This window comes from Aeromonas sp. QDB30 (assembly GCF_027707645.1).
Taxonomy (GTDB): Bacteria; Pseudomonadota; Gammaproteobacteria; order Enterobacterales; family Aeromonadaceae; genus Aeromonas; species Aeromonas caviae.
The window spans coordinates 1-53,094 of the sequence record NZ_JAPCIY010000023.1 but is presented as its reverse complement, the minus strand read 5'-3'; the positions used below and the strand labels follow the sequence as shown (position 1 = coordinate 53,094).

The following is a 53,094-nucleotide window of genomic DNA, read 5'->3' as shown; positions in this document are numbered from 1 at the left end:
TTAAAATCGTACTTGGAGCCGTTCAACTGATCGAGACTTGATCAACTTGTGCAGAGAATGATCATGCGTCGGCCCTGTCCATCACTACCTCCCTGTGGTTCGCCTTCTCTATCTTCGCCGCCCATGGCTAGATAGATCTTCAAATGGGCAAAATTAGATAACAGCTTACTGATTTAGCTAAAAAAAATGATACCCTGCCTACTCCCCTTATGCACAAGATTCAAGGTCAGTCACCATGCAGCAATGTGGTATTTATGAACAACTCATCACACAACTGTTGGCATCAAGACTAGATCGATCGCATTTCTACATCGGGGAACGACAACTGGAGTCTGCGGAGGCCTCAGTCTGGTTATCACGATTCCTAACTCGTGTGTTGGAATATGCAGTAGGCTCGGTCACTGGCGATGACCCATTACAACGGCAGATTGAGCTGGCTAACCAGTTATTGCTTTGGCTAAAAGATCGCATACAAGACCCAGACTTTATTGGCGAGAACCTTATCGACAGTCAGGGAAAAATACTGACCGCTCTGTACCAGTTGGACAACCCCATTTCCGCCAATTTAAAACAATATGTTGACGATATTTCCCCTCTGACCGGTCTAACGCAAAGTGAGCTGTTCTGCGGCAGCAATGCGGGTTTGTCGATGGAGTCAGAGATTAAACGGGAGATATTATCGGCAGATAGCATCTGCTGGCTGGTCTCATTTATCAAGTGGGCAGGTATCCGTATTTTCCGTCATGAGCTGGAAGAGTTCACTCGCAGCGGCCGCCAATTAAAAGTAATTACTACCTCATATATGGGGGCGACCGACGCCAAGGCAGTTGAATTTTTAGCCAGCCTCCCAAATACCGAAGTCAAACTCAGCTATAACACCCAGCGCGAGCGGTTGCATGCCAAGAGCTATCTCTTTTGCCGAAATACCGGTTTTCATACCGGCTATATAGGTTCCTCCAATCTCTCTCACTCTGCCCTCACCAGCGGCTTGGAGTGGAACCTAAAAATCACCTCGCAAGAGATCCCTCATATTATCGAGAAATCCCTGAGTACCTTTGAAACCTATTGGGAATCCGATGATTTTGAGCTGTTTGATGGCAAGCTCGAAAGCCGTACAAAATTGCAGCATGCACTGCAAGAGGCCCGTGGGGATGGGGACAGAAATAACCCTGCCTATTTCTTTGATATCACGCCGTTTCCCCATCAACTGGAGATCCTTGAACAATTGGCGATGGAGCGCGCTTTACACCAGCGCTTTCGTAACTTGGTGGTAGCGGCTACCGGTACAGGGAAAACTCTGATCTCCGCCTTTGATTTTGCGCATTTTTTGAAAACCAAACCCGATGCCAAGTTTCTGTTTGTCGCCCACAAAGAGGAGATCTTGCGCCAAGCATTAGCCTCGTACCGCGGAGTGCTCAAGCAATCAAATTTTGGCGAACTCTTGGTCGGCGGCGCCGTGCCAACCCACTACCGTCAGCTGTTTGCCTCGGTGCAATCCTTGAATAACCAGCTGGCTAATTTACGTCTTAGTCAAGACTATTTCGATTACATCGTCATTGATGAGGTTCACCATATTGCGGCGGCCAGTTATCGCGGTCTGCTCGCCACCTTTGAACCTCAGATTCTGTTGGGATTAACCGCAACGCCAGAGCGCCATGATGGCGGTGATATTCTTGCCGACTTTTGTGGTGTCATCGCAGCAGAGATCCGCTTGCCCGAGGCCATCAATCGTCGCCATCTCTGTCCGTTCCAATATTTTGGTATCGATGATGATACTGACTTGCGCCAAGTGACTTGGAAAAATGGCCGTTATGACATTACTGAGCTCACCAATATCTATACCCACAATCAGCAGCGGGTACAGAAGATAGTCCAGAGCCTCAATGAGATCGTCACCGATATTACCAAGATCAAAGCACTGGCATTTTGTGTGAGCCGTGAACATGCCGACTTTATGTGCAAGGCATTTTTATTGAAGGGCATCAAGGCTGACATCCTCACTAGCGATAACCGAGACGAGCGACATAGTAAGCAACAAGATTTGCGTACCGGCGTTATCAATATTCTCTGCGTGGTGGACATCTTCAACGAAGGGGTTGATATCCCGGAAGTCGATACCTTGCTGTTTTTACGACCAACGGAAAGCCTCACCATCTTCTTGCAGCAATTAGGACGTGGCCTGCGGCTGGCGAGCGATAAAGAGTGCTGCACCGTATTGGACTTTGTTGGGAATGCCCGTGCGGAGTATGACTTTGCCCAGAAATTCCGGGCACTGGTGGGTAAAACCAATAAGGCGATCAGCCACGAGATCAAACAGGGCTTCCCTCACGCCCCCTTGGGCTGCCGCATCGAGCTCTCAAAACAGACCCAAGAGTTAATTCTGAGCAATATCAAAAAGGCGACTCTCAATACCTCGCGCCTCATGGGCCTGATCCGCCGTTTCTCACAGGATTGCGATTTACCGCTGACACTGGCGAATTTTCTGAAGTTCTACCCTCATATCAGCCTTGAGGAGATCTACAAGCGCGGCAATTGGAGCGCCTTGGTCAAACAGGCCCACAACCATACCATTTCTGAAATGAGTGATGAGAAGCTGTCGACCCTCTACACCCGGGCCATCAAAACCCGGCTATTGGGCTGCGATGCGCTCCATTACTTGAACTTCTTACAAACCTTGGTGGAAAGCGCCTTTACCTTAACGGCTGAGCACGATGAGCGGATGGCCTTGATGTGCCATTACGACTTCTGGCAACAAAGCGGCCCCAACGCAGGCTTTAGCTCCTTGGCGCACAGCCTGAAACAACTCAATCAACCAGAGTTAAGGGCCGAGCTGGCAGATCTGTTGCCCATGCTGATCAACCGGGTGCAGCACGAACAAAGCGCCATGCCAGATCTTCCCGGCAATCCACTACAACTGCATGCTCGCTATGCCAGAGAGCAAGTGCTGGTTGGCTTTGGGGCAACCACCTTCGCGCAGCAACCCACGGCTCGCGAAGGGGTCTATGTCATCGCAGAGCACAATATCGAGTTGCTGTTCGTGACCTTGAACAAAACGGAGCAGCACTTCTCCCCCACCACCCGTTATCACGACTACGCCATTAATGAGTCACTGTTCCATTGGCAGAGCCAAAACAGCGCTCGCCCAGAGCGAGGCAAGGGGCTGAGTTACATAAACCACAGGGCAGAGGGTAAGCGCGTGTTTCTGTTCGTTCGTGAGCAGAGCAAAGATGAATTTGGCCGCACCCTTGGCTTTGTGAACTTTGGTGAGGTGGAGTACATCTCCCACAGCGGTAGCCAACCGATGAACATTAAATGGCGTCTCACTACTCCGATGCCGCCTTTTATGTGGAAAGAAGCGGCCAAATTGGCAGTTGGCTGAGCGACCCATCACAACAAGGCCCACCCACGGCGGGCCGCCTTCGTGTGGTCAGCAGGCAATCCGCTCTATGCGACCACCACTGAGTTTGAAGAAGGCATCCTGTGGCAGCTCCTGCAGCCAGGTGGTGGTGTAGTCCAGATCCACATAGGCGCCGCGCAGCATGGCGCCAAAGAGACCGTGAGAAACCACGATGGCCTGCTCGGCAATCTGCTCGTCCTCAAGCCATTGCCGGGCCCGGCGCTGAATGCTCTCAAAACTCTCGCCATGGGGGGCCCGCAGATACCAGTCCGGCTCCTCCAGATCCAGCTCGGGGTGGGCCGCCAGCAGCTCGGGCACCCGGCGACCCTCCCACTCCCCCATCCCCAGCTCCACCAGCCGCTCGTCCCAGATGATGCGCTCCTGGTCCAAGCCAAGCTGCTGACACACCCGCTCCGCCGTCTGCCGTGCCCGGCCGAGGGGGCTGGCGTAGATCGTCCAGTCGGTGGGCTCGGCCAGGAGCTTGGCCAGACGGGCCCCCATGGCGAGGGCCTGGGCTTCTCCCCTGGGGGTCAACTCGGAGTTGCAACGCCCCTGCAACCGCAATTCGGCGTTGTAACGGGTCTGGCCATGGCGCAGCAAATAGAGGGTTCGAGACATGGTTTCTCCAGCAGAGTCAACGAGATAAGAAAACAGGGGGAAGATGATAACAGATGTACCGGGTCAACCAAGACCCGGAGGATGCAGGCTTGTGCTGACTCCTTGAGCGCATGGCCTGCGGCTATCGTGATAAGGACGACAGGGGCTGCGCGCCTTTATCGCACAGGCGCCTTGTGCGCTTACCACACGCCTTCGCCACGGGCCCGCCAGCGCCGTGGCAAGCGCCCCATGCTCCCCTATCTTGTTGTTCAGACGGAATAAAATGGGGATGTGCCGGTTTATCGGTCACAGGATGGCGGCCAAAGCCAGAAAAGACAGAGTTTTTGCTCTGATCCGGGGGCCATTTTGGTACGTATCTCTGGCTCACGACAGGGACGCCTGGTGTACAATCTGCCACCCGATTTCCCCTGACCCGGCCCAGGCTCAGGCCCTGATGTACCCCAGAGTAAATGAACGTGACCCCAACCCACCCCATGCTCGACAGTTATTACAGCCAGGATCTGGTGTTCTTCTCCATCCTGGTGGCGGTGCTCGCCTCCTATACGGCGCTGACCATGACCAGCCGGGTGAGCCAGAGCCGGGGACGGGCCGCCGTGCTCTGGCTCGCGGGGGGAGCCTTCGCCATGGGGCTCGGCATCTGGTCCATGCATTTTATCGGCATGCTCGCCTTCAACCTGCCCATCGCGCTGGGATACGATCTGACCCTCACCGGTCTCTCCCTGGTGGCAGCCATCGGCTCCTCGGCCTTTGCGCTCTGGCTGGTGAGTCGTCCCCAGCTCCCCTGGCACCAGATCCTGTTCGGGGCCGTGCTGATGGGGGCCGGCATTGCCACCATGCACTACATCGGCATGGCGGCCATGAAGATAGCGCCTGGCATCCACTACCTGCCTGGGCTCTTCATCCTCTCCATCCTCATCGCGGTATTCGCCTCGGGGGCCGCACTCTGGATAGCGTTTCGCCTGCGCAACAGCTCGCCCCGCGCCTTCTTCAGCAAGGCCTTCGCCTCCCTGGTGATGGGGACAGCCATCATCGGCATGCACTACACCGGCATGGCGGCGGCCCAGTTCCCCGCAGAGAGCCTGTGCGGGGCCCTCTACACCGGTCTCAATACCCAGTGGCTGGCAACCGTGGTCATCATAGTGACCCTGGCGGTGTTCGCCATCGCCTTCGTGCTCTCCATGCTGGATGCCCACGCCGCCAGGCTCTCCACCTCCCTGCATCAGGCCCACGACGAGCTGCTCAAGCTGGCGCTCCATGACAGCCTGACCCGGCTGCCGAACCGGCTGCTGTTTGCCGACCGGCTGGAGCAGCGCATCCAGGAGTGTCAGCACAGCCAGCGCAGCTTCTCCCTGCTGTTTCTCGATCTCGACGGCTTCAAGATCATCAACGATGCCCACGGCCACCACACCGGGGATCTGCTGCTGGCCGAGGTGGCCCAGCGCATCACCGGCCTGCTCGGTGCCAGCGACACCGCCTCGCGCTTTGGCGGGGACGAGTTCGTGCTGGCCCTGGCGCCGGGGGATGTGAGCCAGACCACGGCCTTCGCCGAGCGGCTGCTGGCCACCCTGGCCCAGCCCTATGAGTGGGAGCACCACAGCCTGCACATCACCGCCAGCATCGGCATTGCCGTCTATCCCCAGGATGGCACCAGCCTGCACGAGCTGACCCTCAACGCCGATGCCGCCATGTATTACGCCAAGGAGCAGGGGCGCAACGACTACTACTACTTCGACAGCGCCATGAACGCCAACGCCCACCAGCAGTTCCTGCTGCACAAGGAGCTGCAACACGCCCTGGAGCGGGGGGAGCTGGCCCTGCACTACCAGCCCAAATACTGTGCCCGCAGCGGCCAGGTGGTCGGCGCCGAGGCCCTGCTGCGCTGGCAGCACCCGGAGCATGGTGCCGTCTCGCCGGCCAGCTTCCTGCCGCTGGCGGAGAAGAGCCGGCTCATCATCCCCATCGGCAACTGGGTCATCGACGAGGCGTGCCGCCAGATGAGCGCCTGGCGGGCGGCGGGTCATCACGACTGGAGCGTGGCAGTCAATCTCTCCACCATCCAGCTCGCCAGCCCCGGGCTGCTGGAGGAGGTGCAGGGCGCCCTCGCCCGCCATCGGCTCGAGGCCCGTCACCTGACCCTGGAGATCACCGAATCCACCGCCATGCAGAAGGCCGAGGAGAGCCTCGCCATCCTCAACCGTCTGGCCGAGCTCGGCCTTGGCATCTCCATCGACGACTTCGGCACCGGCTACTCCAGCCTGCTCTACCTCAAGCGCTTCCCCGCCAACGAGCTCAAGATTGACCGGGGCTTTGTCACCACCCTGGAGCGGGGGGGCGATGATGCCACCATCATCGCCGCCATCATCGCCCTGGGTCAGGCCCTGGAGATGCGCATCGTGGCAGAGGGGGTGGAAACCCCGGAGCAGCGGGACCTGCTGACCGAGCTGGGCTGCGACACCTTGCAGGGCTACCTGCTCGGGCGCCCCATGACCGGGGAGCAACTGCTTGTCCACTGCGCTCCCGAGACTCCCCAACGGGTGCTGGAAGGTGTGCTTGCCTGACAAGCAGGTGAGGCGCAGCGCCCGTGTCGCCAGGGTCATCACCAGCCCGATTGCGTCCCTTCACGACTCAAGGTAGTCTGCTGCAAGACTCGAATGCTCCTTTATTTTGCCGGGCGCATCGAGCGCCCCCCATGGCAGATCACCCGTTCAGAGGAGCCACATCCATGGCCAGATACCAGTTCTTCAGCGTCCCCGCCTCCCGCCGTCAGCAATATACCTATGTCGACATGGCCTCCCCCACCTTCCTCACGGAGAAGGAGGCGCTGCTGACGCAAGGATTCGAGGTGGAAGAGGATTTCATCGACGCGGCCACTCCCCGCGAGGCGGTGGAGAAGTACAGATCCGGTTTTCTCTACGTGGCGGACGAGATAGGCAAGTCAGACGAGGCCTATGCGGCGGCAACGGCCTTGCTGGAGATGGGCAATAAGATCCTGGGCCGCAAGGCGGGCTGAACAAGGCGGGCCGCCGGGACGATACCCCGATGGCCCGCAGGCAGTCAGCGTTGGGGGTGCTGGCGGAGCATCTCCACCAGCTCCTCTTCACTGCCGGGTTCATGGGCAAGCTGCAGGCTGGGGGCGGCGCCCCCCATCAGCATATAAACGTGAGTGCTGCAGTGATCGTAGTGATACCACTTACCGTCGATACAGACGTCGGTATAGCATCTCGGGTCCCTCTTGAGTTCCATACGCACATCCTTATGTGTCATTCACCAACATCACTCTTGACCGTAAAATAAGGGACCTAAGTCCCCCTTGACCTGGATCAAGGGAGGTGGCGGGCAAAAGCGGGCAGTGGCCGGATCTGGCCGGGGCGGGATGCCGCCAGCCTGGATGACAGAGCCCGCCAACCGGCCCCAGCCAGGCAACAGCGCAACAAAAACGGCGCCCGAAGGCGCCGTTTGTCATGTCCGTCATTTGACCGACGGGGAACAAGCCGCTGGCTTATTCGTCTTCCAGGTAGGCGTAGCCTTGCAGACCCAGCTCCAGCTCGTCGAGCAGGGCCTTGCGGGTCTCGTCGTCCAGCGCCGGGTGGGAGACGATGCGCTGGTAGTTCTCGCGGATCACGGACGGGTCGATGTTGACGTAACGCAGCAGCTGGTCGACGGTGTCACCACGCACCACGTTGCGGATGTCCATCTTGCCTTCTTCATCCAGCCACACTTCCGCGCAGTGGGTGTCACCGAACAGGTTGTGCAGATCCCCCAGGATCTCCTGATAGGCACCCACCAGGAAGAAGCCGACATGGCACTCTTCGTGCTCACCGTAGACCGGCATCGGCAGGGTGCTTTCCACCCCCAGACCGTCGACGTAGTGCTCCACCTGACCGTCGGAGTCACAGGTGATGTCCATCAGGATGCCGCGGCGGGTGAGCGGACGCTCGAGGCCGGCCAGCGGCATCACCGGGAACACCTGACCGATACCCCAGGCATCCGGCAGGGACTGGAACAGGGAGAAGTTGGCAAAGCACTTGTCCGCCAGTTTCTCGGAGAGCTCGTCGGCCAGGGCGCGGTGGTTGCGGTTGACCGGGTTCAGCAGCTCCTTGAGCGCCAGACAGGTGTTCTGGTGCAGCATCTCGGCCCAGGCACGTTGCTCCAGGTTCAAGAGGCCCATGGTGTACTGGGCGTTGACGTCACCGAGATCCGCCACGGAGTCGTGGAAGATCTCCAGCAGGGAGGGATCTTCCCCGCGCAGGTCCAGCCACCCTTTCCACATGTTCTGCAAGATGGTGGGCGCGTCTTCGTCCGGGGCGCTGATGTCGTTCACCTCCACCCCTTCGGCACCAATGATGTTGGTGACCAGCACGGCGTGGTGCGCAGTCAGGGCACGGCCGGACTCGCTGATGATGGTCGGGTGCGGCAGGTCGAACTCGCGGCACACATCGCCGATGCCCCAGACCACGTTGTTGGCGTACTCGGAGAGGCTGTAGTTCGCGGAGCAGTGGCTCTGGGAACGGGTGCCCTCGTAGTCCACACCCAGGCCGCCGCCCACGTCCACCACCTCGACCTTGGCGCCAAGACGGCACAGCTCGGCGTAGAAGCGGCCGCACTCGCGGATGCCGCCCTGGATGTCGCGGATGTTGGCGATCTGGGAGCCCAGGTGGAAGTGCAGCAGTTGCAGGCAGTCCAGCTTGCCGAGGCTGCGCAGACGCTCCACCAGCGCCAGGATCTGGGAGGCGGAGAGACCGAACTTGGACATGGAACCGCCGCTCGATTCCCACATGCCGGAGCCGGTGGACGCCAGACGGGCGCGCACCCCGATGTTGGGCTTGATGTTGAGACGAGCTGACTCGTCCAGCACCATTTCCAGCTCGGAGGGCTTCTCCACCACGATGTAGACCTTGTGGCCCATCAGGTTGCCCAGGAGGGCGTGGCGGATGTATTCGCGGTCCTTGTAACCGTTGCAGACGATCACGGAGCCTTGCTCATGATGATGGGACAGCACGGCCAGCAACTCGGGCTTGGAGCCCGCTTCCAGCCCAAGCCGGGGCTTGTCGCTGTAGGACTGACTGATGGTCTCGATGACGCGGCGCTGCTGGTTTACCTTGATCGGGTAAACGCACAGGTAATCCCCTTCATAGCCTGACTTTTCGATGGCCTGACCGAAGGCGTTGAACAGCGCATCGACCCGGCTCTTGAGGATGTCGGGGAAACGCAGCAACACCGGCGTGGTCAGCCCGGACTGGCGCAGTTGCTCGATGGCCTCGGACAGCACGATCTGAGCCTCGGGGCGAGACTTGTCGGGAGAGACGGTCACATGACCGGCGTCATTGATATTGAAAAAACCCGCACCCCAGTAGGGAACGTTGTAGACCTTCAAGGAGTCCTTGCTGGACCAGTTAGTCATGGGCTATGCCTCGCAAATGAGCGGCCGTGGGCCGCCTTCGTTACCCTCAATCACATCCAGACCATTGATTGCAAAATGCGGCAAGCCAGAGCGGCCTGCTGACGTTGGACCCGCAACGGAGCATGCTCCGCCACATCCTGTTCATTGCACATCGCGGCAAGCCAAGGCTGCCTGGTGGATCTTGGGAAGTAACGAGTCTTGATGTGGGGCTGGTGGCTTTACATCAAGCTCAACGGTATGCGGTAACACCTTGCCGGCGTACCGCGGTACTTTGATGACAATCGGCATCAGCCACGCCGTTTGTTCATCATTCGGCAGCCATCCCGACGGACAGGAGAGGGTTTCAAGGAAGAGAAGGGAAGACGTCAGCACGCATCGTGTTGATGGACGACAACCACTACGACCCGCTCAACGCCAGTGACCGCCCATGACAAGGGAGATGATGAGCCCGAAGCCCACTCGGTCAGCTGAAAGATGAGAGTCCGTTGTTCTCCCTGATACCGGAGCCTAACCGGTATTAAAGAAACCATTCCCCAGCAGTGTCTGTCGTTTCTGCGTGCCTCGCCCTATAGGCGTCATGATCCTGCGGGTCTGGCGGACACGGCCTGCGCAGGGTTGCCCTTGGATCGGCGCGGAGTGTACACACTTACCGCAGCCAGTGACAATAAAAAATCGTGTTAAAAAACGGGTTTTCATCGGGGGGCAAAATCTCGCTGCCAGCAAGGCGGGCTCTGGGATGGCGGGGGATGGGAGTGCGTGGGCGAGGCGATGAAAATAACCAACACGTCACGCTTTTTGGGTCACCCCTTGCCAGCGCTGGGCCGAGGGGAAATTCAGCTTTTTCGCAATTGCTTAACCAGTTTTTATTTTGGAATTTTTATGCAAGGTGCCGAGCGATGATCCCTGCCCCTCCCCCTCGATAGCCCTCCTCTCCCCCACAAAGTCATCAAAAACTGCGCTGACGCAATAAGCGGCGCCGCCGTCTTGGCCACAATGACTCCTCTTTCGTGACCCAAGGCTTGCCCATGAACACCCTGCTTTCGCGCTTTCTCCACTACCTCACCTTTTATACCCGTTCCGATGCGACCAATCCTGCCTGCCCCAGCAGCGAGGGACAGCGCCTCTTCGCCCGGGCCCTGCGCGACGAAATGACGCAGATGGGGCTGAGCCAGGTCACCCTGGACGAGCATGGCTACCTCACAGCCTGCCTGCCGGGCAACCAGCCGGATGCCCCCGCCATCGGGCTCATCGCCCACATGGACACCGCCGATTACGAGGCCGAATGCGTCGTTCCCCAGATAGTCGAGAACTATCAGGGGGGCGATATCTGCCTTGGCAAGGGGGACGAGGTGCTGGCCATCCGCCAGTACCGCTTCCTGAAAAACTACCTGGGGCAGGATCTCATCACCACCGACGGCACCACCCTGCTGGGGGCCGACGACAAGGCGGGCATCGCCGAGATCCTCACCGCCGTGGAATACCTGCAGGCTCACCCCGAGATCCCCCGTGGCGATGTCTGGGTCGGCTTTACCCCGGACGAGGAGATAGGGCGCGGTGCCGACCGCTTCCCGCTGGAGCGCTTCCCGGCCAAGTGGGCCTACACGGTGGATGGCGGCGAGCTCGGCGAGCTCGAATGCGAGAACTTCAACGCCGCCAGCGCCACGGTGCGCATCACAGGCAACAACGTCCACCCCGGCACCGCCAAGGGCAGCATGATCAACAGCCAGACCCTGGCCGCCCGCTTCCATGCCGCCATGCCCGCCGAGCAGACCCCGGAGTGCACCCAGGGGTATGAGGGCTTCTTCCACCTGGCCCGGATGGAAGGTACGGTGGAGGAGACCACCCTGCACTACCTCATCCGCGACTTCGACGATGACTGCTTCGCCGCCCGCAAGGCCCAGCTCAAGGAGCGGGTCGCCTCCCTGCAGCTGGACGCTCCCAGGGCGCGCATCACCCTGGAGATAGCGGACAACTACCGCAACATGCGCAGCCAGATAGCGCCCCATCCCCACATCGTCGAGCTGGCCAAAGCCGCCATGGAGGCCGCCGACGTGGTGCCCAAGATCAAACCCATTCGCGGCGGCACCGACGGCGCCCGGCTCTCCTTCATGGGGCTGCCCTGCCCGAACCTGTTCACCGGCGGCCACAACTTCCACGGCAAGCACGAGTTCATCCCCCTGCAATCCATGGAAAAAGCGGTCGCCACCCTGGTGGCGCTGGTGCGCCTCACCTCTGCCTGGCGGGCAGAGTAAGGGAGCAAGGACGGGGCTCGCCCCGTCATCAAACCGTCACCCAACCGACACACGAAAGGCACGCAGGGGCGTCAAGCTGGGGCAAAGTTCAGCGGAGCCTTGCCCATGTTCGATGTCGATACCCTGCTGGGGCAGCACCTGCCCCGCCTCGCCAGCCAGCCCCTCCTCCGCCCCCTGATGAGGCAGGGGCTGAGCTGGTTGCTGCACGAGGAGGCCTTCACCCGCTTTGCCATGCGCCATCCCCACCTGCGCGGTCTGGACTTCGTCGAGCAGGCCCTCACCGAGCTCCACTTCGACTACCGGGTGAGCGAGGCCGAGCTCGAGCACATTCCCGCCAGCGGCCGGGTCATTCTTGTCGCCAACCACCCCATCGGCTCCCTGGACGGACTGGCCCTGCTGCGCCTCATCGGGCGCATCCGCCCCGACGTCAAGATAGTGGCCAACCAGGTGCTGGCCCAGCTCGCGCCGCTGCGCCCTTTGCTGCTGCCGGTGGACAACCTGGGGGGCAAGACCAACAGGCAGGCCATCCTCGCCATGAATGAACACCTCGTCGCCGACGGGGCCCTGGTTATCTTCCCCGCAGGCGAGGTCTCCCGCCTCGGCCCCAAGGGGGTGAAGGATGGCCCCTGGCAGGCCGGCTTCATCAAGCTGGCCCAGCGCAGCCGAACGCCCCTGGTGCCCATTCACCTGGGAGGGCGCAACAGCCTCTGGTTCTATCTCGCCTCCTGGCTCAACAAGCCCGCCTCCGCCCTGCTGCTGGTACGCCAACTGTTTCGCCAGCAGGGGCAGACGCTGCCGGTGACCATAGGGGCGCGCATTCCCCTCGCCAGTTTTCAGGAGCTGCCGGCCAAGACGGCGGCCCGGCTGGTGCGCGGCCACCTCTACCGAATCGCTCGGGGCAAGGCGGGACGGTTGCAGACCGAGGCCCCCATCGCCCTGCCGGAGGATCGCCGCCTGCTGAAACAGGCCATCGACGGGTGCGAGCTGCTCGGCCAGACCCCGGACGGCCAGCGCATCCTGCTCTATCGCCGCCACGAGCAGAGCCACTCGGTGATCCTGCGTGAGCTGGGGCGCCTGCGGGAGATTGCCTTTCGGGCGGTGGGGGAAGGCTCGGGCAAGCGGCGGGATCTCGATGCCTTCGACGATGACTATCACCATCTCATCCTCTGGGATCCCGCCCGCCTCGACATCATCGGCGCTTACCGTTTCGCCCCGGTGGCCGAACGGCTGGCCAGCAAGGGACTGGATGGCCTCTACAGCCACACCCTGTTCGGCTTCGAAGAGAAGCTGCTGCCCCGGCTGGAACAGGCCATCGAGCTTGGCCGCAGCTTCATCCAGCCCGCCTACTGGGGCAAGCGGGGGCTCGATTACCTCTGGTTCGGCATCGGGGCCTATCTGGCCCGCTATCCCCAATACCGCTACCTGTTCGGGCCCGTCACCCTCTCCGGCAGCCTGCCGCCGGCGGCCAAGGATCTGCTGGTGAGCTTCTATCGCCAGCACTTCGCCCCCACCCTTGCCCTCGCCCCTTCCCGCCGCCCCTATCCCGCCACGCCGACGCTGTTCGAGGGGCGCGATTACGGGGACGACCTCAAGGTGCTCAAGGCCGGGCTCGACAACCTGGGCTGCGCCATTCCCACCCTCTACAAGCAGTACGCCGAGCTGTGCGAGCCGGGGGGCGTGCAGTTCATGGACTTTGGCATCGACCCGGACTTCAACCACTGCATCGACGGCCTGGTGTGGGTGGACGTGAGCCGCATCAAGCCCCACAAGCGGGCCCGCTATATTGGCCTCCCCGCCGGGGAAGGGCTGGCCACATCTGGCGACCGTTGACCGGGGGCCGCAACGAAAGAGGGAGGCCTGCGCCTCCCTCTTTCACATCATGGGTGATGCAGCCTACTCGGCTGCGGGTTTGCGATCCGCATGGCCGAGATCCCGCTCCGGGGCGATGACATCCCGCACCCGCTGCTTGATCTCCTTGGCCTCGGGGAAGCCCTCGTCGGCCACCCTGTCCCACACCAGCACCCCGTCCACCAGGATGCGAAACTCCCCCTTGCTGGCAGGCACCAGGGCCACCTCGCCCAGTTCGCCGTCGAAGGTGGAGAGCAGCTCCTGGGCGAGCCAGGCGGCCCTCAGCATCCAGCGGCAGAGGGTGCAGTAACGGATTTCGATGCGCGGTTTCGCGAGGGGCAAATGGGTGTCTGTCATGGGGTGACTCCGTGAAAATCGGTCAACCAGTGGCGAGCAATGCGCTGCATGGTGGCCTGGGGCAGTTCGTGAAGGCCCGGGGTGGATGCCTGATGGGCCAGTTGGTGCACCCCTTCGATGATCTCCGCCAGCACCAGGTAGACATATTCGCCGATGACGGCGCCGTGGACGAAATTGACCGCCTCCCCCCGGTTGAGCAAAAAGATGGTGCTGCCGTCCGGCCGGGTCAGGGCCAGCACATGGGGACACACCTCCTCGCTCGGCCAGGGCAGCTGGGCGAGGCTGAAGGCGAATTCGTCGTCGGCGGAGGTGACCGAGGCCAGCATGGCGCCGGGGCGCAGGGCCTGCATATCGGTGATGTCGAGGGAGCCGTTGCCGGTGGAGCAGATCACCAGCTCGGCGCGGCCCAGGGCCTCGGCCTTGTTCACCAGCTTGAAGCCGTGGGAGAGCGCCTCCACCTGGCGCAGGGCATCCGTCTCCACCAGCTCCAGATGCAGGTTGCGACAGCGCAGTTCCCGGGCGATGCTGCGCCCCACCTTGCCATAGCCGAACAGGGCGGCCTGGCAGACATTGAAGGTACGCCTCAGTGTACGCGCCAGGGACTCCGCGGAGTAGACCACGCTCAGGCCGATCTGGATATCTTCCGCCTGCTTGAGGGGGCTGCGGGCCACCGAGATGACGGGGGCCGCCAGGGACTCCTGTTCGTAGCGCTGATGGCCGTTCTCGGTCATCTCCACCACCCCGATGAAGCGGGCGCCAAAGTGCTCGGCCAGTACCGCCTGGCTCTTGGCAAAGTAGCCGCCGATGTCGAGGATGATGAGCCGCTCGTGAGACATCACCAGAGGGGCAATCTGGGCGATCACCTCACCGGGATCCGAGGTCCAGTGGCGATTGAGGGGCAGCACGGGGTAGTGCTGCTGGGCCCAGGCCAGCGTCGGCCCGTGCACGGACTTGGGTTTGGGCAGGATGGCGCCGACCCGGCCCACCCGATCGAGCACCTGGATGAAGTCGGGTCTGTCGGGAAGCAGGTGGGTCACCAGCAGGATGCAGAGATCCCCAAGACATCCCTGTTCGGTGAAATGGCGAAAAAACAGATGCTCAGATCCCTGACTGTGCAACTGTGGCCTCCTTAGCATGCCGCGGGAAAGCAGGCAAACAGAACCCGGCATAGCCGGGTTCTGTGTGTATCCAGATAATTGAAAATCCTTTTTATCCGAAAGCACCATGGGTCTCAATCTTTATCTGTCCAGACTTTGACAAGCCCATCAATTTCTAAGGTAATAGCCTGTTTTTCATGCAGAAATCAGTAAAGTGACGCCTCTGGCCATACCCACCACAGACTCACTCCGGCACCAACGGCCGCCACCAGGATCAAGACCCCCCAGCGAGAGAGTCCCGGGCGCCCGTGCAGGGCACGTTCCAGCAGCGGCAACAGCCAGACCGGCAGCAGCACCAGCAGGGGCACTTCCACGTACTGCCAGGCGAGCATCTGCACGAAGGCGAGTGAAAGCCCCAGGGCAGCCGGGGTCACCTTGACCCCTGCAAAGGCGCCGAGCAGGGCACGGAATCCGGCAAATGCGGCCAGGGCCCCCGTCAGCTGGGCGATGAGCAGGCTGCCATCGATGCCGATGACCAGCGCCAGCCAGATGAAGGCCAGGGCGAAGCCGAGCCCCTCCTCGCTGTCACCGCGCCAGCTCATCCAGCCAGACCAGAGGATGGCGGGCAACAGGGCCAGCCAGATCCCGGGCTCGCTCGCCAGCACGGAGGCCAGCCCCTGCCACCACACCAGGGCGCCCAGCCCCCCGAACAGCGCGAGGGCGATCCCCTTGTTGGTCCCCTGGGTCAGAGCGGGCACCAGCAGGGTCAGCGGCAGCCACTGCCACGCCTTGACCGGCAGGCCATAGGCACCGCCCAGCAGGCAGCCCACCAGCCAGATCCCCAGGGCGCCCCACAGATAGCCCAGCCGCGGCCAGCGCCACGACAGCAAAGCGGCCCCTAAAGGAGTCGCCAGGGTTTGAAGCAGGAGTGCTGCGCCCATTACTTGCGCACGCCTTCAACGAACAGGTTGATGGTCATCTCGTCAGGGATGTTCGGCACCATGTAGTTCACGCCAAAGTCGCTGCGCTTGATGGTGGTGGTGGCGTTGAAGCCGCTGCGGTAGCCGCCCCAGGGATCCTTGCCTTCGCCGATGTGGACCAGGTCGAAGGCCACGTCCTTGGAGACGCCGTGCAGGGTCAGGGTGCCCTTGAGCACGCCTTTGTCCTTGGTGCCTTCATAGCCGGTGCTGACGAAGGTCATCTTGGGGTACTGCTTCACGTCCAGGAAGTCGGGGCTGCGCAGGTGCTTGTCGCGGGCCTCGTGGTTGGAATCCACGCTGGCGGCATCGATTTCGAAGCTCGCCTTGGCCGCCGCCGGGTTGGCGTCGTCCATGCTGAAGGTGCCACTGAAGGTGTTGAACCGGCCGACCAGTTCGGAGAAGCCGAGGTGGCCCACCTTGAACTGGACTGTGGTGTGCGCTGCATCGACATCGTAATCGGCAGCCATCAGGGGAGCCGCCATAAACAGGCAGGAGGCCAGCAGGGCCTTGGTCATTTTCATTCCGATCGTTCCTTCATTGGGGGTTCACAACGGTGTCCAAAATGCTAACCTCCTATCGAGAATAGATAATCATCGATTTATTAAAATAATTATCAACCGAGAGTGGAATATGGATCAGATAGCCGCCATGCGCACCTTCATCAAGGTGGTGGAGTGCCAGAGCTTCACCAAGGCCGCCCATCAGCTCGGGATCTCGGTCGCCATGACCTCCAAGCTGATGCAGCAGCTCGAGGAGTCCCTCTCCACCCGGCTGCTGTCGCGCACCACCCGCCAAGTCAATCCCACCGAGGCGGGCCAGTTCTACTACCAGCGCTCCCTGGCCCTGCTGGCGGAGCTGGAAGAGACCCACAGCCAGCTCACCCACAACAACCAGCAGCCCCAGGGCACCCTCAAGCTCTCGGTGCCCATGGATTTCGGCTACCTGCACCTCTCCCCCGCCCTGCCGCTGTTTCGCGAGCGCTACCCGGACTTGAAGCTCGAGATTGAGTACAGCGACCGGCGGGTGGCCCTGGTGGAGGAGGGGTTCGATCTGGCCCTGCGCATCGGCAACCTGCCGGACTCCTCCCTGGTGGCCAAGCCGCTCGCCATGATGAAGATGGTGGTGTGCGCCAGCCCCGACTACCTGGCCCGCCGGGGCAGGCCGAAGACCCCGGAGGATCTCAAGCAGCACGACTGTCTCATCTACACCCTGACCCAGCCGGACTGGGTCTTCAAACGGGATGGGGAGGAGCACAGCATCCGTCCCCAGGGGCCACTTCGCGCCAACAACGGGGTGGCCCTGACCCGGGCCGCCTGCGACCACCAGGGCATCATCTTGCAGCCCACCTTCATCGTGGGGGATGCGCTGCGCTCGGGGGCGCTGGTCCCCTTGTTGCTGGAGTGGGAGAAGGGGCAGGTGGGGCTCTATGCCCTCTATCCGCACCGCCGTTTCGTGTCGGCCAAGGTGCGCTGCTTCATCGAATTCGTGCAGGAGCGCTATCTGGCGCCCCACTACTGGGACAGGGAGACCTGAGCCCGGGCTCAGGGGGTGGGCATCAGCTCGGCCACCAGCAGGTGATCCTGCTGGCTCATCTGCCAGCGTGGCAGACGCTGGCGCAAGGCGGCGAGCTCGGCCTCCCCCAGCGCATAGGGCAGGGTGACGTGCAGGCAGTGGCAATCCAGCATGGCCGCCAACTGCATCATCAGGGCGAGGTTCGCCTCGTCGCTCTTGTGCTTGTTGATGCGCTTGCCGAGCTCGTGGCGAAAGTGGGTCTCGGGATCCTGGGTCATCGCCTGCCAGCCGTAACCAAAGAGCGGGATGAAGGCGCTGACGATGCCAAGGGCGGTGAGGGGCCGTTTGGGCGGGTGATAGAGGGCGTTGAGATCCAGCAGGATGGGGCTTTGATGGGGCTCACGACTGCCGGATAAAATAGTATTGCTCATTGGATTAGCCTGTTGATTCCTCTAGACTTCGCCGCATATTTGACCTGACATGCCAACGAGGTGCTGATGCTAAGCGATATCGAGATCTCCCGCCAGTCCCCCCGCCTGCCCATCGCCGAGGTGGCAGCACAGCTCGGCATAGCGGCCGCCCATCTCCACCCCCACGGCCATTACAAGGGCAAACTCGACCTCGCGCTGCTCCATCACGCCCCCGCCCGCGAGCCCGGCAAGCTGGTGCTGGTGAGCGCCATCACGCCCACCCCCCTTGGGGAGGGCAAGACGGTCACCACGATCGGCCTCTCCATGGGGCTCAACCACATCGGCCAGCCCAGCATCGCCACCATTCGCCAACCGAGCCTCGGCCCCGTCTTCGGGGTCAAGGGGGGCGCCGCCGGGGGCGGCATGGCCCAGGTGGTGCCGATGGAGGAGATGAACCTGCACCTCACCGGGGATTTTCACGCCCTCACCGCCGCCCACAACCTGGCCTCTGCCGCCCTCGATGCCCGCCTGTTCCATGAACGCAAACTCGGTGACCAGTTCAGCGCCAGAACCGGCCTGGCGCGGCTCGATATCGACCCGGCCAACATCCTCTGGCCCCGCACCCTGGACATGAACGACCGGGCGCTTCGCCACCTCACCCTCGGCCAGGGCGGCGCTGCCGATGGAGTCGAGCGTCCCGATCGCTTCGTCATCACCGCCGCCTCCGAGCTGATGGCCATTCTGGCGCTGGCCAGGGATCTCAAGGACTTGCGCGCGCGTATCGGCCGCATCCAGCTCGCCCTCGACCTGCGCGGCAAGCCCATCACCGCCGAGCAGCTGGAAGTGGCGGGGGCCATGACGGTGCTGCTCAAAGACGCCCTCAAGCCCACCCTGATGCAGACCACGGAGCAGACCCCTGTGCTGGTCCACGCCGGCCCCTTTGCCAACATCGCCCACGGCAACTCCTCCGTCATCGCCGATCGCATGGCGCTGGGTCTTGCCGACTACGTGGTGACCGAGGCGGGTTTTGGCTCCGACATGGGGCTGGAGAAGTTCTTCAATATCAAGTATCGCCAGTCCGGCCTTCCCCCCGCCTGCGTGGTGCTGGTGGCCACGGTGCGCGGCCTCAAAGCCAACAGCGGCCTGCTCGACATCCGGCCGGGCCAGCCGCTGCCGGCCAGCCTGCAAGGGGAAGATCTCCCCACCCTGACAGCGGGGTGCGCCAACCTCGCCTGGCATATTCACAACGCCCGCCGTTACGGGGTGCCCGTGGTGGTCGCCATCAACCGCTTCCCCACCGACAGCGACGCCGAGCTGGCCCTGCTGGAGGCGGCGGCGCGCCAGGCCGGTGCCTGTGGGGTCGCCCTCTCCCGGGCCTTCACTGACGGTGGCGCGGGCGCGGCGGATCTGGCTCACGCCGTGGTGGCGGCCTGCAAGCAGCCCAGTGAGGTCAGGCTGCTCTACCCCGATGAGATGAGCCTTGCCGCCAAGCTCGCCACCCTGGTGGAGTGCGGCTATGGTGGCCGGGGCGTCACCCTCTCGGACAAGGCGCGCCAGCAACTGGCCAGACTCTCGGCAGAGGGCCAGGATCACCTGCCCGTCTGCATGGCCAAGACGCCGCTCTCCATCAGCCATGACCCGGCCAGGAAGGGCGTGCCGACGGACTTCGAGGTCCCCATCGAGGAGGTGAAACTCTGCGCGGGGGCAGGCTTCGTCTATGCCCTGGCAGGCCCCATCATGACCATGCCGGGCCTGGGCAGTCTGCCGGCCTATCGCCATATCGACATCGACGATGACGGGGAGATTGTCGGCCTGAGCTGACGCGCAGGCTGGCAGCCTGCCGTCCCTGAACACCATATCGACATCAACGATGACGGCGACATTGTCGGCCTGAGCTGACGTACAGGCTGGCAGTCTGCCGTCCCTGAACACCATATCGACATCAACGATGACGGCGACATTGTCGGCCTGAGCTGACGGCGCCCAGGTCCAGCCAGAAACAACAAGGCCCCGCCGATTGGCGGGGCCTTCTGCGCTGTGCCGGGTGGCAGCAAGACTCAGAGGGTGAAACGCTGGGTCATATGGTGCAGGGTATTGGCCAGCTTGCTCAGCTCGACACAGGCCTGGGCGGTCTGCTGCGCCCCCTGGGCATTCTCGTCGGCGGCGGTGTGGATCTTGACGATGCTGCGATTGAGCTCCTCGGTGACCGCGTTCTGCTGCTCGGTGGCGGTGGCGATCAGGGTGTTCATGTCGGTGATCTGGGTGACGGCACCATTGATGCTGTCGATGCTGCTCCCCGCCTCCCGCGCCAGCTCCACGCTCTCCTGCATCTGCTGACGGCTCAGCTGCATGGCGCTGCCCGCCTCGGCGGTGCGCTCCTGCAACACCTCGATCATCTTGCTGATCTCGGCGGTGGATGCCTGGGTACGCTGGGCCAGACTGCGCACCTCGTCCGCCACCACCGCAAAGCCACGGCCCTGCTCGCCGGCCCGGGCCGCTTCGATGGCCGCGTTGAGGGCCAGCAGGTTGGTCTGCTCGGCGATGCCGCGAATCACGTCCAGCACCATGCTGATGCTGGCGCTGTCGGTCTCCAGTTGCTGCACCACGCTCCCGGCCTGCTCTATCTGACGGGAGACCTGCTCTATGCTGCCGATGGCGCTGCGCACCACCTGGTTGCCCTGGGTGGAGGTGCGGGAAGCCTGCTTGGCCGCCCCCATGGCGTCCGTGGTGTTGCGAGCCACCTCATTGACGGTGGACTGCATCTCGTTCATGGCGGTGGCGACCTGAGAGACCTCTCCCTGCTGGCTTGCCATGCCTTTGGCGGACTGCTCGGAGATGGCGCTCACCTCCTCTACCGCGCTGCTGAGCTGGCTCACCGAGCCGGAGATTTCGCTCACCAGCTCTGCCAGTGCCCCCTGCATCCGGTCGATGGCCGACCCCAGCTGACCCAGCTCGTCGCGGTTGAAGCGGTTGCCGCGGACCCACTCCTGCAGCTCGCCCCGGCCGAGATCGCCGCTCGCGATGCGCTGGGCCTGACGGGCCAGCATGATGAGCGGGTCGCGGATCTGGCGGGTCAGCACCACCGAGAGGGCGACAACCAGGGCCAGGCCTATCACCAGGGCCAGGGTCACGCTCAGCTTGGCGCTGTCAAAGGCGTCCACCACCTCGGCACGGGAGCCCACGGAGTAGCCGTGGTTGATGCGGATAAGCTCACCCACCGACTTGGTCAGATTGGTATAGAGGGTGACCCCCTCCCCCATGAAGAGGTGCTGGGCTTCGGCCATCTGTCCCGAGTCCTGCATCTGCCGGATGCGCTGGTGCAGGGCGACATATCGCTCCCAGTCCGCCTTGACGATGTCAAAGGCACGGCGCTCCTCCCGATCCTCCGCCCAGATGGTGCCATCGTGGGCCACTATCTGGCGCGCAGCCTCTTGCAGGCTCTTCTCGCTCTCGTTGCGATAGCGGGCCTTCTGCTGGGCATCGTCCGCCACCAGGAAGACATCCAGTTCGTAGCGGCGCAGGGCATTGATGGTCTCGCCGAGGGTGCTGGTGCGCACGACGGCGGGCAGGATACTGTCGGTAAAGCCGATGGCGGCGCGGTTCATCTTGCTGAATTCAAACAGCGAGAAGCCGCCGATAAAGGCCATCATCAGGCCGAGTACGGCAAAGCCGGCGGTAAGTTTTTTGCCTATCGTCATGGTGTTCATGGCATGTCCTGCATGGGGAAAACAAGTGGCATTGCTGGGCGCAGGCCTGGCCTGCGCCTTCACTACCCTCCTTGGCAGCACATCTCGTCCCTGTCGGCGCGCACAAGGGCGGGCCCGGGGGTGTCGGCGTCAACCAGACCGTCCGACAACACGGAGAGCCATAGCGACCGGCACGGTCACAACTTTAGGTATTTTTCAAAAAAAGTGAGGGAAAGGAGACGGGGCCTGTCGGCGACAGGCCCCGGGAGCACTACCCTTTCAGACCACCGAGGAACTCGGCGCGGGTGTCGGGCTGGGTCTTGAAGACGCCGCCCAGAGAGGTGGTGGTGGTGTAGGAGGTGGAGTCCATCACGCCACGGGCCTTCACGCAGAAGTGGGTCGCCTTGATGCTGATGGCCACGTCCCTGGTGCCAAGCAGGGTCTGCAACGCCAGCAGGATCTGCTGGGTCAGCCGCTCCTGTACCTGGGGACGGCGGGCGAAGAACTGCACGATGCGGTTGATCTTCGACAGGCCAATCACCTTGCCGCGGGGAATGTAGGCCACGTGGGCAAAGCCGTCTATGGTGACGAAGTGGTGCTCGCAGGTGCTGGTGAGGCTGATGTCCCGCACCATGATCATCTCGTCCACCTTCATCTTGTTCTCGATCACCGTCACCTTGGGGAAGGTGGCATAGTCGAGGCCGGAGAAGATCTCGTTCACGTACATCTTGGCAATGCGGTGCGGGGTCTCGGCCAGACTGTCGTCGGCCAGATCCAGTCCCAGCGTCTCCATGATGGCGCGCATATGACCTTCGATTTTTTCCTTTTTCTGCTGGCCGCTCAATTCATTGGCCACCAGAGGTGTCTCAAGGCCCTCGGCCTCGAGCGCCGCCCTGACCAACAGGGCTTCCTGGCTTAAGCTCGTCATCGTGTTTCTCTCCCACGCTCAGGGACTGTGCTGGCCTGCGGCATGGTGCCGCGGCGCAATCTTACAGGGCGATTATTGTCATAATTCTGTCTAACTCAAGCCCGGTGCCCGACTTTATGCCAAACCACCCCGTTTTGTCCGCACCGGCCTGCCCATTCGGGGGCAAGGCGCACGGCCATGCCGCCTCTTCCCCACCTGCCATCCCGCGCAAGCCTCGCCCTGGTTACCCATCAGGAGGTAATTCAACGGGATAGCGCCCCAGAATCCGATCACACCGGGGCATCTGCCCCCCATTACCGCACCTTCGGTCTGCCCATCGGAGCGGATTTTTGGGATAATCCGCCCCCTACACACCAGAGAGGTCATGATGATGGGATTCGATACCGGTGCACTCCTCCCCTTGGACAAGGCCCTGCAAGGGATGCTGGAACAACTCACCTGCTGCTGCGAGACGGAGCGGTTGCCCCTGCCCCAGGCGCTGGATCGGATCCTGGCCGAGGAGATAAGCTCCCCCCTCTTCGTCCCCCCCTTCGACAACGCCGCCATGGACGGCTATGCCGTGCGCCTGGCGGATCTCGCCGCCGGGGTGCCGCTCCCCGTGGCGGGCAAGGCCTTTGCGGGCCAGCCCTATGAGGGGGAGTGGCCCGCCGTCCACTGCATCCGCATCATGACCGGGGCCCCTGTGCCCCCGGGTGCTGACGCAGTGGTGATGCAGGAAGAAACGCAAGCCGGCGACAACGGGATCACTTTCCTGACCCGCCCCGTTGCCGGCCAGAACATCCGTCGCCGCGGCGAGGACCTGGCGCAGGGTGACAGGGTGCTCGAAAGCGGCCTTCGCCTGAGCCCCAGAGAGCTGCCGCTGCTCGCCTCCCTTGGCATCGCGAACGTCACGGTGCGCCGTCCCCTCAGGGTCGCCATCTTCAGCACAGGGGACGAGCTCAAGCCTCTGGGCACCCCGCTCCAGCACGGGGACATCTACGACTCCAACCGCTACGGGGTCAAGGCGATGCTGAGCCGCATGGGCTGTGAGTGCCTGGACCTTGGCATCATCCCCGATGATCCGGCGGCCCTTCGCGCCGCCTTCTTGCAGGCCGACCGCGAGGCCGATGCCCTGATCACCACCGGGGGAGTCTCGGTGGGGGAAGCGGACTTCACCAAGCAACTGCTCGAAGAGCTCGGGGAAATTGGCTTCTGGAAGCTCGCCATCAAGCCGGGCAAACCCTTCGCCTTTGGCCGGTTGCCAAACGCCTGGTTCTTCGGTCTGCCGGGCAACCCGGTCTCCGCCATGGTCACCTTCGATCAGCTGGTGCAACCGGCCCTGGCCAGACTGGCCGGTCAGCAGTTTGCACGCCCGCACCCCCTCCAGGCCCTGGCGACAGCGCCGCTCAAGAAGAGCCCGGGGCGCCTGGACTTCCAGCGCGGCATCCTGAGTGTGGGCCCGAATGGCCTCGAGGTACGCAGCACCGGCTCCCAGGACTCCGGGGTGTTCAGCTCCCTGTCCCGGGCCAACTGCTACATCGTGCTCGAGCAGGAGCGCGGCAAGGTGGCCGCCGGTGAGACGGTCACCGTCGAGCCCTTCTCGGGGCTGCTGCTGTGAGCGAGATCCTGAGCGACGCAGAACTCCTTCGCTACAACCGCCAGATCGTGCTCAAATCCTTCGACTTCGAGGGGCAGGAGGCGCTCAAGCAGTCCCGCGTGCTGGTCATCGGCGCCGGGGGCCTGGGCTGCGCCGCCAGCCAGTATCTGGCGGTGGCCGGGGTCGGCCACCTCACCCTGGTGGATTTCGATCGGGTGGAGCTCTCCAATTTGCAGCGCCAGGTGCTGCACAGCGACGAGCGCATCGGCCAGCTCAAGGTGGAGTCCGCGGCGACGTCCCTGCGCGCCCTCACCCCCTGGCTCGAGGTGGAGACCCACGCCGCCCTCGCCGACGAGGCGCTGCTCGATGCCCTGCTGCCAGGCCATCAGCTAGTGCTCGACTGCACCGACAACGTCGCCATCCGCAACCTCCTCAACCAGCGTGCCCGCCAGCACAAGGTGCCCCTGGTCAGCGGCGCCGCCATCCGGCTGGAAGGGCAGCTTTGCAGCTTCACCTGGCAGGAGGATGAACCCTGCTACGCCTGTCTCAGCGCCCTCTTTGGCGATCAGGCCCTCACCTGTGTCGAGGCGGGGGTACTGGCCCCCGTGGTGGGGCTGGTGGGCAGCTTGCAGGCGCTCGAGGCCATCAAGCTGCTGGCGGGCATGGGCAAAAGCTACAGCGGCCGCCTGCTGATGATCGACGGTCTGGGTGGCAGCTTTCGCGAGCTGAAACTGCCCAAACGCCCCGACTGCCCGGTCTGCTCAAAGCCCTGAGCTGCGCCCACAAAAAAGCCGAACCCCGGGGTTCGGCTTTTTTATCTACCTCTGCTGTCTGCTCCCCTCAATGGGTTGAGAGGATCCGCTGCAACAGATGATTGAACCCGGCAGGATCTTCCGCCGGCCAGGCGTGGTGACCATCCGGAGTGTGGATGGTGGCATTGGGCAGGGAGGCGAACTGCTCCACCCGCCGCGCCAGGGGCAGATAGTCGTGACTGGTGGAGATGATGGCCACCGGCTGCCAGAGGGTGCCGAGACGAGCCCGCACCGACCAGCCGGGCAGCGCCTCCAGCAGCGCCTTGTAGGTCTTCTTTTTGTTGCGCACGAAGCGCCCCCGGAAGGTGTGGCGCACCTGGGCGAGATCGGGGCCGGGAAAGAGCTCGCGACCGAGCCACCACGCCAGCGGCCGCATGCCGAACCAGCGCAGCCACTTGAGGCGCATGGCATAGCGCTCCTGCTCCTTTGGTGTCTCCAGCAGAAATTCGCTGAAGCCGTTGACCAGCACCAGCCCCTGCACCTTGTGGGGCAGTTGCAGCGCCAGCTCCAGCGCCACCATGGCACCGAGCGACAACCCCACTACCCAGGCAGGCTCGGGCTGCTCGTCGAGCCAGCGGGCCACGTCCGCCGCCAGGGTGGGCACGTCAAAGGGCCCCTCCTGCATGCTCTGGCCGTGGCCGCGCAAGTCCATGGCCACCACCCGGTAGCGCTCGGAAAAACGCTCGATCTGCGCCTGCCAGTCGAGGCTGGAAGAGCCCAGCCCGTGCAGCAAGAGCAGCAAGGGCCCCTCCCCCGCACTGCGCAGGGCCAAGCCATGGGATTTCATTACCTGATTGCGACGCACCCGTCCCCCCTTTCTCGACGCCATGCCGGCCACTCATGGCCAGCCAATCCGTACTCCGGTCCCCTGTCTACCCCTCTCCCACCAGGCTCACCGCCTTGATGTAGGCGTAGAGGCGCATGGCCGGCGTCAGGGCGAGCCGCTGCGCGGAGCGGCTGGTGATCCGGGCCAGCAGTATCTGCTGCCCGAGAGCCAACTGCAACAGGGTCTGCCCCGGTCGCACCTCCCGCACCTCCAGCAGCCGGGTCTCGAGGCAGTTGGAGAGGCTGGAGTGCACGATGGGCTCGGTGGCGATCACCAGATCCCGCGCCGCCACCTTGATCTGCAAGGGGCCTGCTTCATCGGGGGCATGCTCCATGGTCACCATCAGGGTCTGCTCCCCGAGTCGCAGGGTCGCCATCTGCTCGTGCTCGTCGTAGTGGGACAGGGTCGCCGAGAGCATGACCCCGACGTCGTCGCGACTGGCCAGCGACAGGTCGGTGCGGGCGAAGATCTCCTCTGGGGTGCCCTGGGCCTCCACCCGTCCCTCTGCCAGCAGCACCAGTCCATCGCAGAGCAGGCTCACCTCCTCCATGGCGTGGCTGACGAAGATCATGGGGATGCCGCTCTCCTGCTGCAAGCCCTTGAGCACGTGGGCCTGATGGATGCGGCTGCGCCTGTCCAGCGCCGAGAAGGGTTCATCCAGCAGCAGCAGATCAGGCTCGGCCAGCAAGGCCCTGGCCAGTGCCACCCGCTGACGCTGACCGCCGGAAAGGCCGTGGGCCGGTTGCCCCAGCAGCTCGGCAAAGCCAAGACGCGCAGCCAGATCCTCTGGCTGCCAGCGCCCCCTCCCCTTGCGAGCCGCCAGTTGCAGGTTGCCGAGCACACTCAGGTGGGGGAAGAGACGAGCATCCTGAAACACCAGCCCGATGCGCCGCGCCTCGGGGGGCAGGGCTGCAAGCTCGCGCCCCTGCCAGCGCAGGGCATCGCCCGGGGCCCTGTCGAGCCCGGCGATGATACGCAGCAGGGTGCTCTTGCCACAGCCCGAAGGACCGAACAGGCCGAGGATGCGGCTGGGGGGCAGCGCCAGATCGCACGCCAGGGTGAAGGGTCCGAAATCACGTCTGGCCTTGAGGTAGAGGTTCATCCGAACAGCCTCCGTTGCCGGCGTTGCAGCACCCCGTAGACCAGCACCAGCATCACCAGGGAGAAGCCCATCAGGCCGCCTGCCAGAATATGGGCATTCTGGTAATCCATCGCCTCCACGTGATCAAACAGGGCGATGGAGAGCACCTGGGTCTCCCCGGGAATGTTGCCGCCGATCATCAGCACCACCCCGAACTCCCCCAGGGTGTGGGCAAAGCCCAGCGCTGCCGCCATCACGAAGCTGGGCAGCGTCATGGGCAGGATGATGCGAAAGAAACGCTCAAACGGGCCCATCCCCAGGGTGGCGGCAGCCTCCAGCTCCTTGTTGCCCATGTTGACGAAGGCGGAGGTGAGGGGCTGTACCACGAAGGGGAGCGAATAGATGACGGAGGCGATGAGCAGGCCGAGGAAACTGAAGGCGAGCGGGGCTCCGAAGGTCTCCCGCCACCAGCCACCGAGGCCGTACTCCGGGGAGAAGGCCAGCAGCAGATAGAAACCGAGCACGGTGGGCGGCAGCACCAGCGGCAGGGCCACCATGGCTTCCACCAGAGGGCGCAGCCGGTGCTGGCTGCGAGACAGCCACCAGGCGAGCGGCGGCGACAGCAGCAGCAGGATGGCAGTGGTACTGGCCGCCAGTTTCAGGGTCAGCCAGACCGCCAGCAGATCCCCTTCACTCATAGGGTCCCCTCTCGGGTGTCGATAAAAAACAGGGCGCCGTCATGACGGACGCCGCCTTGGGACACGTCAGGCACCGGATCTGGCCAGCACGGGGCTGGCCGGCCCCGGCAGACGCCGGGCGCTTACTGCGGCAGGGCGTAACCCGCCGCCTTGATCTGCGCCTGTCCCGGCCCCTTGAGCCAGGCGACCAGGGCATCCACCGCTGCCCCTTTCTTCAGCACCAGGGCCTGCTGCTCGATGGGGGGATAGAAGCTGGCCGGCACCGCCCAGGCTTCGCCGGTCTTGCCCGCCTCCACCAGGTTGGCCCAGGCGACGAAGCCCAGCTTCGCATTGCCGGTATCGACAAACTGCCAGGTCTGGCTGATGTTGGTGCCGGTCAGCACCCGATACTGCTTGGGATCGATCTTGAGGTGAGCCAGGGTCGCCATGGCGGCGGCGCCATAGGGCGCTGTCTTGGGATTGGCGATGGCCAGCTCCCCCTGCCAGTGGCGCAAGGTGGCCTCGTCAGGAGCAGGCCCCCCCTTCTGCCAGAGGCCGAGCTGACCGATGGCATAGGTGAAGCGTTCGCTCCCCTTGCCTTCCGACTCCAGCTTTTGAGGGGTCGCCACGTCGGCCGAGAGGAAGAGATCGAAGGGCGCACCGTGGGTGATCTGGGTATAGAGCACGCCGGTGGCCGCCGAACTGATGGCGATGTTGTGGCCGGTCTTGGCGGTGAACTCCTTGCCGATGCGCTCTATGGTGCCCTTGAAGTTGGCCGCCACCGCCACCTTGACCTCGTCAGCCAGCACAGCACCGCTGTACATGGCGCCGATCCCCAGCACCAACAGGGATACCCATCTCTTCATTCCGTTGCTCCTTATGTTCCGGCACGCCGGATCGATTGACACGAGCTCGAGGCTCACTCCCCTTGTTGCCAGCGGGCCAGGGCGGCGTCATCGCTCGCCCTGGCCTCGACCCAGCGTTGCACCCCGTCGGCGGTCAGCTCTTTTTTCCAGAACGGCGCCCGGGTTTTCAAGAAATCCATGATGAAGTGGCAGGCCTCGAAGGCCGCCTCGCGGTGGGCACTGCTCACCACCACCAGCACGATCTGATCCCCGAGCAGCAGCTCGCCGATGCGGTGAATGAGGGTACACTCCTGCAGGGGCCAGCGGCTGCGGGCCTCGGCCACTATGTTCGTCAGCGCCTTCTCGGTCATGCCGGGGTAGTGTTCGAGGGCCAGCCCCTTCACATGCTCCCCCTGATTGAAGTCGCGCACCTTGCCGACAAAGCTGACAATCGCGCCTGTGTCCTGCCGGGCAGCAAGGCGGGCATATTCGTCGGCCAGCGAGAAGTCAGCCCGCTGCACCAGAATGCGATCTGTGATGGCTACGTCGCTCATGGCTCAACCTCCGGTCACCGGCGGGAAGAAGGCTACCTCATCCCCGTCATGGAGAGGGGTATCCAGCGGCACCAGGGTCTGGTTGACCGCCACGAGGAGCTTGCCGGATTCGAGCGCCAGCGCCCACTTGTCACCCCGCTCGCTCAAGGCGGCGCGAAGGGCATCGGCACTGGCGTAGTCGCAAGGCAGGCTGAGCTCGTCGCAGCCGACCAGCTCACGCACCTGGGCAAAAAACAGAACCTTGATCATGCCTGCTCTCCTTTGGTCGCACCCAGTTGGAAATGACCGGACTTGCCGCCCTTTTTCTCCACCAGACGCACCTGCTCGATCACCATGTCCTTTTGCACCGCCTTGCACATGTCGTAGATGGTCAGGGCCGCCACCGAGGCGGCGGTGAGCGCTTCCATCTCCACCCCGGTCTTGCCCGAGAGCTTGCACAGGGTGCGGATATGGACCCGATTGTGCGCCGCCTGGGGGGCTATCTCTACCTCCACCCGGGTCAGGGCCAGGGGATGGCAGAGGGGAATGAGATCCGAGGTCTTCTTGGCCGCCATGATGCCGGCGATGCGGGCGGTGGCGAAGACGTCCCCCTTGTGGTGCTGACCGCTCAGGATCAACGCCAGGGTCTCGGGGGCCATGGTCACGAAAGCCTCGGCGCGGGCCTCGCGTTCGGTCACCTGCTTGTCGGTGACATCCACCATGTGGGCCTCGCCGCTCTGGTTGAGATGGGTCAGGTTCATCTATGCCCCTATCGAAGAATAAGATGGATGATCCGGGTTTACTCCCGGGATCACAGATGGGTCACGAAGTTGCACGGCCGGGTACGGGCGTCGAGCTGATCCCGGATAAGCTGTTCCCAGCCCAGACGGCAGGCGCCGGTGGAGCCGGGCAGGCAGCAGATCAGGGTGCGATTGGCGAGTCCTGCCAGGGCACGGCTCTGCATGGCGGAGCCTTTTATCTCGGCAAACGAGAGCTGGCGGAACATCTCGCCAAAGCCCTGCACCGTGCGCTCGAACAGCACGCCGACCGCCTCGGGCACCCGGTTCTGCTCGTTGAAGCCGGTGCCGCCGTTGATGAGCACCACCTGGACTCCCTCGTCGGCAATCCACTCGCTCACCTGGGCGCGGATGCGAAACAGGTTGTCTGGGCAGAGCGCCCGGTCGGCCAGCACGTGGCCGGTCTGGGTCAGGGCCTCGACCAGATAGTCCCCCGAGCTGTCATCGGCAGCGGTGCGACTGTCGGAAACCGTCAGGACGGCGATCTTGAGAGGGATGAATTCGCTGTGTTTGGGTGCCATTGGGGCCATTCCTGTCAATCATTGACCACGAGAGGATGAGGTGAACGCGCCGCACCGTGGTGCCAGCCATGAAAGGAGCCGGTGGGCGCCGCGTTGCCGGGAAGGGATTCTATCAAAAGATGTCTGGCTGGGGGGCGTCATTGCCCATTAATCTCGAAGGCCGCCGGATCCCGGGGATCCGGCGGCCTTCCCATCAGAAGCCTGGCACCCCTTTCATGTCAGGCAGTTGGTGCGCAATCCCCTTGTGGCAGTCGATGCAGGTGTTGGCCCCGCTTGCCAGGTTGGTGGAGTGCATCTGGGCGGCTCGACGCCCTTGCAGGGAGAAGTCCATGTACTCGAAGTTGTGGCAGTTGCGGCACTCGCGCGAATCCGTCTCCTTCATCCGCTGCCACTCCCGCTCGGCCATCTCCCGCCGGTGGGATTCAAACTTCTCGCGGGTATCCACCTTGCCGGTGATCATGCCCCACAGCTCCTTGGAGGCCTGCACCTTGCGGATGATCTTGTAGGTCCATTCGTGGGGTACGTGGCAATCCGGGCAGCTGGCCCGCACGCCGGAGCGGTTGGCGTAGTGGATGGTGTCGCGGTACTCCACGAACACGTTGTCCTTCATCTCGTGGCAACCGGTGCAGAAGGCCTCGGTGTTGGACGCTTCCATGGCGGTGTTGAACCCGCCCCAGAAGATGACGCCACCGAAGAAGCCCATCAGCAGGATGACCCAGAGGGCCGCCTTCGACGGTGACTTGAAGGTGGTCCACAGACGCTTCACAAAGCCGGGTAATTTCATCTATGGGTTCCTCAGTTCAGCGCTTCAACCGGTTTGAAGGTATTGTTCACCAGCGGCTTGGCATCCGCTTGCGGCACGTGGCACTGCAGACAGAAGTAGCGACGCGGAGAGACTTCGCCCAGGGTCATGCCGTCGCGGGTCTCGAAGTGGGTGGGGCTTATCTTGGGGGCCTTCATGGCACTGGCGTTCTTGAAGCTGTGACAGGCCAGGCACTTGTTGACCTTGTTGTCCACTTCATAGTTGCGGGTGTCGTGGGGGATCAGCGGGGGCTGGTGCATGTACTGGCGATCGTAGAGGTCGCCATCCTTGCGAAAGTTCTTCATGGGGGCCGCGTCGGCATCCGTCACCAGATCCGTGCTTCCCCGCTCCGACTTGATGCCCCCCGTGCTGTTGGTGATCTCGGGGACGGCCGCCATCAAGGAACCCGCCATCAGGCAGGCCAGCATTGCTCCAATCAGCTTCTTCATTATGTGTTCTCCGACGTTTTCTCTGCCTTGACGGCAAAACCTACAGTGATTTCAAAAACTTGCTCCGCGCAGACATCGATGCAACGGCCGCAGTTGGTACACTCCTGAGCCGCAATCAAGGGCCCGTGACCACGCCTGGCACCGTGAACGGGGCCGCGCAGGATGGGGCGCTCCGGGCAGACCGCATAACAATCCATGCAGTTGCTGCACCGCTCGCGCCCCGAGGCTGCAATCTTGATGAACCCGACCCGGTTGACCAGGGCATAGAAGGCCCCCACCGGACAGAGGTGACCGCACCAGCCCCGCTCCACCACAAAAAGGTCGAACAGGAACAGCGCCGCCAGCAGGCCCCAGCCCGCCCCCATGCCGAACAGCAGGCCGCGCAGGGTGAGGGGCACCGGATTGACCAGCTCCCACACCAGCACGCCGGCGATGGCCGGCGCCACCAGCACCATGGCCAGCAGCCAGTAGCGGGTAGCGCGGTTGAACTGACCGTTGCCCTTGAGCCCGAGCCGCCCCCTGAGCCAGGCGGCGGCATCGGTGACCAGGTTGACCGGACAGACCCAGGAGCAGAACACCCGCCCCCCGACCAGCCAGTAACCCGCGAGCACCAGCCCGGCCCCGAGCCAGAGGGTGGGGATGGGCCACTGGCCCGCCGCCACCGACTGCAACAGGGTCAGGGGATCCGTGAGGGGCACCGTCTCCAGCAGCAGCGAGCTGGAGAGGTTGCCCTTGAGGATCCAGATGCCCGCGAGCGGCCCCAGCAGGAACAGCCCCAGCACCCCGAACTGGCAAAGCCGGCGCAGCAGCAGGAAGCGGTGGGCACGCCACCACCCCAGCCTGGCCGTGGCCTCGGCCCCCGGATACCGACTCATAGACCCTCCGGTTTGCGGGTCGGCAGGGTCAGTCGCTCACCGATGAGGGACTTGCCCGCCTTCTCCTTCTCTTCCCACCCGAGCCGGTAGTGGTGACCCAGCTCCCCCTTGGCAAGCTGGCGAGGCACCACCTTGATGGCCGCCTCCTCCAGCACGCAGGCGTGCTCGCACTTGCCGCAGCCGGTACAGAGATCGCTGTGCACCGTGGGCAGGAACATGGCGTGCTTGCCGGTGCGCGGGTTGTGCTGCAGCTCCAGGGTAATGGCCTTGTCGATGAGGGGGCAGACCCGGTAGCAGACGTCGCAGCGCAGCCCCAGGTAGTTGAGGCAGGTCTCGTGATCGATGAGCACCGCCACCCCCATCCGCGCCTGATCGATGTCGGTCATGGCCCGATCCAGCGCCCCGCTCGGGCAGGCCGCCACGCAGGGGATATCGTCACACATCTCGCACGGGACGGCGCGCGCCTTGAAATAGGGGGTGCCGGTGGTCACGGGTTCAAACAGCCGGGCGAGCTTGAGGGTGTCGTAGGGGCAGGCCAGGGCGCAGAGCCCGCAGCGCACGCAGGCGCCGAGAAACTCTGCCTCGTCGAGGGCCGCCGGCGGGCGCAGCGCCTGGGCAGGCAAAGCCTGCACCTGCTGGCGCGCCACGCCGCCAAGCCCCACACCAAGCAGGCCCACACCGCAGGCCCCCTTGGCGAGGTCGGCCAGAAACTGGCGCCGACTACGACTCATCTCGCGCTCCCCCGCCTCAGGCCTTCATGACCTTGACGGCGCACTTCTTGTAATCCGTCTCCTTGGAGAGCGGATCGGTGGCGTCCAGGGTCAGCTTGTTGACCAGCTGGCTCGCATCGAAGAAGGGCATGAACACCAGTCCCTTGGGCGGACGGTTGCGGCCACGGGTCTCGACCCGGGTCTTCACCTCGCCCCGGCGGGAGGAGACGATCACCTCTTCACCACGGCGCACGCCACGGGCCTTGGCATCTTCCGGGTGCATGAACAGCACCGCATCCGGGAAGGCGCGATAGAGCTCGGGCACGCGACGGGTCATGGTGCCGGTGTGCCAGTGCTCCAGCACGCGACCGGTGGAGAGCCACATGTCGTACTCTTTGTCCGGAGCTTCGGCAGCCGGCTCATAGGGCAGCGCGAAGATGACCGCCTTGCCGTCGGGCTTGCCGTAGAAGCGCACCCCCTCCCCCGCCTTCACGTAAGGGTCGAACCCTTCGCGATAGCGCCACAGGGTCTCCTTGCCGTCCACCACCGGCCAGCGCAGGCCACGGGCTTCGTGATACTGATCGAACGGCGCCAGGTCGTGGCCATGGCCGCGACCGAAGGAGGCGTACTCCTCGAACAGCCCCTTCTGGACGTAGAAACCAAAGTGCTCGGCCTCGTCGTTCAGGGCCCCCTTGCTCTGCTCTTTCGGGAACTGGTTCACCTGGCCGTTGGCATAGAGCACGTCGAACAGGGTCTTGCCCTTCACTTCCGGCATCTTGGCAATCAACTCAGCCGGCCACACCTCTTCCACGGTGAAGCGTTTGGAGAACTCCATCAGCTGCCACAGGTCGGACTTGGCCCCTTCCGGTGCCTTCACCTGCTGGTGCCAGAACTGGGTGCGACGTTCGGCGTTGCCATAGGCCCCCTCTTTCTCCACCCACATGGCGGTGGGCAGGATGAGGTCGGCCGCCTGGGCGGTCACGGTCGGATAAGGGTCGGAGACCACGATGAAGTTGGCCGGGTTGCGATAACCGGGCAGCGCCTCTTCGTTCATGTTCGGGCCGGCCTGCATGTTGTTGTTGCACATCACCCAGTAGGCGTTGAGCTTGCCGTCTTTCAGCATGCGGTTTTGCAGCACGGCGTGGTAGCCCACCTGCTCCGGGATGGTGCCTTCCGGCAGCTTCCAGATCTTCTCGGCGATGGCGCGGTGTTTGGGATCCGTGACCACCATGTCCGCCGGCAGACGGTGGGCGAAGGTACCCACTTCACGGGCGGTACCACAGGCGGAGGGCTGGCCGGTCAGGGAGAAGGGGCCGGAGCCCGGCTGGGAGATCTTGCCGGTCAGCAGGTGGATGTTGTAGCAGAGGTTGTTGGCCCAGACGCCACGGGTGTGCTGGTTGAACCCCATGGTCCAGTAAGAGACCACCTTCTTGTCCGGATCCGCATAGATCTGGGCCAGCTTCTCGAGCTTGTCCTTGGGCACGCCGGAGAGCTTGGAGACGGACTCCAGATCGTAATCCGCCACGAACTTGGCGAAGTCGTCGAAGCTCATGGGGGTGGAGTCGCCGCTGTCCGGGTTCTTGGCCTTTTGCTGCAGCGGGTTGGTGGGACGCAGGCCGTAACCGATGTCGGTCACCCCTTTGCGGAACTGGGTGTGCTTGTTGACGAACTCCCAGTTCACCTTGTCGTTCTGGATGATGTAGTTGGCGATGTAGTTGAGGATCGCCAGATCGGTCTGGGGGGTGAACACCAGCCCGTTGTCCGCCAGCTCGAAGCTGCGGTGCTCGAAGGTGGAGAGCACGTGCACCTGCACATCCTGGTGGGACAGACGGCGATCGGAGATGCGCGACCAGAGGATGGGGTGCATCTCGGCCATGTTGGAGCCCCACAGCACGAAGGCGTCGGCCTGCTCGATGTCGTCGTAGCAGCCCATGGGTTCATCCATGCCGAAGGTACGCATGAAGCCCACTACCGCGGAGGCCATGCAGTGACGGGCATTGGGATCCAGGTTGTTGGAGCGCAGGCCTGCCTTCATCAGCTTGGCGGCGGCATAGCCTTCCCAGACGGTCCACTGGCCGGAGCCGAACATGCCGACGGCGGTCGGGCCCTTCTCTTTCAGGGTCGCCTTGAACTTCTCGGCCATGATGTCGAAGGCCTGATCCCAACTGATGGGGGCGAAGTTGCCGTTCTTGTCGAACTTGCCGTTCGTCATGCGCAGCATGGGCTGGGTCAGGCGATCCTCCCCGTACATGATCTTGGAGAGGAAGTAGCCCTTGATGCAGTTCAGGCCACGGTTGACCGGTGCATCGGGATCCCCCTGGGTCGCCACGACGCGGCCAGCCTGGGAGCCCACCAGCACGGAACAGCCGGTCCCGCAGAAGCGGCACGGTGCCTTGTCCCAGGTGATGGCGGTCTTGTCGGTACTGGTGATCAGGTTCGCCGCCAGAGTGGGGGCACTGACACCGGCCACGGCAGCGGCTGCCGCCACCGCATTGGCCTTCATAAAGTCGCGTCGACTCAGCTTCATGACATATCCTCGCATTGCTTAATCACATCAATGACAGCCATTGTGACGAGCCGCGCTGGCTCAGCTCCATGGCGCTTTATTCCTTTGCTCTGGGCTTTTCGTTCATCGAACGCAGACAACAGACCCGGCATCCCGTGTATTACCCGTGGCGGTCAGCGAACGACTCTTGCGCTTCTGCCACATGACGCCTTATTCCCCATCTTCGGCGTCCATTTCATCGAACTGGTGGTAGATCAGGGCCGCAGAGAGCACCCCGGGCAACCCCTGAATGGTGTCGATGGCCGCCATGATGGGGCGCTGGCTCGGCCCCTCCAGGGTCACCACCAGCTTGCCCTCCTCGCTGACGGCGTGGATCTCGGCCCCGTCCAGGGTCGCAATCCGCTCTGCCAGGGCGTGGCGCAGATCGGGCTGGGTCAGCACCACCAGGCTGGATACATGGAACTCTTCTCGCGTCATATCACCGTTTTCCAACTTGTTCGTCTCTTGGGTCATCGCGAAGCCTCGCCACGAGACAGACCGATGCTGATACTGCCCACTGGGCAATCCGCTACGCAGGCCCCGCAGCCGTTGCACGACTCGGCATGGATGCCGGGGGTGGGTACGCGCCCCAGCCGGGGGGAAAAGCGGATGGCCTGCTGCTCGCAGCTGTCCTGACAGCGCTGGCAGAACACCTGGGCAGTGGCCAGACAGCCCGCCTCGATATGGGCCACATACTCCCAGGGTGTCTGGGTTGTCGGCCTGAACACCGGCGCCTGGCAGGCGCTCACACACTCGGTGCAGAAGGTGCACTCGCCGCGGTGAAAATCCACCGTGGGGAAGCCCCCGTCTCCCTTGATCAGGATCTGCTCCGGACAGGCCGCCAGACAGTCGCCGCAGCGGGTACAGCCGGCCACGAACTCGTCCCAGGAGACGGACCAGGGCAACTGGATCCCAGCCTTGGGGGCGCTAAGGCGTCCCCGAAACAGGCCTCTGCGTGACAAGTTGACCCCGTCGGTCATATCGACTCCTCTTTTCGGGGACGAATGCCCCCGCGCGGATCCCGTGACTGGCATTTTCAATACCAATTATAAGCGTGGGTGTATATTGCGGCCCTGACAAGTCAGGGGATATACCACCAGGGAGATAAACAGGGGGGATTCTTGCGCTGGATCAAACCCTTGGCGCAATTAGACACAGCAGGGGCAAGGTAAATTACCCCTATGTGAGGATTGATAATTAATCGAAGGTTATTTGAGGTGCACGGCGGCTGTCAGCCGCCGATGGAGGCCAGGTGAGGGGTCATGCCTGCATTGCCTTCATGGAGGCGATGGGTGGCGGCCTTGCCGGTCAGCGCCTGGCGAATACGCCATTGCAGCGCCTCCTGCTGGCTGTCATCGGTGAGCAGATCCCGCAGTTCCACCCCGTTGTCGCCAAAGAGACACAGGTGCAGCTTGCCCTTGGAGGAGACCCGCAGCCGGTTGCAACCGGCGCAAAAATCCTTGCTGTAGGGCATGATGAGCCCCACCCCGCCCCTCGAGTCCGGATGCGTGAACACCTGGGCAGGGCCATCATCCAGGCCGCGCAGCTGCTGCACCCAGCCGCTCTCTTGCAGGCGCTGCTTGATGAGTTCACCGCTGGTATGGTGGTCGCGAAACAGGGCGTCCATCTCGCCGGTCTGCATCAGTTCGATGAAACGAAGCTCGATGGGTTTGTCCCGGATCCAGGCGAGGAATGTCTCGAGCTGATGATCATTGAGCCCCTTGAGCAGCACGGCGTTGATCTTGACCGACCGGAAACCTGCACTCAGGGCGGCGTCTATCCCCGCCATCACCTCCGCCAGCTTGTTCTCGCCGGTGATCTGGTGGAACTGGCGGGGATCCAGGCTGTCGACGCTGACGTTCAGGGCCGTCAGCCCCGCATCGAACCACTCGCGGGCACGCTCCTTGAGGCGATACCCGTTGGTGGTCATGGCCACCTTCTCGATGCCGGGAGTATTGGCCACGGTCTCGATGATGGCCGTGAAGTCGCGGCGCAGGGAGGGCTCGCCTCCGGTCAGACGCACCTTGCGCGTCCCCATGGCCGCAAACCCGGAGACGACGCGACGGATCTCCTCCAGGGAGAGGAAGGACTGGCGCCCCTCACCATCTCCTTTCGGCGGGTGATAGCCGTCCGGCAGACAGTAGGTACAGCGGAAATTGCAGACGTCGGTGACCGACAGACGCAAATAGTAAAAGCGACGGGAAAAACCATCTTCAAGTGGCAACATAAACACCTTTCCAAATACGGGAGGCCAGGGCATTTCTTTCCTGACCCTTTCAGCTCGAACATCGGCTGACGGCGATCTCCCCCTATCTCAATGACTTAGGCAAAATCGCTCGGAGTTCATCTAGTTTTTCGATGCTAGCACAACTTGGAGTACACTCCCATGCTACTTTGTGGGGTCTTTGTGGGTGAAAAGGGAGCCGGTCGGCATGGGAAAATGGTTCAGAGTGCAGTCGGTCAGCAGCGCCATCGGTCGCTCCATGGTGCTGATCCTGTTCATGGCCAGCCTGATCGCCGTGGTGGCCATGGTCACCCTCTTCTATTCGGTTCCCGATGCCAAGGCCATCAACCTGTCGGGATCCCTGCGCATGCAGGCCTACCGCATGGCCTATGAAATCGAGAAGGATCAGGTCGTCCTCGGCCGGCTCGCCCAGTTTGAACAGACCCTTCATGCCCCCGAGCTGCAGGAGACCCAGCGCTGGATCACGCCCGCCTCACTGCGCCGCACCTATGGTGAAGTCCTGCTGCAATGGCAAGTGATGCGCGAACACATCGAGAATGCCACCCCCAGCCGTTATACCGACAATACGGAACAGTTCGTCGCCGCCATCGATGACTTCGTCAACCAGATGCAGTACCACGTGGAGTTCAAGGTGCGCATGCTGGCGCTGGCCGAGGGGCTAGGGCTGCTCGCCATCATCACCATCGCCTGGTGCACGGTGCGCTTCACCCGCCAGCAGGTGGTAGCGCCCCTCAACCAGCTGGTCTATTGCGCACGCCAGATCCAGCGTCAGGAGTTCGATCTCACCCTGCCCCCCCACTGTGAGAACGAGCTGGGAGAGTTGTCGGGGGCGTTCGCGACCATGGCCGACGAGCTTGGCAAACTCTACCGGGAGCTGGAGAGCAAGGTGGAGGAGAAAACGGCCAAGCTGCAACAGGCCAACGACACCCTGTCCTTCCTCTATTCCACCGCCCAGAAACTGCACGCGGCGCCCCTCAGCCGCCGCACCCTGCAAAAGCTGCTGGAGCGGGCCGCCGCCCACCAGCACATCGAGTACATCCGCCTAACCCGCTTCGAGCACAATGCGATGCCGGTCTACATCACTGGGCGCAAGGGGTGGCCGGGGGATCTGGACGCCGTGGTGAGCTTTTACCTGCAGATGGATGACGAGGAGTACGGCCGGCTCGACTTGATAAGCGACCACCCCATCGACGAGCGGCTGATGAAGAACTTCTCCATGTTGCTGGCCCAGGTGCTGCACAAGGATCAGACCCTGCTGCAGCACCAGCGCCTGCTGCTGATGGAAGAGCGCGCCGTCATCGCCCGTGAACTGCACGACTCCCTCGCCCAGGCCCTCTCCTACCTGAAGATCCAGGCCACGCTGCTCAAGCGCTCCTTCGCCAAGGGGGACAGGGCCAAGACCGAGGCAGCCATGGAGCAGATCGACGAGGGACTCAGCAATGCCTATACCCAGTTGCGCGAACTGCTCGGCACCTTCCGCCTCAGCATCGGCGATGCCAACCTGGGTGAAGCCATCGCGGTCATGCTCGAGCAGCTCAAACCCCAGACGCACGCCGACATCAGGCTCCAGTACGGACTGACGGACACCGACCTTGAAGCGGGGCAGCACATCCACATCCTGCAGCTGATCCGTGAGGCAGTGCTCAATGCCATCAAGCATGCCAGCGCGCGGCACATTGACGTTAGCTGTGAGACCCTGGCTGATGGTAACATCCAGGTTCAGATTGCAGACGATGGTGTTGGAATAAGGGGCGCAAGCTCGGCGGTGAATCACTACGGTCTCAGCATCATGAATGAACGCGCCAGCAAATTGCGCGGCCAGTTGACCATCAGTGAACCGCCCTCCGGGGGCACCCGCATACACCTGACCTTTCCCACCAGCCTAACAAGAGACGCCTGATGGACGAGATGAAATACAGTGTTCTGGTCGTGGATGACCATCCCCTGATGCGCAAGGGAATTGTGCAACTGCTGGAGTTGGAAGATAACATCGACGTGGTTGGCGAGGCCTCCAACGGCACCGACGCAGTGGCCATGGCCAAGGAGTCCGAACCGGACCTTATCCTGCTCGACCTCAACATGAAGGGGTTGTCAGGTCTCGATACCCTCAAGGCGCTGCGGGCCGAAGAGGTGACTTCCCGCGTGGTGATCCTGACCGTCTCTGACGCCCGCCAGGATGTGGTTGCCCTGCTCAAGGCAGGCGCGGACGGCTATCTGCTCAAGGACACCGAGCCTGACATGCTGCTGGCCCAGCTGGCTGACGTGATGACCGGCAAGCAGATCCTGAGCGAGCCGCTACGTCCCTATCTCGAGAACATCTACGAGCTGGACCACCTGCAGCAGAAGCTGGAGAGCCTGACCCGACGCGAGATGCAGATCATGCGTGAAATCGCCAAGGGGTTGTCCAACAAGCAGGTCGCCTCCGTGCTCCATATCTCCGAGGGAACCGTCAAGGTCCACGTCAAGAGCCTGCTGAAAAAGCTCGAGGCCCAAAGCCGCGTCGAAGCAGCCGTCATGTACCTGGAACAGCGCAACTGAGGTCCCGGCCTCCTGCCAGCAAGGGGTCACCATCCGTGCCTCCTTGCTGGCCCCCTCTCCTTTTCCCCAAATGGCGCGGAACCCGGTGCTCTATTGAGTAGATGGATTATTATTTTCATGACATCGCACGGGAAGGAAACATCGACATGACCTTTGAGCAGATAGAGCTGGTCCAGAAAGCCTGGGGCAGGGTGAGCGCCCTGAACAACAGCTATGTCCAGGAGGTGTATGAAGAGCTGTTCAGATTGTCCCCCGAACTCAGGGCCCTCTTTCCCCCACATCAGGAGCTGCCCGTTGCCAAGGTGTCGGACACCCTGAACACCGTCATCACCAGCCTCTCCCAGCTGGATGCACTGGGTTTCATCATTCGCGATCTCGGCAGGCGTCACCAGCGATTCAACGTTCAACCCCACCAGTTTGCACTGCTCAAGCAGGCGCTGACCCAGGTGCTGGCACGGCGTCTCGGCAGTGGTTTTACCCCGGCACTGGCACAGGCCTGGTCAGATGTATGACGAGATAGCCGCCCTGATGCTGGACGGCATGACACAGCACACCGAATTGACCACCTGATCCCCTGGCCTTTGCCCCCAATCGCTCAATGGGTCTGTAACAGGCATTTTGCATGAATCAAATTTGCAATATGCGAAAATAGACTCATTCTGCACACAGGGTATGTTCGGCGCCCTTACACCTCACCTGAATCCCTTTCGCACTGCCTTGCCTGCATTCGCGACATCAAATCACAATAGATTGATTTTAAATGGATATTAAAAATAACCACGGGAAATGACTCACCCCTTCGCCACGCCACCTCTCTCTGGCACGGTCACTGCATTGTCACATTCAGCAATGACTGATTAGGAGGATGGAACATGAAACTTCAACAACTGGCACTGTTCCCCTTGCCGTCCCACATTCTGCCCGGTGGCAAGCTCCCCCTTCGCCTGTTCGAGCCGCGCCACCTGCAGATGCTCAAGGAGTCCTTCCTCGAGGATCGTGGCTTTGGCATCGTGATGGAAGAGACCACCAGCACGGGCACCTGCGGACGGATTCTCCCGGTCGGAACCCGCGTCAAGGTGACTGATTTTTATACCCTCAACGACGGTTTGCTCGGGGTCACCGTGCTCGGCCTTGAACGCTTCTGCATCCACGAGATGGAAACGGATGACGCAGGCCTCAGGCACGCCCAGGTCGAGCCGTTGCCCAACTGGCCGAGTGCGGATTCTGATATCAGCGACAACCAGCTGGTCAGCCGCTTGAGAGAGGTCTTTGCACAATACCCGGAACTGGATGAGCTCTACCCGGACAAGCAGTTCGACGATGCAGCCTGGCTCTGCCAACGCTGGCTCGAGATCCTGCCCATGCCGATCTATGAAAAACAGATGTTGATTGCCAAACAGAACAGTGAAGCGGCGCGCCAGTTCTTGCGCCGACTGATCGCACAGTGAGTCAAAGAGTGAGTCAACGGTTGGTTTGCAAAACGCGAATTCTCGGCACTGCATTCTTATAATGAAAAAATGAGAATTGCATTTTGCAATCACGGTAGCGATAAATAACACACAATTCAGCTACAGGCCGCAAATAACAGGTTTTGAAAAGTTGGCACGACTTTTTCATATAAAACCGTACAACCCGATTTATCCCGTGCTCTCTTCAGTATTTGCTGAAGAATTGGTCAACCACCAGGTTGACCATTTTTTTTACCCAAAATCGGCCGACATCACCTGCAATGGCGGAGCAGGCAGCTTCGCAGCCTGGCAAGACTGATGGGTTTGGCCAGAAAATCGTTCATGCCCTGGGCAAGGCAGCGGGCCCTGTCCTCCATCATGGCATTGGCCGTCAACGCGACGATGGGCACCTCGCACCCCATGTCCCGCAGGCGCCGGGTCGCCTCCAGCCCATCCATCTGCGGCATCCGCATATCCATCAGGACAAGGTCCGGCTGCTGCTTCGCCACCTGTGCCAGGGCCTCCAGCCCATTACCTGCCAGCCTCACCCTGCACACCAGCTTCTGCAACATCAGGGATACCACCAGCTGATTGACCGGACTGTCTTCCACCACCAGCACATCCAGCTCCAGTCTGGCGCACTCTTCACTATCGGGGGCGGCGGCCGGAGCACAGGGAGAGGCCATCCCGGGCAGCTCGAACCAGAAGCAGCTTCCCAGCCCAGGCGTGCTCTGCACGCAAATGTCTCCCCCCATCAGCTGCACCAGCCGCCTGCAGATGGCCAGCCCGAGCCCCGAGCCGGAGAAGCGGCGGGTTGCCGAACTGTCGACCTGATAGAAGGGTTCAAACAGCAATGTCTGATCCTCGGTGGAGATGCCGATCCCCGTGTCGCTGACCATGACCCCCAGCTTTTCCTCCTCCCAGGTCAACGCCAGACGCACGCTGCCGACGGAGGTGAACTTCACGGCATTGCCAAGCAGGTTGCCTATCACCTGGGAGAGGCGGACGGCATCCCCTTGAAGGCGTTCAGGGAGCGTCTCATCCAGATGCCAGTGCAGTGTGATGCCCTTGGCACTGGCCTGTGCCTGCAAGGGCTCCACCAGGGCACGGCACAGCTCGGCTGGTTGAAAGGGTTCACAGTGCAGCGTCAGGGTATGTGACTCTATTTTCGAGAAATCGAGCACATCGTCGATGATGGTCTGCAACAGATGCGCAGAGTGGGTGGCATGGCCGATGAGGGTCTGTTGCGGAGTGTCGAGCCGGCCGTGCTGCAGCAGATCCAGCATCCCCAGCACGGCGTTCATGGGAGAGCGGATCTCGTGGGTCATCATGGCGAGGAACTGGGATTTGGCACGGTTGGCCGTCTCGGCATCATCCCGCGCCCGCGCCAGCTCCTGCTCGCGGCGGATCTGGCTGCCTATCTCCCGCGCCGTGCCCCGATAGCCGAGGAAGCGGCCACCGGCATCATGGCAAGGCTCCGCATTGATCTCCATCCAGCAAGGCCCGCCCGCCAGCATCACCTGGGCCCGCATTCCCCTCACCGGCAGATGGTGGGCGATCAGGTGCCGGTAGTGACTCCAGGCCGGGTCCTGCTTGTCGTGGGCAAAATCATAGAGGCTTCTCCCCGTCTGGCGGGCCAGCACTTCCCCCTGATAGCCAGGGGCAGAGACATAGCTGAGCCTGTGCTGGGGATCGGTCTCCCAGAACCAGTCGGAGGCCATGGCGGCAAAACTGCGAAAACGCTGTTCGCTGGCCTGCAGAGCCAGGGTCTTGAGGTCAACCTGTTCTTGCAGGCGAGCCCGATAGGCGATGTTGACCAGGGCCTGGGAGATGAGCGGGCGACAACGCTGCATCGCCGCCTTGCTCTTGAGATCGAAGGTGCCCGCCACGCCGTGCCGGCAGATGAGCACACCGGAAAACCCCGGTCCCTGCAAGCCTGTCATCATGACGCTGGCCCAGCCCGGCGCCCCCGCCAGCGGCGCCAGCTCAGGCAGTTGGGCAGGATCATAGATAACCAGGGTCTCCCCCTCGATGGCCCTGGAGAAGAGCGGTGTCAGCGACCAGATCCTGCCGACCTCGTCCGGCTGGGTGCTCAGATGGGTGCTGCCCCCCACGGCCTCCCAGGCAACCACGTCCGCCTGTTCGAATCCGATAAAGGGCTTGAGAGCAAGAATGAGACTCTCCAGTACCTGCTCCAGACTCTGGGCCTGTGCCAGGGTCGCCACCCCGCACAACAGGGCTTGGGACTCCTCCCGATATCTGGCCTCCCGCTCCCGGCAACGCATCAGCTCCACCAGCGTGGTTTGCAGTTTGTCACCCAGGGTTTCGAGTTCGCTATTGCCTATCATCTTGAATCCAGCACAGTGTCAGCTCTCGAGGAAGATTACGCTCGACACCATGAGGTTGCCGTGTGCCAGCTCACCATGGGGTAATCGTCCCTGTTCACCGAAGGTAAAGGGCGTGATGAAGGGGATCTCACCCAGCCTCTGACTGAATTGACTGACGATGTCCCCCAGCCTGTCCCCCAGTGCCAGCCGACAACCGGCACAAAACACCACCAGGGCGCCAAAGGGGCGCATATTGCTCGCCATGCCATATTCAGGCTCGATATTCACCGCATTCAGGCTGCGCTGCAACAACCCTTCCTGGCTGCTGTACATGAGCAGCAGCCGCTCTCCCAGTCGGGTCTCGGTAAAGAGGCGCAGCCCCTCCCGCGCCGTCACCGCCTCGGGATGGGAGAGCTTGTAGTAGGGCAGGTCATCGAGCATGCCGACCTGACGGGCCAGTGGCGAGAGCGTCGTCTCCCTGAGGATGGGGCCCACCGGCCAGGGCGTCGCACGCTCGGTCCAGCGACCATAGACCCGGGCCGCCGGCTCGTGATCGATGGTCAGCACCTCCCGCCCGTCTATCCCGGTAATGATGCCGCGACACTCGGTGGGTACATAGCCTGAATGAAACTGGAACGCCAGTTGGCAATCGGGGTAAAGCACCGCCAACACGCACCCTTGTGATCCCTCCCCTTCGTCCCAGCACAGCTGCCACTGCCCGGCCACGCCGTCGTCTGCCGCCGACCCGCCGACGACGGGAACGGTCGCGCCAAACTCGGCGTCGATCCCCGCGAGCACAGCCTCCTCCAGCCCCGGGCTGGTGTGCAGCAACACGAGCTGCGGCAGCTCTCCCGGTCGGCCACCATCGGCGATGGCGCGGCGCAGCAATGCCCGCACATCCGGTTGATCCCCCATCTGGCCAGCCACGCCATAGGCCCCCTTGTCATCATAAAGGGCGGCGACCGACAGGCTCCAGCCATGCCGACCATGATGGCCATCCTGGGTCAGGATACCGCCGCAGGAGCTGCAACCTATCAGCCGGGTATCGGGAAAACGTGCCTTGAGCGCACGGCGCAGTTCCGCCGCCTCGTGTGCTTGGGTAAAATAGACCAGCAACAACGATGGAACATGGGATGACTGGGCATGCAACCGCTCTGTAACTTGTTGGGCGGCCAGTGGGGTCGTCTCGGCAAGCGAGTGAGCCGTCAGGAAGTTCAACATCGTCTCCTAGGGGTACGGGATGCTGGCATCAAGCAAAAATCATACCCTTATCAAACAATTACCTGGCCATGGAGACTAGAATGGTGCCCATTGGCCTCCCACGGGATCACTGCATGTGGCAGAAAAATATCAATGACTTCGACCGGGTTGTCGCCATCGGCGGCGGGCACGGTATGGGCCGGGTGCTCTCTTCCCTGTCGTTCTTGGGATCCCGGCTGACGGGCATCGTCACCACCACGGATGATGGCGGCTCCACCGGACGCCTGCGCAAAAGCCAGGAGTGCATCGCCTGGGGGGATCTGCGCAACTGCCTCAACCAGCTGGTGACCACCCCCAGCATCGGTAGCCAGCTGTTCGAGCACCGCTTTACCGGCCGCGGCGAGCTCGCGGGCCACAACCTCGGCAACCTGATGCTGCTGGCCCTCGACAACCTCTGCGTGCGCCCCCTGGATGCCATCCGGCTCATCAGCGACATGCTGGAAATTGAACCCAATCTGCTGCCCATGTCCGAGCATCCCACCGATCTGTGCGCCCACACCGTCTGTGGCGATCAGATCCTGGGGGAGGTCTCCATCGATCAGCTCACCACGCCGCCACGGGCCCTGAGCCTGAAACCGGTCGTACCCGCCACGCGCGAAGCGGTCGAGGCGCTGAGCCAGGCCGACATGATCATCTTGGGGCCGGGCAGCTTCCTCACCTCCATCATGCCTCCTCTGCTGCTGCGCGAGATTGCGGAGGCGATCCGCAGCAGCCGCGCCATCGTCGTGTTCATCAGCAATCTGGTGGACGAAGAGGGTCCGGCAGGCCAGTTGTCACTGTCCAGTCAACATCGTTGGCTGGAAGAGCGGATAGGCAGCGGCCGGATCGATGCCATTCTGGCTCCCGAGGGCCCCCAGGTACCCGAGCTGCAGCACTGCCTCGTTCGGGCCGAGCTGGGTGAAGCAGCCCTCCCCCACCGCCACGACCGCCTCAAGCTGCGGCTGGCACTCGACACCGTGATCCTGAACAGGCTTGGCGAGCGCGACATGGCGGGCTGATGCCCTTCTGGATCAGTGAAACTGGGCCAGATGGGTGAAGACCTGGGGCAGGGAGTGCTCCAGCTCAGCCAGCAGTCTGCCGGCCTCTTGCTCATCTTCCCGGCGACAGGCGGACTCCAGATCCATGACCTGCTGATAGCTGGGTTTGGCGCCATAGCTGCCACAGGACGATTTCATGCTGTGGGCAACACGCGCCAGGGCTGACCAGTCCCGCTGCTCAAAAAGCGGTCTTAATTGGGCCAACTGCTCGCCTACCTCTTCGACAAACACCGAGATGACGACCGGCATCATCTCGTGACCGATATCATCTGCCAGTTGTCGCAGCACTTTCTGATCCAGCCACTCCATCTTCTCTTCCCTATGATGGTATTCAAACAGACCACAATATAGCGGACCCACAGCCCCGCTGTCACCCGCCCTTCGGGCATACCCGTATCGCTCCGGATGCTCTTGGGACACCAGAATGTGAGCAGCTTCAAGTTATCGGTATGTCAGTCAGAATGGAGAGAGATAAAGGTTGTCACAAAATTAACATTAAAGTAACAATGCAACCCATGAGAATGATGCGGCTCAGCAACACCTCTCTCATCCCTTTTTGCCTGTATGGCTGCTGCGAAGAACCAGGGTAGACATCTACCCTGGTATTTTTTATTTCTGGTTCAACAAGTTGGCTGCATTGCCATATTCCAGCTCGCCCAGCCTGAACAGGCAGAACTCCCCGGGCACCATCTTCACCCAATTCTCGTTGCCGGTGAGCGGCCGGGTGGCGATCAGGGTCACCACATCGTTCGGCGTGGTTTCACTCTGAAAGTCGATGGCCACATCCTCATCCAGCAGACGAGCTTCGCCAAAGGGAGCCCTGCGCGTCAACCAGTAAAGGTTGTTGCTGCAATAGGTCATCACGAACTCTCCGTCCGACAGCAGCATGTTGAACACCCCGAGCCCGCGCAGCTCGTCGCACAGGGTCGCGAGGTAACGGAACATGGCGGGGAAATTTGCCGGCCGTTTGGGGTACTTGTGCTCCAGCCTGTCGAGCAGCCAGCAGAAGGCGTGCTCGCTGTCGGTGTCGCCTACCGGGCGGTGCCGCCCCGTGGGCAGCTTCTTGTAACCGGTCAACTGGCCATTGTGGGCAAAGGTCCAGTAACGGCCCCACAGTTCGCGGGTAAAGGGGTGGGTGTTTTCCAGGGAGACACACCCCCGGTTCGCCTGCCGGATATGGCTGACCACGGCACGGCTCTTGATGGGCAGTGCCTGGACCAGCTTGGCGATGGGAGATTGGGCACTGGGTTCGGGATCCTTGAAGGTGCGAAAACCCCGCCCCTCATAGAAGGTGATCCCCCAGCCATCCTTGTGGGGACCTGTCTTGCCGCCCCGCAGCATCAGCCCGGTAAAGCTGAAGCAGATGTCGGTCGGCACATTGGCACTCATGCCGAGCAGTTCGCACATATACCATCCACTCCCTGAATGTCTTGACTCTGGTTTCGTCAATCAACCGTCACGGCTGGATGAGAGGGCCGGTATGGTCACCCATCCCCCCTCTCAATCCCGGATCGTTGATTACTTGGCCATCTCTTTTTCAACCAGCTGGATCAGGATGTGGATCACCTTGATGTGCACTTCCTGGATGCGGTCGGCATAACCGAAGTGCGGCACACGGATCTCCACATCGGCCAGACCAGCCATCTTGCCGCCGTCCTTGCCGGTCAGGGCAATCACCTTCATTCCTTTGGCACGGGCCGCCTCGATGGCTTTGAGGATGTTGCCGGAGTTGCCGCTGGTGGAGATGCCAAGCAGCACGTCACCACGACGGCCGACGGCCTCCACATAGCGGGAGAAGACATAGTCATAGCCAAAGTCGTTGGAGACGCAGGAGAGGTGGCTGGGATCGGAGATGGCGATGCCGGCATAGCCTGGGCGGTTCTCGCGATAACGACCGGTCAGCTCCTCGGCAAAGTGCATGGCATCGCAGTGGGAGCCGCCGTTGCCGCAGGAAAGAACCTTGCCTTCCTGCTTGAAGGAGTCGGCGAGCAGCTTGGCCGCCGCCTCGATGTTTTTCAGATTTTGCTCATCTGCCAGGAACGCCTGAAGCACGCTGGCAGCCTCGGTCAACTCGTTGCGGATCAGTTCTTGGTACATGGTTCTTGAAATCTCGTCGTCCAACATAGGGTGGCGGCATTGTCGCACAAGCCAGTCCAATCGTCGCCCCCCGCCCGCCAAGATGGGGCGGGCAGCGCGTTATGCCGATCACAGAGCCAAGGTAACAGGCTTGTAAACAGCTTGATAAGTTTGTGCGTATGAATTACAACAGGGGCCACATCCAACAGGTCAGACCTCTGGATCAGTTAACGCCAATTTCCCAACCTCGGCAATTCATGCAAGGAGCAAACAATGACGACGACCCTCACTCTGCTCGGGGTGATCCTGGTGATCGGCGCCATGGCCTATCGCCGTGCGTCCCTGTTCACCGCCACGCTTGCCACGGCCGCCGCCCTGGTCGCCGGCACCTTCTATGGCCATGTGCCCCTGTTGGTGTGGGCGCTGTTCGCGGTGATAGCCCTGCCCCTCAATCTGGTGGAGTTTCGCCGCAACCAGCTGACCAAGCCGCTGTTCAAGATCTACAAGTCCATCATGCCGGAGATGTCCCGAACCGAGAAGGAAGCCATCGAAGCGGGGACGACCTGGTGGGAAGCGGATCTGTTTGCCGGCAACCCGGACTGGAAGAAGCTGCACGCCATTCCGGTCAGCACGCTGTCTGCCGAAGAGCAGGCCTTCATGGACGGTCCGGTTGAAGAAGTGTGCCGCATGGTCAACGACTGGGAAGTGACCCACGAGCGTGCCGATCTCTCTCCCGAGGTGTGGCAATACCTGAAGGACAACAAGTTCTTCGCCATGATCATCAAGAAGAAATATGGCGGGCTGGAGTTCTCCGCCTACGCCCAGTCCTGCGTGCTGCAAAAGCTGTGCGGCGCCAGCGCCGTGCTCGCCTCCACCGTCGGCGTTCCCAACTCCTTAGGGCCGGGTGAATTGCTGCAACACTACGGTACTGACGAGCAGAAGGATTACTACCTGCCCCGTCTGGCTGTCGGCAAGGAGATCCCCTGTTTCGCCCTGACCAGTCCGGAAGCGGGTTCTGATGCGGGCTCGATTCCCGACTTCGGCATCGTCTGCAAAGGCGAGTGGGAAGGGGAAGAGGTGCTCGGCATGCGCCTGACCTGGAACAAGCGCTACATTACCCTGGCTCCCATCGCCACCGTACTCGGCCTCGCCTTCAAGCTGCGTGACCCTGACCACCTGCTGGGTGAGGAAGAAGAGCTCGGCATCACCTGCGCCCTCATTCCGACCCACATCAAGGGAGTCGATATCGGTCGTCGCCACTTCCCGCTCAACGTGCCGTTCCAGAACGGCCCGACCCGCGGCCAAGACGTGTTTGTACCGCTCGACTTCATCATCGGCGGTCCGGCTATGGCCGGTCAGGGCTGGCGCATGCTGGTGGAGTGTCTCTCCGTCGGCCGCGGCATCACCCTGCCCTCCAACAGCACGGGCGGCGTCAAGATGCTGGCCCTGGCCACCGGTGCCTACAGCCGCATCCGTCGCCAGTTCAAGCTGCCGATTGGCAAGATGGAAGGGATTGAAGAGCCGCTGGCACGCCTGGGTGGCAACGCCTACATCATGGGCGCCGCCGCCAAACTGACGGTCACCGGCATCGATCTCGGTGAAAAACCCTCGGTCATCTCCGCCATCGTCAAGTACCACCTCACCGACCGCGCCCAGAAGTGCATCATCGATGCCATGGACATCCATGGCGGCAAGGCCATCTGTATGGGGCCGAGCAACTATCTGGCCCGTGGCTATCAGGGGGCGCCCATCGCCGTGACCGTCGAGGGAGCCAATATCCTGACCCGCAGCATGATCATTTATGGTCAGGGAGCCATCCGTTGCCACCCCTATGTGTTGCCGGAGATGCTGGCCGCCAGCCACCCCGACAAAGAACAGGCGCTGAAAGATTTCGACAAGGCGATGTTCAGCCATGTGGGCTTTGCCATCAGCAACCTGGTGCGCAGCTTCTGGCTGGGGCTGACCGGTGCCCGCTTCGCCGCCGCGCCCTACAAGGATCAGACCAAGGGCTACTATCAGCAGCTCTCTCGCCTCTCCGCCAACCTTGCCTTCCTGTCAGACATGGCGATGGGCACCCTGGGTGGCGAGCTCAAGCGCAAAGAGCGGGTGTCTGCCCGCCTTGGCGATGTGCTGAGCCAGCTCTATCTGGCCTCCAGCGCCCTCAAGCGCTATCAGGATGAAGGACGCCAGCAGGCCGACCTGCCGCTGCTGCACTGGGCACTGCAAGACGCCCTGTTCAAGGCTCAGGAAGCGATCGACGAGTTGCTGCGCAACTTCCCGAATCGCTGGATTGGTCTGGCCCTGCGCGCCATCGTGCTACCCCTTGGTCGCGACCTGAAGCGTCCCTCCGACAAGCTCGACAGCCAGGTAGCCCGCCTGCTCCAGGTGCCAAGTGCCACTCGCAGCCGTCTGGCCGAGGGCCAATATCTGACGCGCGAGGAGGGCAACCCCTTCGGGCTGCTGGAACAGGCGCTGGACGATGTGCTGACCGCAGAGCCGCTGTTTGACAAGGTGTGCAAAGCCGAAGGGAGCAAACGCCCCTTCACCCAGCTCGACAAGGTGGCAGAGGCGGGCCTGAGCCTCGGTGTCATCAACCAGGCCGAAGCGGACCTGCTGCGGCGCGCCGAGGAGAGTCGCCTTCGCACCATCAACGTCGATGACTTCGATCCCGTCGACCTAGTGGCCAACAAGGCACTGTTTGAAGCCTCCGCCTATCACAGGGCAGCTTGATGCCTCTGATGCCAGAACGCCTCCCTTGTGGAGGCGTTTTTCATGAAAGGGCTGGTGGATGGCATCCGATACGAAGAAAGAGAAACCGACTGGATCATATTTTGGATATCCATCCGTTTCCTATATTGAATGAAGCGGTTAAGGTAAGCACAGGATCACACACAGGATTGCATAATGGATGATCAAATCCTGATTATTGATGATGAAGATCTTCCCCAATCAGCACCGCGTCCCGCCGGCTGGAAGGTGATGATAGTGGACGATGAACCCGAAGTGCATCGCATCACCAAAATCACCCTGAACAAGTTTGAATTCGACGGCAAGCCGATCGATTTTCTGCACGCCTACTCTGCGGCTGAAGCCAAAGCCTTGCTCGCCCTCACCCCGGATGTCGCCCTGCTGCTGCTCGACGTCGTCATGGAGGTCGATCATGCCGGTCTCGAGGTGGTCAAATTCGTGCGCGACGAGCTGCAAAACAAGATGGTGCGCATCGTGCTGCGAACCGGTCAGCCCGGCCAGGCCCCGGAAGATGACGTGGTGACCAACTACGATATCAACGACTACAAGGACAAGACCGAGCTCACCTCCCAGAAACTGCGCACCCTGCTGCGCGCCAGCCTGCGCTCTTACCGGGACATCCGAACCCTTGAGAGCAATCGACAGGGGCTGGAGAAGGTCATCGAGGCGTCCAAGGGGATCTTCGAGCAGCGTGCCCTGCGCCAGTTCGTCGAAGGAGCCCAGACCCAGCTCAGCGCCCTGCTCAATCTGGAAGAGTCCCAGATTTACGATGTGAAGCACTTGGCGTATGAGGTGCGGGATCAGGTGCTCGAGCCTCTGCTCAGCGATGGTCCCATGCTGCGCCTCGTCGATGCGCCGGAAATCCTGCGCTGTGCCATGGCCAAGGGAGCCAATGTCTACGATGGCAACCAGATGGTGCTCTATTGCCAGAATGCCCGTCATCACCTGCTGTTCCACATCGAGACCACTCGCCCGCTCAGCCAGATGGATACCGGGCTGCTGAGCCTGTTCACCGAAAACATCATAGTGGCGCTGGAGAATATCCGGCTCAACGAGGTGATCGGTGACAACCAGCGAGAGATCATCTATCGCATCGGCGAACTGGTGGAGAGCCGCTCGAAGGAGTCCGGCTTGCACGTCAAGCGGGTGGCCCTCTACACCGAATTGTTCTGCAAGCTGCTCGGCATGAATGAGGACAGGTGCGAGCTCATCAAGCGTGCCTCTCCCCTGCACGACATCGGCAAGGTGGGGATCCCGGACGCCATCTTGCACAAACCGGGCAAACTCACTCCCGAGGAGTGGGAGATCATGAAAACCCACGCCCAGCTTGGTCAGGACATGCTCTCCGGCAGTGATCTGGCCCTGTTCCAGATAGGCGCCACCATCGCGGGCAACCATCACGAGAAGTGGAATGGCAGCGGCTATCCCCGCGGGTTGAAGGGAGAGGACATTCCGCTGGAAGGACGCATCGTCGCCCTGGCGGATGTGTTCGATGCTCTGGGCTCGGATCGTTGCTACAAGCAGGCCTGGCCGCTGGATCAGGTGCTGGCGCTGATCAAGGAGGAGAAAGGAGAGCACTTCGACCCCCTCCTGGTGGACCTGATGCTGGCCAATCTGGAGAAGTTCCTCGATATTCGCGAGCAGTACAAAGACATCTATATCGGCGCTCACTGATATCGGATGCACCCCATCCACTTGCCACCATGAAGAAGCCGCCCATTGGGCGGCTTCTTTGCAATGTGCGCGGAATTATTGCTCCGGCAGATTGAGATCCAGTTTGGGGGTTGCTGGCGTCTCTTCAAGGTAAGCGCCCCTAGATCAGCACCTGTTTTTCGGACAATACGCTCGTCACACTTAACCTCATCGTTTCTTCATCGAGG

The 53,094-nt window shown here is 62.2% G+C and carries 47 protein-coding genes and 1 riboswitch; of the genes, 16 read left to right on the top strand and 31 right to left on the bottom strand.

The annotated features are described in order from the left end of the window. The first annotated feature begins 235 nt into the window (after positions 1 to 235). A complete protein-coding gene (locus PG896_RS09505; protein WP_049636327.1) occupies positions 236 to 3,379 on the top strand; it encodes a DUF3427 domain-containing protein in 3,144 nt (1,047 codons plus the stop codon). 48 nt (positions 3,380 to 3,427) lie between these two features. Here the strand turns inward: PG896_RS09505 and PG896_RS09500 are convergent, their stop codons facing one another. Beyond that, positions 3,428 to 4,015, bottom strand: coding sequence for a histidine phosphatase family protein (locus PG896_RS09500; RefSeq protein WP_049636328.1), 588 nt, complete (start codon positions 4,013 to 4,015; stop codon positions 3,428 to 3,430). 449 nt (positions 4,016 to 4,464) lie between these two features. Here PG896_RS09500 and PG896_RS09495 point away from each other — a divergent pair, with 449 nt between their 5' ends. Further along, a complete protein-coding gene (locus PG896_RS09495) occupies positions 4,465 to 6,573 on the top strand; it encodes a putative bifunctional diguanylate cyclase/phosphodiesterase (RefSeq protein WP_223917956.1) in 2,109 nt (702 codons plus the stop codon). A 164-nt stretch (positions 6,574 to 6,737) separates the two neighbouring features. Next, positions 6,738 to 7,025: a hypothetical protein gene (locus PG896_RS09490; protein ID WP_049636330.1), complete on the top strand. Its 288-nt coding sequence runs from the start codon at positions 6,738 to 6,740 to the stop codon at positions 7,023 to 7,025. 44 nt (positions 7,026 to 7,069) lie between these two features. On the opposite strand, the gene PG896_RS09485 is transcribed toward PG896_RS09490, so the two are convergent. Both PG896_RS09485 and speA read right to left on the bottom strand, forming a co-directional pair. After that, positions 7,070 to 7,258 (bottom strand): hypothetical protein, encoded by a 189-nt coding sequence (locus tag PG896_RS09485; protein ID WP_010674183.1) that lies wholly within the window; start codon positions 7,256 to 7,258, stop codon positions 7,070 to 7,072. A 256-nt stretch (positions 7,259 to 7,514) separates the two neighbouring features. Continuing rightward, positions 7,515 to 9,416: a biosynthetic arginine decarboxylase gene (gene speA / locus PG896_RS09480; protein WP_042882536.1), complete on the bottom strand. Its 1,902-nt coding sequence runs from the start codon at positions 9,414 to 9,416 to the stop codon at positions 7,515 to 7,517. 1,025 nt (positions 9,417 to 10,441) lie between these two features. Between speA and pepT the strand changes: the two genes are divergently transcribed. Continuing rightward, on the top strand, positions 10,442 to 11,668 hold the full coding sequence (gene pepT, locus PG896_RS09475) for a peptidase T (protein WP_270835631.1): 1,227 nt from the start codon (positions 10,442 to 10,444) through the stop codon (positions 11,666 to 11,668). Positions 11,669 to 11,773: 105 nt separating this feature from the next. Next, entirely contained in the window at positions 11,774 to 13,498 is a 1,725-nt protein-coding gene (locus PG896_RS09470) for a lysophospholipid acyltransferase family protein (RefSeq protein WP_270835630.1), read from the top strand. 63 nt (positions 13,499 to 13,561) lie between these two features. Here the strand turns inward: PG896_RS09470 and PG896_RS09465 are convergent, their stop codons facing one another. The 4 genes from PG896_RS09465 to PG896_RS09450 form a co-directional block, all read right to left on the bottom strand. After that, on the bottom strand, positions 13,562 to 13,873 hold the full coding sequence (locus tag PG896_RS09465) for a SelT/SelW/SelH family protein (protein ID WP_010674179.1): 312 nt from the start codon (positions 13,871 to 13,873) through the stop codon (positions 13,562 to 13,564). Then, positions 13,870 to 14,991, bottom strand: coding sequence for an adenosylhomocysteinase (locus tag PG896_RS09460; protein WP_104455669.1), 1,122 nt, complete (start codon positions 14,989 to 14,991; stop codon positions 13,870 to 13,872). The genes PG896_RS09465 and PG896_RS09460 overlap by 4 nt, the downstream gene beginning before the upstream one ends. A gap of 185 nt (positions 14,992 to 15,176) precedes the next feature. After that, positions 15,177 to 15,911 carry a hypothetical protein gene (locus PG896_RS09455; protein WP_201872916.1) on the bottom strand — a complete coding sequence of 245 codons (735 nt, stop codon included), beginning with the start codon at positions 15,909 to 15,911 and terminating at the stop codon, positions 15,177 to 15,179. Continuing rightward, positions 15,911 to 16,471 (bottom strand): YceI family protein, encoded by a 561-nt coding sequence (locus PG896_RS09450; protein WP_039038857.1) that lies wholly within the window; start codon positions 16,469 to 16,471, stop codon positions 15,911 to 15,913. Before PG896_RS09450 ends, PG896_RS09455 begins: the two co-directional genes overlap by 1 nt. Before the next feature lie 109 nt (positions 16,472 to 16,580). On the opposite strand from PG896_RS09450, the gene PG896_RS09445 reads away from it, so the two are divergent. After that, complete coding sequence (locus tag PG896_RS09445) at positions 16,581 to 17,483, top strand: LysR family transcriptional regulator (RefSeq protein WP_039038856.1); 903 nt, start codon at positions 16,581 to 16,583, stop codon at positions 17,481 to 17,483. 8 nt (positions 17,484 to 17,491) lie between these two features. Here PG896_RS09445 and PG896_RS09440 read toward each other — a convergent pair whose 3' ends face one another. Then, positions 17,492 to 17,893: a hypothetical protein gene (locus PG896_RS09440; protein ID WP_010674174.1), complete on the bottom strand. Its 402-nt coding sequence runs from the start codon at positions 17,891 to 17,893 to the stop codon at positions 17,492 to 17,494. A gap of 66 nt (positions 17,894 to 17,959) precedes the next feature. Here PG896_RS09440 and PG896_RS09435 point away from each other — a divergent pair, with 66 nt between their 5' ends. Then, on the top strand, positions 17,960 to 19,693 hold the full coding sequence (locus tag PG896_RS09435; protein ID WP_201956327.1) for a formate--tetrahydrofolate ligase: 1,734 nt from the start codon (positions 17,960 to 17,962) through the stop codon (positions 19,691 to 19,693). 236 nt (positions 19,694 to 19,929) lie between these two features. Here PG896_RS09435 and PG896_RS09430 read toward each other — a convergent pair whose 3' ends face one another. Beyond that, positions 19,930 to 21,579: a methyl-accepting chemotaxis protein gene (locus PG896_RS09430; RefSeq protein ID WP_042882553.1), complete on the bottom strand. Its 1,650-nt coding sequence runs from the start codon at positions 21,577 to 21,579 to the stop codon at positions 19,930 to 19,932. 250 nt (positions 21,580 to 21,829) lie between these two features. Beyond that, positions 21,830 to 22,486 (bottom strand): GTP cyclohydrolase I FolE, encoded by a 657-nt coding sequence (folE, locus tag PG896_RS09425; RefSeq protein ID WP_010674171.1) that lies wholly within the window; start codon positions 22,484 to 22,486, stop codon positions 21,830 to 21,832. Between the two features lie 370 nt (positions 22,487 to 22,856). Here folE and moeA point away from each other — a divergent pair, with 370 nt between their 5' ends. Then, complete coding sequence (moeA, locus tag PG896_RS09420; protein WP_270835632.1) at positions 22,857 to 24,083, top strand: molybdopterin molybdotransferase MoeA; 1,227 nt, start codon at positions 22,857 to 22,859, stop codon at positions 24,081 to 24,083. Beyond that, positions 24,080 to 24,835: a molybdopterin-synthase adenylyltransferase MoeB gene (gene moeB / locus PG896_RS09415; RefSeq protein ID WP_049636338.1), complete on the top strand. Its 756-nt coding sequence runs from the start codon at positions 24,080 to 24,082 to the stop codon at positions 24,833 to 24,835. Before moeA ends, moeB begins: the two co-directional genes overlap by 4 nt. A gap of 67 nt (positions 24,836 to 24,902) precedes the next feature. Here moeB and PG896_RS09410 read toward each other — a convergent pair whose 3' ends face one another. From PG896_RS09410 to moaA, 16 genes are all read right to left on the bottom strand, one after another. Further along, entirely contained in the window at positions 24,903 to 25,679 is a 777-nt protein-coding gene (locus PG896_RS09410; RefSeq protein WP_161470248.1) for an alpha/beta fold hydrolase, read from the bottom strand. A gap of 67 nt (positions 25,680 to 25,746) precedes the next feature. Beyond that, on the bottom strand, positions 25,747 to 26,802 hold the full coding sequence (gene modC / locus PG896_RS09405; RefSeq protein ID WP_161470242.1) for a molybdenum ABC transporter ATP-binding protein: 1,056 nt from the start codon (positions 26,800 to 26,802) through the stop codon (positions 25,747 to 25,749). Beyond that, positions 26,799 to 27,479 carry a molybdate ABC transporter permease subunit gene (modB, locus tag PG896_RS09400; protein ID WP_010674165.1) on the bottom strand — a complete coding sequence of 227 codons (681 nt, stop codon included), beginning with the start codon at positions 27,477 to 27,479 and terminating at the stop codon, positions 26,799 to 26,801. Before modB ends, modC begins: the two co-directional genes overlap by 4 nt. Before the next feature lie 122 nt (positions 27,480 to 27,601). Continuing rightward, a complete protein-coding gene (modA, locus tag PG896_RS09395) occupies positions 27,602 to 28,324 on the bottom strand; it encodes a molybdate ABC transporter substrate-binding protein (RefSeq protein ID WP_201872126.1) in 723 nt (240 codons plus the stop codon). A 53-nt stretch (positions 28,325 to 28,377) separates the two neighbouring features. Continuing rightward, on the bottom strand, positions 28,378 to 28,857 hold the full coding sequence (moaE, locus tag PG896_RS09390; protein ID WP_102948214.1) for a molybdopterin synthase catalytic subunit MoaE: 480 nt from the start codon (positions 28,855 to 28,857) through the stop codon (positions 28,378 to 28,380). Between the two features lie 3 nt (positions 28,858 to 28,860). After that, positions 28,861 to 29,106: a molybdopterin synthase sulfur carrier subunit gene (gene moaD / locus PG896_RS09385; RefSeq protein ID WP_010674162.1), complete on the bottom strand. Its 246-nt coding sequence runs from the start codon at positions 29,104 to 29,106 to the stop codon at positions 28,861 to 28,863. Then, positions 29,103 to 29,597: a cyclic pyranopterin monophosphate synthase MoaC gene (gene moaC / locus PG896_RS09380; RefSeq protein ID WP_043154228.1), complete on the bottom strand. Its 495-nt coding sequence runs from the start codon at positions 29,595 to 29,597 to the stop codon at positions 29,103 to 29,105. Before moaC ends, moaD begins: the two co-directional genes overlap by 4 nt. A gap of 50 nt (positions 29,598 to 29,647) precedes the next feature. Beyond that, positions 29,648 to 30,154 carry a molybdenum cofactor biosynthesis protein B gene (moaB, locus tag PG896_RS09375; protein ID WP_102948212.1) on the bottom strand — a complete coding sequence of 169 codons (507 nt, stop codon included), beginning with the start codon at positions 30,152 to 30,154 and terminating at the stop codon, positions 29,648 to 29,650. A gap of 193 nt (positions 30,155 to 30,347) precedes the next feature. Beyond that, positions 30,348 to 30,938 (bottom strand): cytochrome c3 family protein, encoded by a 591-nt coding sequence (locus PG896_RS09370; RefSeq protein WP_010674159.1) that lies wholly within the window; start codon positions 30,936 to 30,938, stop codon positions 30,348 to 30,350. Between the two features lie 11 nt (positions 30,939 to 30,949). Continuing rightward, positions 30,950 to 31,405, bottom strand: a complete 456-nt coding sequence (locus PG896_RS09365; protein ID WP_029314277.1) for a nitrate reductase cytochrome c-type subunit — start codon at positions 31,403 to 31,405, stop codon at positions 30,950 to 30,952. After that, the gene (napH, locus tag PG896_RS09360; protein WP_102948211.1) at positions 31,405 to 32,280 is read right to left on the bottom strand and encodes a quinol dehydrogenase ferredoxin subunit NapH; all 876 of its coding nucleotides are present in this window, start codon (positions 32,278 to 32,280) and stop codon (positions 31,405 to 31,407) included. The genes PG896_RS09365 and napH overlap by 1 nt, the downstream gene beginning before the upstream one ends. Next, positions 32,277 to 33,011 (bottom strand): ferredoxin-type protein NapG, encoded by a 735-nt coding sequence (gene napG, locus PG896_RS09355; protein ID WP_102948210.1) that lies wholly within the window; start codon positions 33,009 to 33,011, stop codon positions 32,277 to 32,279. Before napG ends, napH begins: the two co-directional genes overlap by 4 nt. 16 nt (positions 33,012 to 33,027) lie before the next feature. Next, positions 33,028 to 35,517, bottom strand: a complete 2,490-nt coding sequence (napA, locus tag PG896_RS09350; RefSeq protein WP_041212735.1) for a nitrate reductase catalytic subunit NapA — start codon at positions 35,515 to 35,517, stop codon at positions 33,028 to 33,030. A 189-nt stretch (positions 35,518 to 35,706) separates the two neighbouring features. Beyond that, the gene (locus tag PG896_RS09345) at positions 35,707 to 36,009 is read right to left on the bottom strand and encodes a chaperone NapD (protein ID WP_010674154.1); all 303 of its coding nucleotides are present in this window, start codon (positions 36,007 to 36,009) and stop codon (positions 35,707 to 35,709) included. Next, positions 36,006 to 36,515: a ferredoxin-type protein NapF gene (napF, locus tag PG896_RS09340; protein ID WP_041212734.1), complete on the bottom strand. Its 510-nt coding sequence runs from the start codon at positions 36,513 to 36,515 to the stop codon at positions 36,006 to 36,008. The genes PG896_RS09345 and napF overlap by 4 nt, the downstream gene beginning before the upstream one ends. A gap of 251 nt (positions 36,516 to 36,766) precedes the next feature. After that, positions 36,767 to 37,762: a GTP 3',8-cyclase MoaA gene (gene moaA / locus PG896_RS09335; protein WP_010674152.1), complete on the bottom strand. Its 996-nt coding sequence runs from the start codon at positions 37,760 to 37,762 to the stop codon at positions 36,767 to 36,769. Then, a riboswitch (molybdenum cofactor riboswitch) is annotated at positions 37,750 to 37,889 on the bottom strand. Its footprint overlaps the gene before it by 13 nt. Before the next feature lie 78 nt (positions 37,890 to 37,967). Here moaA and narQ point away from each other — a divergent pair. From narQ to PG896_RS09315, 4 genes are all read left to right on the top strand, one after another. Next, positions 37,968 to 39,680 carry a nitrate/nitrite two-component system sensor histidine kinase NarQ gene (gene narQ / locus PG896_RS09330; protein WP_010674151.1) on the top strand — a complete coding sequence of 571 codons (1,713 nt, stop codon included), beginning with the start codon at positions 37,968 to 37,970 and terminating at the stop codon, positions 39,678 to 39,680. Further along, entirely contained in the window at positions 39,680 to 40,318 is a 639-nt protein-coding gene (gene narL / locus PG896_RS09325; protein WP_039038841.1) for a two-component system response regulator NarL, read from the top strand. Before narQ ends, narL begins: the two co-directional genes overlap by 1 nt. Positions 40,319 to 40,464: 146 nt before the next feature. Then, entirely contained in the window at positions 40,465 to 40,830 is a 366-nt protein-coding gene (locus tag PG896_RS09320; RefSeq protein ID WP_113978478.1) for a globin domain-containing protein, read from the top strand. Positions 40,831 to 41,190: 360 nt separating this feature from the next. After that, positions 41,191 to 41,766: an LON peptidase substrate-binding domain-containing protein gene (locus PG896_RS09315; RefSeq protein ID WP_043154220.1), complete on the top strand. Its 576-nt coding sequence runs from the start codon at positions 41,191 to 41,193 to the stop codon at positions 41,764 to 41,766. 272 nt (positions 41,767 to 42,038) lie between these two features. Here the strand turns inward: PG896_RS09315 and PG896_RS09310 are convergent, their stop codons facing one another. Both PG896_RS09310 and PG896_RS09305 read right to left on the bottom strand, forming a co-directional pair. Next, positions 42,039 to 44,114, bottom strand: a complete 2,076-nt coding sequence (locus tag PG896_RS09310) for an ATP-binding protein (protein ID WP_270835629.1) — start codon at positions 44,112 to 44,114, stop codon at positions 42,039 to 42,041. 18 nt (positions 44,115 to 44,132) lie between these two features. Beyond that, on the bottom strand, positions 44,133 to 45,314 hold the full coding sequence (locus PG896_RS09305) for an FIST signal transduction protein (protein WP_041215518.1): 1,182 nt from the start codon (positions 45,312 to 45,314) through the stop codon (positions 44,133 to 44,135). Between the two features lie 113 nt (positions 45,315 to 45,427). On the opposite strand from PG896_RS09305, the gene PG896_RS09300 reads away from it, so the two are divergent. Then, positions 45,428 to 46,351 (top strand): gluconeogenesis factor YvcK family protein, encoded by a 924-nt coding sequence (locus PG896_RS09300; RefSeq protein WP_161470246.1) that lies wholly within the window; start codon positions 45,428 to 45,430, stop codon positions 46,349 to 46,351. 12 nt (positions 46,352 to 46,363) lie between these two features. On the opposite strand, the gene PG896_RS09295 is transcribed toward PG896_RS09300, so the two are convergent. The 3 genes from PG896_RS09295 to lpcA form a co-directional block, all read right to left on the bottom strand. Continuing rightward, positions 46,364 to 46,699 carry an Hpt domain-containing protein gene (locus PG896_RS09295; RefSeq protein ID WP_039038838.1) on the bottom strand — a complete coding sequence of 112 codons (336 nt, stop codon included), beginning with the start codon at positions 46,697 to 46,699 and terminating at the stop codon, positions 46,364 to 46,366. A 300-nt stretch (positions 46,700 to 46,999) separates the two neighbouring features. Then, the gene (locus PG896_RS09290; protein ID WP_043154215.1) at positions 47,000 to 47,797 is read right to left on the bottom strand and encodes a class II glutamine amidotransferase; all 798 of its coding nucleotides are present in this window, start codon (positions 47,795 to 47,797) and stop codon (positions 47,000 to 47,002) included. A gap of 111 nt (positions 47,798 to 47,908) precedes the next feature. Next, positions 47,909 to 48,487: a D-sedoheptulose 7-phosphate isomerase gene (lpcA, locus tag PG896_RS09285; protein ID WP_039038837.1), complete on the bottom strand. Its 579-nt coding sequence runs from the start codon at positions 48,485 to 48,487 to the stop codon at positions 47,909 to 47,911. Between the two features lie 252 nt (positions 48,488 to 48,739). On the opposite strand from lpcA, the gene fadE reads away from it, so the two are divergent. Both fadE and PG896_RS09275 read left to right on the top strand, forming a co-directional pair. Then, positions 48,740 to 51,196, top strand: coding sequence for an acyl-CoA dehydrogenase FadE (gene fadE / locus PG896_RS09280; RefSeq protein ID WP_041212728.1), 2,457 nt, complete (start codon positions 48,740 to 48,742; stop codon positions 51,194 to 51,196). Positions 51,197 to 51,370: 174 nt separating this feature from the next. Then, positions 51,371 to 52,888, top strand: a complete 1,518-nt coding sequence (locus PG896_RS09275) for an HD domain-containing phosphohydrolase (RefSeq protein WP_039038835.1) — start codon at positions 51,371 to 51,373, stop codon at positions 52,886 to 52,888. The last annotated feature ends 206 nt before the right edge of the window (positions 52,889 to 53,094 follow it).

Bases quoted from the DNA above. Each gene is read 5' to 3' on its own strand.
- modA (WP_201872126.1), bottom strand. From the start codon at position 28,324: ATGAAGAGATGGGTATCCCTGTTGGTGCTGGGGATCGGCGCCATGTAC.
- folE (WP_010674171.1), bottom strand. From the start codon at position 22,486: ATGACGAGCTTAAGCCAGGAAGCCCTGTTGGTCAGGGCGGCGCTCGAG.
- napF (WP_041212734.1), bottom strand. From the start codon at position 36,515: ATGACCGACGGGGTCAACTTGTCACGCAGAGGCCTGTTTCGGGGACGC.
- PG896_RS09455 (WP_201872916.1), bottom strand. From the start codon at position 15,911: ATGGGCGCAGCACTCCTGCTTCAAACCCTGGCGACTCCTTTAGGGGCC.
- PG896_RS09370 (WP_010674159.1), bottom strand. From the start codon at position 30,938: ATGAAATTACCCGGCTTTGTGAAGCGTCTGTGGACCACCTTCAAGTCA.
- lpcA (WP_039038837.1), bottom strand. From the start codon at position 48,487: ATGTACCAAGAACTGATCCGCAACGAGTTGACCGAGGCTGCCAGCGTG.
- PG896_RS09345 (WP_010674154.1), bottom strand. From the start codon at position 36,009: ATGACCCAAGAGACGAACAAGTTGGAAAACGGTGATATGACGCGAGAA.
- PG896_RS09430 (WP_042882553.1), bottom strand. From the start codon at position 21,579: ATGAACACCATGACGATAGGCAAAAAACTTACCGCCGGCTTTGCCGTA.
- PG896_RS09495 (WP_223917956.1), top strand. From the start codon at position 4,465: ATGAACGTGACCCCAACCCACCCCATGCTCGACAGTTATTACAGCCAG.
- PG896_RS09295 (WP_039038838.1), bottom strand. From the start codon at position 46,699: ATGGAGTGGCTGGATCAGAAAGTGCTGCGACAACTGGCAGATGATATC.
- PG896_RS09465 (WP_010674179.1), bottom strand. From the start codon at position 13,873: ATGACAGACACCCATTTGCCCCTCGCGAAACCGCGCATCGAAATCCGT.
- PG896_RS09300 (WP_161470246.1), top strand. From the start codon at position 45,428: ATGTGGCAGAAAAATATCAATGACTTCGACCGGGTTGTCGCCATCGGC.
- PG896_RS09275 (WP_039038835.1), top strand. From the start codon at position 51,371: ATGGATGATCAAATCCTGATTATTGATGATGAAGATCTTCCCCAATCA.
- moaC (WP_043154228.1), bottom strand. From the start codon at position 29,597: ATGAACCTGACCCATCTCAACCAGAGCGGCGAGGCCCACATGGTGGAT.
- PG896_RS09305 (WP_041215518.1), bottom strand. From the start codon at position 45,314: ATGTTGAACTTCCTGACGGCTCACTCGCTTGCCGAGACGACCCCACTG.
- PG896_RS09440 (WP_010674174.1), bottom strand. From the start codon at position 17,893: ATGAGCAATACTATTTTATCCGGCAGTCGTGAGCCCCATCAAAGCCCC.
- moaB (WP_102948212.1), bottom strand. From the start codon at position 30,154: ATGGCACCCAAACACAGCGAATTCATCCCTCTCAAGATCGCCGTCCTG.
- PG896_RS09490 (WP_049636330.1), top strand. From the start codon at position 6,738: ATGGCCAGATACCAGTTCTTCAGCGTCCCCGCCTCCCGCCGTCAGCAA.
- napG (WP_102948210.1), bottom strand. From the start codon at position 33,011: ATGAGTCGTAGTCGGCGCCAGTTTCTGGCCGACCTCGCCAAGGGGGCC.
- PG896_RS09435 (WP_201956327.1), top strand. From the start codon at position 17,960: ATGCTAAGCGATATCGAGATCTCCCGCCAGTCCCCCCGCCTGCCCATC.
- napH (WP_102948211.1), bottom strand. From the start codon at position 32,280: ATGAGTCGGTATCCGGGGGCCGAGGCCACGGCCAGGCTGGGGTGGTGG.
- PG896_RS09450 (WP_039038857.1), bottom strand. From the start codon at position 16,471: ATGAAAATGACCAAGGCCCTGCTGGCCTCCTGCCTGTTTATGGCGGCT.
- speA (WP_042882536.1), bottom strand. From the start codon at position 9,416: ATGACTAACTGGTCCAGCAAGGACTCCTTGAAGGTCTACAACGTTCCC.
- moaA (WP_010674152.1), bottom strand. From the start codon at position 37,762: ATGTTGCCACTTGAAGATGGTTTTTCCCGTCGCTTTTACTATTTGCGT.
- PG896_RS09315 (WP_043154220.1), top strand. From the start codon at position 41,191: ATGAAACTTCAACAACTGGCACTGTTCCCCTTGCCGTCCCACATTCTG.
- PG896_RS09365 (WP_029314277.1), bottom strand. From the start codon at position 31,405: ATGAAGAAGCTGATTGGAGCAATGCTGGCCTGCCTGATGGCGGGTTCC.
- moeA (WP_270835632.1), top strand. From the start codon at position 22,857: ATGGGATTCGATACCGGTGCACTCCTCCCCTTGGACAAGGCCCTGCAA.
- PG896_RS09310 (WP_270835629.1), bottom strand. From the start codon at position 44,114: ATGATAGGCAATAGCGAACTCGAAACCCTGGGTGACAAACTGCAAACC.
- PG896_RS09445 (WP_039038856.1), top strand. From the start codon at position 16,581: ATGGATCAGATAGCCGCCATGCGCACCTTCATCAAGGTGGTGGAGTGC.
- narL (WP_039038841.1), top strand. From the start codon at position 39,680: ATGGACGAGATGAAATACAGTGTTCTGGTCGTGGATGACCATCCCCTG.
- pepT (WP_270835631.1), top strand. From the start codon at position 10,442: ATGAACACCCTGCTTTCGCGCTTTCTCCACTACCTCACCTTTTATACC.
- PG896_RS09290 (WP_043154215.1), bottom strand. From the start codon at position 47,797: ATGTGCGAACTGCTCGGCATGAGTGCCAATGTGCCGACCGACATCTGC.
- PG896_RS09505 (WP_049636327.1), top strand. From the start codon at position 236: ATGCAGCAATGTGGTATTTATGAACAACTCATCACACAACTGTTGGCA.
- modB (WP_010674165.1), bottom strand. From the start codon at position 27,479: ATGAGTGAAGGGGATCTGCTGGCGGTCTGGCTGACCCTGAAACTGGCG.
- moaE (WP_102948214.1), bottom strand. From the start codon at position 28,857: ATGAGCGACGTAGCCATCACAGATCGCATTCTGGTGCAGCGGGCTGAC.
- PG896_RS09485 (WP_010674183.1), bottom strand. From the start codon at position 7,258: ATGGAACTCAAGAGGGACCCGAGATGCTATACCGACGTCTGTATCGAC.
- PG896_RS09470 (WP_270835630.1), top strand. From the start codon at position 11,774: ATGTTCGATGTCGATACCCTGCTGGGGCAGCACCTGCCCCGCCTCGCC.
- PG896_RS09500 (WP_049636328.1), bottom strand. From the start codon at position 4,015: ATGTCTCGAACCCTCTATTTGCTGCGCCATGGCCAGACCCGTTACAAC.
- PG896_RS09320 (WP_113978478.1), top strand. From the start codon at position 40,465: ATGACCTTTGAGCAGATAGAGCTGGTCCAGAAAGCCTGGGGCAGGGTG.
- modC (WP_161470242.1), bottom strand. From the start codon at position 26,802: ATGAACCTCTACCTCAAGGCCAGACGTGATTTCGGACCCTTCACCCTG.
- moaD (WP_010674162.1), bottom strand. From the start codon at position 29,106: ATGATCAAGGTTCTGTTTTTTGCCCAGGTGCGTGAGCTGGTCGGCTGC.
- fadE (WP_041212728.1), top strand. From the start codon at position 48,740: ATGACGACGACCCTCACTCTGCTCGGGGTGATCCTGGTGATCGGCGCC.
- napA (WP_041212735.1), bottom strand. From the start codon at position 35,517: ATGAAGCTGAGTCGACGCGACTTTATGAAGGCCAATGCGGTGGCGGCA.
- narQ (WP_010674151.1), top strand. From the start codon at position 37,968: ATGGGAAAATGGTTCAGAGTGCAGTCGGTCAGCAGCGCCATCGGTCGC.